General features: G+C 41.2%; 54 protein-coding genes and 2 tRNA genes (2 of these 56 only partly in view). 36 read left to right on the top strand and 20 right to left on the bottom strand.

Annotation, left to right across the window (positions count from 1 at the left end):
- Positions 1–480, top strand: partial view of a hypothetical protein gene (locus HH214_RS05325; RefSeq protein WP_169606347.1) — the 3' portion only. Its footprint begins 447 nt before the window's first position; the window shows 480 of its 927 coding nt (coding positions 448–927); its start codon lies off the left edge, out of view; its stop codon occupies positions 478–480.
- Between the two features lie 90 nt (positions 481–570).
- Here the strand turns inward: HH214_RS05325 and HH214_RS05320 are convergent, their stop codons facing one another.
- Both HH214_RS05320 and frr read right to left on the bottom strand, forming a co-directional pair.
- Positions 571–2,325, bottom strand: a complete 1,755-nt coding sequence (locus HH214_RS05320) for an ABC transporter ATP-binding protein (protein ID WP_169606346.1) — start codon at positions 2,323–2,325, stop codon at positions 571–573.
- Positions 2,326–2,405: 80 nt separating this feature from the next.
- Positions 2,406–2,978 carry a ribosome recycling factor gene (gene frr, locus HH214_RS05315; protein ID WP_169606345.1) on the bottom strand — a complete coding sequence of 191 codons (573 nt, stop codon included), beginning with the start codon at positions 2,976–2,978 and terminating at the stop codon, positions 2,406–2,408.
- A gap of 132 nt (positions 2,979–3,110) precedes the next feature.
- Between frr and HH214_RS05310 the strand changes: the two genes are divergently transcribed.
- Entirely contained in the window at positions 3,111–3,908 is a 798-nt protein-coding gene (locus HH214_RS05310; RefSeq protein WP_169606344.1) for a glycosyltransferase family 2 protein, read from the top strand.
- Here the strand turns inward: HH214_RS05310 and HH214_RS05305 are convergent.
- Positions 3,896–5,011 (bottom strand): glycosyltransferase family 2 protein, encoded by a 1,116-nt coding sequence (locus tag HH214_RS05305; protein ID WP_169606343.1) that lies wholly within the window; start codon positions 5,009–5,011, stop codon positions 3,896–3,898. The genes HH214_RS05310 and HH214_RS05305 overlap by 13 nt on opposite strands.
- Positions 5,012–5,093: 82 nt before the next feature.
- On the opposite strand from HH214_RS05305, the gene HH214_RS05300 reads away from it, so the two are divergent.
- Together HH214_RS05300 and HH214_RS05295 are read left to right on the top strand one after the other, a co-directional pair.
- On the top strand, positions 5,094–5,849 hold the full coding sequence (locus tag HH214_RS05300; RefSeq protein ID WP_169606342.1) for a glycosyltransferase family 2 protein: 756 nt from the start codon (positions 5,094–5,096) through the stop codon (positions 5,847–5,849).
- A gap of 7 nt (positions 5,850–5,856) precedes the next feature.
- Positions 5,857–6,945 carry a glycosyltransferase family 4 protein gene (locus tag HH214_RS05295; RefSeq protein WP_169606341.1) on the top strand — a complete coding sequence of 363 codons (1,089 nt, stop codon included), beginning with the start codon at positions 5,857–5,859 and terminating at the stop codon, positions 6,943–6,945.
- A 50-nt stretch (positions 6,946–6,995) separates the two neighbouring features.
- On the opposite strand, the gene HH214_RS05290 is transcribed toward HH214_RS05295, so the two are convergent.
- The 4 genes from HH214_RS05290 to HH214_RS05275 form a co-directional block, all read right to left on the bottom strand.
- Positions 6,996–7,886 (bottom strand): PfkB family carbohydrate kinase, encoded by an 891-nt coding sequence (locus HH214_RS05290; protein ID WP_248282213.1) that lies wholly within the window; start codon positions 7,884–7,886, stop codon positions 6,996–6,998.
- 60 nt (positions 7,887–7,946) lie between these two features.
- A complete protein-coding gene (locus HH214_RS05285; protein WP_169606340.1) occupies positions 7,947–9,488 on the bottom strand; it encodes a SulP family inorganic anion transporter in 1,542 nt (513 codons plus the stop codon).
- A 139-nt stretch (positions 9,489–9,627) separates the two neighbouring features.
- A tRNA-Glu gene (locus HH214_RS05280) sits at positions 9,628–9,699 on the bottom strand.
- A gap of 76 nt (positions 9,700–9,775) precedes the next feature.
- Positions 9,776–9,847 (bottom strand) — tRNA-Glu (locus HH214_RS05275).
- A gap of 272 nt (positions 9,848–10,119) precedes the next feature.
- Here HH214_RS05275 and HH214_RS05270 point away from each other — a divergent pair.
- Positions 10,120–10,401, top strand: a complete 282-nt coding sequence (locus tag HH214_RS05270) for a DUF427 domain-containing protein (protein ID WP_169606339.1) — start codon at positions 10,120–10,122, stop codon at positions 10,399–10,401.
- 1 nt (position 10,402) lies between these two features.
- Positions 10,403–11,788 carry a mercuric reductase gene (locus HH214_RS05265; RefSeq protein ID WP_169606338.1) on the top strand — a complete coding sequence of 462 codons (1,386 nt, stop codon included), beginning with the start codon at positions 10,403–10,405 and terminating at the stop codon, positions 11,786–11,788.
- Positions 11,789–12,019: 231 nt separating this feature from the next.
- Here the strand turns inward: HH214_RS05265 and HH214_RS05260 are convergent, their stop codons facing one another.
- Together HH214_RS05260 and HH214_RS05255 are read right to left on the bottom strand one after the other, a co-directional pair.
- On the bottom strand, positions 12,020–14,506 hold the full coding sequence (locus HH214_RS05260; RefSeq protein WP_169606337.1) for a M1 family metallopeptidase: 2,487 nt from the start codon (positions 14,504–14,506) through the stop codon (positions 12,020–12,022).
- 168 nt (positions 14,507–14,674) lie between these two features.
- Positions 14,675–15,085 (bottom strand): BrxA/BrxB family bacilliredoxin, encoded by a 411-nt coding sequence (locus tag HH214_RS05255; RefSeq protein ID WP_169606336.1) that lies wholly within the window; start codon positions 15,083–15,085, stop codon positions 14,675–14,677.
- Positions 15,086–15,268: 183 nt separating this feature from the next.
- Between HH214_RS05255 and HH214_RS21920 the strand changes: the two genes are divergently transcribed.
- The 4 genes from HH214_RS21920 to HH214_RS05235 all read left to right on the top strand — a co-directional run bounded on the left by HH214_RS21920 (position 15,269) and on the right by HH214_RS05235 (position 19,610).
- Entirely contained in the window at positions 15,269–16,150 is an 882-nt protein-coding gene (locus HH214_RS21920) for a M23 family metallopeptidase (RefSeq protein WP_211166313.1), read from the top strand.
- 137 nt (positions 16,151–16,287) lie between these two features.
- Complete coding sequence (locus tag HH214_RS05245) at positions 16,288–17,814, top strand: IS1182 family transposase (RefSeq protein ID WP_169606335.1); 1,527 nt, start codon at positions 16,288–16,290, stop codon at positions 17,812–17,814.
- A gap of 243 nt (positions 17,815–18,057) precedes the next feature.
- Positions 18,058–19,377 (top strand): adenosylhomocysteinase, encoded by a 1,320-nt coding sequence (ahcY, locus tag HH214_RS05240; protein ID WP_169606334.1) that lies wholly within the window; start codon positions 18,058–18,060, stop codon positions 19,375–19,377.
- A 59-nt stretch (positions 19,378–19,436) separates the two neighbouring features.
- Entirely contained in the window at positions 19,437–19,610 is a 174-nt protein-coding gene (locus HH214_RS05235; RefSeq protein WP_169606333.1) for a hypothetical protein, read from the top strand.
- Positions 19,611–19,621: 11 nt separating this feature from the next.
- On the opposite strand, the gene HH214_RS05230 is transcribed toward HH214_RS05235, so the two are convergent.
- Together HH214_RS05230 and HH214_RS05225 are read right to left on the bottom strand one after the other, a co-directional pair.
- Complete coding sequence (locus HH214_RS05230; protein ID WP_169606332.1) at positions 19,622–20,272, bottom strand: M15 family metallopeptidase; 651 nt, start codon at positions 20,270–20,272, stop codon at positions 19,622–19,624.
- 14 nt (positions 20,273–20,286) lie between these two features.
- On the bottom strand, positions 20,287–21,126 hold the full coding sequence (locus HH214_RS05225) for an alpha/beta hydrolase family protein (RefSeq protein ID WP_169606331.1): 840 nt from the start codon (positions 21,124–21,126) through the stop codon (positions 20,287–20,289).
- Positions 21,127–21,342: 216 nt separating this feature from the next.
- Between HH214_RS05225 and HH214_RS05220 the strand changes: the two genes are divergently transcribed.
- The 3 genes from HH214_RS05220 (at position 21,343) to HH214_RS05210 (ending at position 24,206) form a co-directional block, all read left to right on the top strand.
- Entirely contained in the window at positions 21,343–21,927 is a 585-nt protein-coding gene (locus HH214_RS05220; protein ID WP_169606330.1) for a Crp/Fnr family transcriptional regulator, read from the top strand.
- Between the two features lie 71 nt (positions 21,928–21,998).
- Complete coding sequence (locus tag HH214_RS05215) at positions 21,999–22,970, top strand: quinone oxidoreductase family protein (RefSeq protein ID WP_169606329.1); 972 nt, start codon at positions 21,999–22,001, stop codon at positions 22,968–22,970.
- Positions 22,971–23,150: 180 nt separating this feature from the next.
- Positions 23,151–24,206, top strand: coding sequence for an ATP-grasp domain-containing protein (locus tag HH214_RS05210; protein WP_169606328.1), 1,056 nt, complete (start codon positions 23,151–23,153; stop codon positions 24,204–24,206).
- 59 nt (positions 24,207–24,265) lie between these two features.
- Here the strand turns inward: HH214_RS05210 and HH214_RS05205 are convergent, their stop codons facing one another.
- The 4 genes from HH214_RS05205 to recJ form a co-directional block, all read right to left on the bottom strand.
- A complete protein-coding gene (locus HH214_RS05205) occupies positions 24,266–24,595 on the bottom strand; it encodes a YbjQ family protein (RefSeq protein WP_169606327.1) in 330 nt (109 codons plus the stop codon).
- 122 nt (positions 24,596–24,717) lie between these two features.
- A complete protein-coding gene (locus tag HH214_RS05200) occupies positions 24,718–26,229 on the bottom strand; it encodes a GH3 auxin-responsive promoter family protein (protein WP_169606326.1) in 1,512 nt (503 codons plus the stop codon).
- Positions 26,230–26,247: 18 nt separating this feature from the next.
- Entirely contained in the window at positions 26,248–26,985 is a 738-nt protein-coding gene (lptB, locus tag HH214_RS05195; RefSeq protein WP_169611051.1) for an LPS export ABC transporter ATP-binding protein, read from the bottom strand.
- A gap of 105 nt (positions 26,986–27,090) precedes the next feature.
- Positions 27,091–28,788: a single-stranded-DNA-specific exonuclease RecJ gene (gene recJ, locus HH214_RS05190; protein WP_169606325.1), complete on the bottom strand. Its 1,698-nt coding sequence runs from the start codon at positions 28,786–28,788 to the stop codon at positions 27,091–27,093.
- A gap of 89 nt (positions 28,789–28,877) precedes the next feature.
- Here recJ and HH214_RS05185 point away from each other — a divergent pair, with 89 nt between their 5' ends.
- A complete protein-coding gene (locus HH214_RS05185; protein WP_169606324.1) occupies positions 28,878–29,654 on the top strand; it encodes an MBL fold metallo-hydrolase in 777 nt (258 codons plus the stop codon).
- On the opposite strand, the gene HH214_RS05180 is transcribed toward HH214_RS05185, so the two are convergent.
- Positions 29,642–30,064, bottom strand: a complete 423-nt coding sequence (locus tag HH214_RS05180; protein ID WP_169606323.1) for a response regulator — start codon at positions 30,062–30,064, stop codon at positions 29,642–29,644. The two genes, HH214_RS05185 and HH214_RS05180, sit on opposite strands and share 13 nt — an antisense overlap.
- A 280-nt stretch (positions 30,065–30,344) precedes the next feature.
- Between HH214_RS05180 and treF the strand changes: the two genes are divergently transcribed.
- Positions 30,345–31,904, top strand: coding sequence for an alpha,alpha-trehalase TreF (gene treF, locus HH214_RS05175; protein ID WP_169606322.1), 1,560 nt, complete (start codon positions 30,345–30,347; stop codon positions 31,902–31,904).
- 512 nt (positions 31,905–32,416) lie between these two features.
- Here treF and metK read toward each other — a convergent pair.
- Complete coding sequence (metK, locus tag HH214_RS05170) at positions 32,417–33,667, bottom strand: methionine adenosyltransferase (RefSeq protein ID WP_169606321.1); 1,251 nt, start codon at positions 33,665–33,667, stop codon at positions 32,417–32,419.
- A 195-nt stretch (positions 33,668–33,862) separates the two neighbouring features.
- Between metK and HH214_RS05165 the strand changes: the two genes are divergently transcribed.
- The 18 genes from HH214_RS05165 (at position 33,863) to HH214_RS05080 (ending at position 50,878) form a co-directional block, all read left to right on the top strand.
- Positions 33,863–34,771, top strand: coding sequence for a diacylglycerol/lipid kinase family protein (locus HH214_RS05165; RefSeq protein WP_248282212.1), 909 nt, complete (start codon positions 33,863–33,865; stop codon positions 34,769–34,771).
- A gap of 6 nt (positions 34,772–34,777) precedes the next feature.
- Positions 34,778–35,119 carry a translation initiation factor gene (locus tag HH214_RS05160; protein WP_169606320.1) on the top strand — a complete coding sequence of 114 codons (342 nt, stop codon included), beginning with the start codon at positions 34,778–34,780 and terminating at the stop codon, positions 35,117–35,119.
- 472 nt (positions 35,120–35,591) lie between these two features.
- Entirely contained in the window at positions 35,592–36,443 is an 852-nt protein-coding gene (locus tag HH214_RS05155; RefSeq protein WP_169606319.1) for a MotA/TolQ/ExbB proton channel family protein, read from the top strand.
- Positions 36,444–36,540: 97 nt separating this feature from the next.
- On the top strand, positions 36,541–37,149 hold the full coding sequence (locus HH214_RS05150; RefSeq protein WP_169606318.1) for an ExbD/TolR family protein: 609 nt from the start codon (positions 36,541–36,543) through the stop codon (positions 37,147–37,149).
- A gap of 75 nt (positions 37,150–37,224) precedes the next feature.
- Positions 37,225–37,689, top strand: coding sequence for an ExbD/TolR family protein (locus tag HH214_RS05145; RefSeq protein ID WP_248282211.1), 465 nt, complete (start codon positions 37,225–37,227; stop codon positions 37,687–37,689).
- A gap of 42 nt (positions 37,690–37,731) precedes the next feature.
- The gene (locus HH214_RS05140) at positions 37,732–38,580 is read left to right on the top strand and encodes an energy transducer TonB (protein WP_169606317.1); all 849 of its coding nucleotides are present in this window, start codon (positions 37,732–37,734) and stop codon (positions 38,578–38,580) included.
- Between the two features lie 9 nt (positions 38,581–38,589).
- Positions 38,590–38,820, top strand: coding sequence for a hypothetical protein (locus HH214_RS05135; RefSeq protein ID WP_169606316.1), 231 nt, complete (start codon positions 38,590–38,592; stop codon positions 38,818–38,820).
- Positions 38,810–39,736: a PstS family phosphate ABC transporter substrate-binding protein gene (locus HH214_RS05130; RefSeq protein ID WP_169606315.1), complete on the top strand. Its 927-nt coding sequence runs from the start codon at positions 38,810–38,812 to the stop codon at positions 39,734–39,736. The genes HH214_RS05135 and HH214_RS05130 overlap by 11 nt, the downstream gene beginning before the upstream one ends.
- Before the next feature lie 30 nt (positions 39,737–39,766).
- Entirely contained in the window at positions 39,767–41,479 is a 1,713-nt protein-coding gene (locus HH214_RS05125) for a tetratricopeptide repeat protein (protein ID WP_169606314.1), read from the top strand.
- Positions 41,480–41,603: 124 nt separating this feature from the next.
- On the top strand, positions 41,604–41,912 hold the full coding sequence (locus HH214_RS05120; RefSeq protein WP_169606313.1) for a hypothetical protein: 309 nt from the start codon (positions 41,604–41,606) through the stop codon (positions 41,910–41,912).
- A 261-nt stretch (positions 41,913–42,173) separates the two neighbouring features.
- Positions 42,174–43,625 carry a complex I subunit 4 family protein gene (locus HH214_RS05115; protein ID WP_169606312.1) on the top strand — a complete coding sequence of 484 codons (1,452 nt, stop codon included), beginning with the start codon at positions 42,174–42,176 and terminating at the stop codon, positions 43,623–43,625.
- 85 nt (positions 43,626–43,710) lie between these two features.
- Positions 43,711–45,096, top strand: a complete 1,386-nt coding sequence (locus tag HH214_RS05110) for an NADH-quinone oxidoreductase subunit N (RefSeq protein ID WP_169606311.1) — start codon at positions 43,711–43,713, stop codon at positions 45,094–45,096.
- Positions 45,097–45,151: 55 nt separating this feature from the next.
- Positions 45,152–45,802, top strand: coding sequence for a DedA family protein (locus tag HH214_RS05105; RefSeq protein ID WP_169606310.1), 651 nt, complete (start codon positions 45,152–45,154; stop codon positions 45,800–45,802).
- A 29-nt stretch (positions 45,803–45,831) separates the two neighbouring features.
- Positions 45,832–46,377 carry an inorganic diphosphatase gene (locus HH214_RS05100; RefSeq protein WP_169606309.1) on the top strand — a complete coding sequence of 182 codons (546 nt, stop codon included), beginning with the start codon at positions 45,832–45,834 and terminating at the stop codon, positions 46,375–46,377.
- A gap of 7 nt (positions 46,378–46,384) precedes the next feature.
- Complete coding sequence (locus HH214_RS05095; RefSeq protein WP_169611048.1) at positions 46,385–47,725, top strand: hemolysin family protein; 1,341 nt, start codon at positions 46,385–46,387, stop codon at positions 47,723–47,725.
- 10 nt (positions 47,726–47,735) lie between these two features.
- Positions 47,736–48,452 carry a 16S rRNA (uracil(1498)-N(3))-methyltransferase gene (locus HH214_RS05090; protein ID WP_169606308.1) on the top strand — a complete coding sequence of 239 codons (717 nt, stop codon included), beginning with the start codon at positions 47,736–47,738 and terminating at the stop codon, positions 48,450–48,452.
- Between the two features lie 48 nt (positions 48,453–48,500).
- Positions 48,501–49,163 (top strand): DUF4159 domain-containing protein, encoded by a 663-nt coding sequence (locus tag HH214_RS05085; protein ID WP_169606307.1) that lies wholly within the window; start codon positions 48,501–48,503, stop codon positions 49,161–49,163.
- Between the two features lie 110 nt (positions 49,164–49,273).
- Positions 49,274–50,878: a CotH kinase family protein gene (locus HH214_RS05080; protein ID WP_169606306.1), complete on the top strand. Its 1,605-nt coding sequence runs from the start codon at positions 49,274–49,276 to the stop codon at positions 50,876–50,878.
- Between the two features lie 447 nt (positions 50,879–51,325).
- Here HH214_RS05080 and HH214_RS05075 read toward each other — a convergent pair whose 3' ends face one another.
- Positions 51,326–52,954, bottom strand: coding sequence for an SUMF1/EgtB/PvdO family nonheme iron enzyme (locus HH214_RS05075; protein WP_169606305.1), 1,629 nt, complete (start codon positions 52,952–52,954; stop codon positions 51,326–51,328).
- Positions 52,955–53,180: 226 nt separating this feature from the next.
- Here HH214_RS05075 and porV point away from each other — a divergent pair, with 226 nt between their 5' ends.
- Entirely contained in the window at positions 53,181–54,362 is a 1,182-nt protein-coding gene (gene porV / locus HH214_RS05070) for a type IX secretion system outer membrane channel protein PorV (RefSeq protein WP_169606304.1), read from the top strand.
- On the top strand, positions 54,359–54,841 hold the full coding sequence (ispF, locus tag HH214_RS05065) for a 2-C-methyl-D-erythritol 2,4-cyclodiphosphate synthase (protein ID WP_169606303.1): 483 nt from the start codon (positions 54,359–54,361) through the stop codon (positions 54,839–54,841). Before porV ends, ispF begins: the two co-directional genes overlap by 4 nt.
- A gap of 280 nt (positions 54,842–55,121) precedes the next feature.
- Here the strand turns inward: ispF and HH214_RS05060 are convergent, their stop codons facing one another.
- Entirely contained in the window at positions 55,122–55,277 is a 156-nt protein-coding gene (locus tag HH214_RS05060; RefSeq protein ID WP_169606302.1) for a hypothetical protein, read from the bottom strand.
- 206 nt (positions 55,278–55,483) lie between these two features.
- Here HH214_RS05060 and HH214_RS05055 point away from each other — a divergent pair, with 206 nt between their 5' ends.
- Entirely contained in the window at positions 55,484–56,863 is a 1,380-nt protein-coding gene (locus tag HH214_RS05055) for an alpha/beta hydrolase family protein (protein WP_169606301.1), read from the top strand.
- A 119-nt stretch (positions 56,864–56,982) separates the two neighbouring features.
- Here the strand turns inward: HH214_RS05055 and HH214_RS05050 are convergent, their stop codons facing one another.
- Positions 56,983–57,671, bottom strand: the 3' portion of a protein-coding gene (locus HH214_RS05050) for a glycosyltransferase (protein ID WP_169606300.1). 2,680 nt of this gene lie beyond the right edge of the window; 689 of the gene's 3,369 nt are visible here — the last part of the coding sequence; its start codon lies beyond the right edge, outside the window — the gene reads right to left on this strand; its stop codon occupies positions 56,983–56,985.

The raw sequence follows: 57,671 nt of genomic DNA, 5'->3' as shown, positions 1-57,671 counted from the left end.
CTGAAAACTAATCTGGCAACAGTATCACAAAAAGCTACTACACTGGCTCAGCAAAACGAAGAACTGAACACTAAAGTAAAAGTAGCTTCAGCCTTAAAACTGGGTGCTGCTGAAGTAACTGCTTATAAAGTAAAAGGTAGCGGCAAAGAAGTAGATGTAAACAGAGCAGGTCCGGCTAAAAAGATTAAAGTTAATTTTAATATAGCCAGCAACGCCGTAGCCGAAAAAGGTAGTCACGATATTTTTATGCGAATTATTGACCCTGCCGGTAACCTGATTGTACCTGCCGATAGCGGTACGTTTACAGCCGACGGTCAGGATTTACAATATACTTACAGAACCTCAATTGACTTTAAAGATGATGGTTCTACTTACACCCTGGATTGGGTAAACCCTGATAAATTCCAGAAAGGTGAATATACTGTGTTGCTTTATGCCGATGGTTATACCATGGGTAAAACAAGCTTTAGATTAAAGTAATAACAAATAGTTCCTTTTATGAAAAGCGCCCAGATGTTTAAAACATCTGGGCGCTTTTATTATAAATATACATTGGCTTATAAATCCTAATTAAATCTCTGCTGTGTATTTCTCACCAATTTGCTGTCGCCACATAGCAAAATATAGGCCTTTTTGGAATAGTAAATCTTGGTGGCGACCTTGTTCAATAATATGGCCTTTTTCCAGCACGTAAATACGATCGGCATGCATAATGGTGCTTAAACGGTGCGCAATCAGTATGGTAATATGGTCATGGTCTTCCGATACATCCTTGATAGTTTCTGTAATTTCCTCTTCTGTTAAGGAGTCAAGAGCCGAGGTTGCTTCGTCAAAAACCAAAATGTCCGGCTGGCGCAGTAATGCACGCGCAATAGATAATCGTTGCTTCTCGCCACCCGATACTTTTACACCGCCTTCACCAATTACAGTATCTAAACCTTTGTCGGCACGGGCTAGTAATGTTTGACAGGCAGCCCGGTGTAGTACATTCATGCACTCTTCATCAGTAGCACCGGGACGTACAAACTGTAAGTTCTCGCGAATAGTACCTGAAAATAGCTGAGTATCTTGCGTTACAAAGCCTACCTTTTCACGTAATTTATCTAAATCAATCTCTTTGCTTAAAACACCGTTGTACAGCACATCGCCTTCCATAGGTTGATACAAGCCCACTAATAGTTTAACCAGTGTGGTTTTACCTGATCCTGACGGGCCAACAAAGGCTATAGTTTCGCCGGTTTTTACTTCAAAGCTAATTTGGTTTAATGCATTTCGATTAGCCGTTAGGTGTTTAAAGCTAACTCCGCTAAAATTTAAGTCGGTAATTTTTTCCAGCAACACTGGCTTTTCAGGTTTGATATCTACAGGAGCATTCAAGATACGCTCAAAGTTTCCTAAAGATACCTCAGCCTCCCTCCATGACAAGATTACATTGCCCAATTCTTGCAAAGGATTAAATAAAAAGAAGGAGTAAAACAAAAAGCTGAAATATTGACCGGGTGATATAGTTTGCTGAAAAATAAGCAATAGCAAAATGACTACCATGGTGCTGCGCACCAAGTTAACCGTAGTGCCTTGTATGAAGCTCATGCTACGCACATATTTTACTTTACGTAGTTCCAGGTCTAATATTTTGTAGGTGGTTTTATTCAGGCGTTCAATCTCTTGGTTTACCAAGCCCAAGCTTTTCACCAGTTCAATATTACGGAGCGACTCGGTGGTAGAGCCCGCCAGTGATGTAGTTTCAGCAATAATGGTGCGCTGTATGGTTTTAATTCTGCGGCTTAGTGCCGAACTTACAAAACCAATAACGGGTATAGCGGCAAAATAAACCAAGGTTACTTTGTAGCTTACACTAATCGAGTAAACTGTAACAAACGCCATACCTATTAAACTTACAAAAAGTACACTGATAAAGGAAGTGATAAACTTCTCAGAATCTAACCGTACTTTTTGCAGAATGCCTAACGTTTCACCACTGCGCTGATCTTCAAAAACCTGATAGGGTAGCTCTAATGAATGCTTTAAACCATCCGCATACATATTGGCACCTACCTTTTGTGTGATGATATTAGTAAAATAATCTTGAAAGTTTTTTGCTATGCGCGATACCATAGCGGCACTTACTGCCAAACCGACCATACCTAATACGCCCCAAACAAAATCATGATGGCTAAGCGTACTCCGCTTTTCAATAAAGCCATCCACCACACGGCCGGTAATATAAGGGTCGAGCAGAGAAAATCCTTGGTTAATAGCAGCCAGCAACAGAGCCAGCAAAACTACATTGCGATGTTTGGATAGGTAGGATAAAAGTAACTTCATGATAACAATCAGGTGTAAAAATAACAAAGGGAATGATGCACTGCATTCATTCCCTTTAATTTGACGTTCAGTTTAAAAAACTAAACAGTCATGATATCTTTTTCTTTAGCTTCTGATAACTGATCAACTTTTACAATGTAGGTATCTACCAGTTTTTGTACATCAGCTTCACCTGCTTTGATTTCGTCTTCCGATACGCCATCAGATTTTAATTTCTTAATCTTCTCATTGGTATCTTTACGAATGTTGCGGATAGCAATTTTACCATTTTCAGCTTCTGCTTTCAATTTTTTAACTAAATCACGGCGGCGCTCTTCTGTTAATGGAGGTACGTTGATGCGGATAATGCTACCATCGTTTTGCGGGTTAAAGCCTAAATTAGCTTCTTTAATTGCTTTTTCGATAGGTCCCAGCAATGACTTTTCCCAAGGCTGTACCACAATAGTGCGGGCATCAGGGGTATTAACGTTACCTACCTGGTTCAGCGGGGTCGGATTGCCGTAGTAATCAACATATATACTGTCCAGCATGCCAGGGCTGGCTTTGCCGGCCCGTATTTTAGATAACTCGTTATCAGCATGAACGATTGCTTTTTCCATAGCAGCCTTGGCATCGTTCAATTGTTTCTTAATGAGATCACTCGTTTCGCTCATTGTTTTTCAATTTATTGTATACAAAAGTAATAATAATTTGTACAGTGCAGAACTGGCATAAATAATAAAAGGCGCTTATTTTTTGCGGTCGGCTTAAGCATTTTCTTACTTTTGTACCCGTTTGTTAACACCATGTCTCATAAAGGGTTTACTGTAGCTGTACTGATTTCTACTTATAACTGGCCGCAAGCACTTGATTTGGTGTTGTTGAGCCTGTTGCAGCAAACTCGCCAGCCTGATGAAATATTAATTGCTGATGATGGCTCTAAGCCAGAGACACGAGAACTAATTGACCAGTTTCGTACCCGATTTACTATTCCGGTTAAGCATGTTTGGCAAAAAGATAAAGGTTTTCGCAAATGCCTTATTTTGAATAAGGCTGTAAAGGAAGGTACATCAGATTATATTATCGAGATAGATGGGGATATCATCGTTAATGCTAAGTTTGTAAGTGATCATATAGCTGCTGCACGTAAAGGTTACTTTGTGCAGGGTAGCCGTGCTATGCTAACAGACGAGAAAACACAGGAGATTATTAAAACGCGGCAAATTAATTTTCATTCACTTTCGCCTGGCGTTTACAGCCGGTTTAATGCAGTCCGCATTCCGGCACTATCTGTTTTCTTTAATCCTAATCCGCGTAGTTCATGGAACGTGAAGGGGTGTAACCTGGCTTTCTGGCGTGATGATTATATTCGGGTAAATGGGTATTATAACGATTTTGAAGGATGGGGCTGGGAGGATTACGAATTTGGTGCCCGACTGATTAATGCCGGCATTCTAAAAAAGCGTTTGAAAATGGCAGCTATCAGCTACCATATTTTTCATCCGATACATGATCGGGAAAACTTTTTACCTAACGAATTAATTTACCGTAAAACAGTAGAAGAAAAACTAACTTATTGCCCCAGCGGATATCACGAGGTGTAAATAAGGCTGATTGCCATAACTAGCAATAAAAAGATTATCAACTTAATAATCTTCCATCGGTTCAACCTAAACGCTTGCGGATGTGGTTTATGAAAACTACCATCCGTTCGTAAGCCCAGTTCTTGTATTCGGCCCAAACGTAACCAGCTCCACAAACGGCCTGCTTCCATAACGTTTTTGTGCAAGGTAACTTGCCAAGCTACATTCAAACTGTACGTATGTCCTATTTTAATAGTGCGGTAGTAATTGGTAGTAAACTCAGCCAAAGCCTGAGCTATAGCCATTATTAATACCCATTTTGGTGACCAACCTCCAATAAATGCAAGTAGTAAAGCTACTGTAAGCAGTAGCAAAGTTTCCAGTGTGTTGGTGAAATCATAATGAGTATAAAGTTGTATGGGCAGTAACCGTGCTGCTTCACCCGCTCCTTCACCATATAAAAATAAGCGTCGGGTTTGTATGCGTCCATTACCCCACCAAGGGTGATGCACAATGGCATTGGGCACTGCTTGATACTTTTGCAAATGGTTAGCTTGAGCGTTCCTGAATAGTAGCTCCATATCCTCCGTGCTTTTAGTAAGCTCTGGTAAAAATCGGCGGTTACCCAGCTTAGACCGGTTAAGCATTACATTAGCTGTGGCTGACCAGTACATTTCCGGCTCGTGTCTGGCTCGTTGGAAATGAGTAGATACTCCGGTAATTTGCAAAGCCTGAGTTACAGTGTTAATAGGGGGCGGAAACTCCGTTACGCCTACAAAGCCTATCGCTTCGGGTTGTAAACTTATTTCTTGGGCATAAGCCTGTAATAAGTTTTTCTCAGGCGTAACATCGTCGTCCAACAACAGGATCCAATGGCCTTGTCCGGCATCAATGCCTTTATTGCGGGTTCGGGAAAACCCTAAGTTTTGTTCATTAATGAGTAAATGTACATCGTTTCTCCCGCTAAGCTGCTGAATAGAATCAGGTACTTTTACTTTTGGATTATCAGCTACCACATAGTAGTTGATAATAAAACCTTCAGGTGGGGTAAGGTTAAGCATGGGCAGTAGATATCGTTCATCCAACCGGAATGAGGGAATTATAATATCAATGCTGTTGGCCATAGCACAAAATAAAGGTATCTGTATGATAAAACACCGACTTGCTTGAACAATTATATATTTGCCTCATTCCTGAAAAAAAGTAATGAAGCAAGGCGGCACCCGAATATGGGCAAATAATCATGAGCATCAGCCAATGGTAAGCATTATCATTGTGACGTTCAATGCTAGCAAATACTTGGATGAATGTTTGCAGTCCATTTTCAAGCAATCGTTTACTGATTATGAATTAATTATTAAGGATGGCAGCAGTACAGATGGTACCTTGGCAATTTTAGAAAAGTATCAGCAGCAAATTACTTATTGGGAAAGCTCGCCCGATCAGGGTATTTATGATGCTATGAACCAAGCTGTAAAGTTAACTCGTGGCCGGTGGATTTATTTTTTAGGAGCTGATGACCGCTTATTGGAAGGTTTTAGTACCATGTGCCAACAGCTGCAACAGCCGGATACTTTATATTACGGAAATTGCATGAGCGACAAAGGCCTGTTAGGTGGCCAGTATTCTGCTTATAAAATAGCCAAATACGCTATCTGCCAACAAGCTTTATTTTACCCTAAAGTAGTGTTTCAAAAATACCAGTATCATACGCAATACCACGTTTATGCTGATTATGCTTTAAATCTGCAATGTTGGGGTGATAAAGCTATCATCAAAAACTATTTTCCTATTTCGGTAGCTTGGTATACGCTTACCGGCTATTCGGCGGTAGCTCAGGATAACTTGTTTAAACAGCACAAACCTTTATTGATTAAGCAAAGCATGGGTTGGCTGATGTATCTACGCTTTTTATACAAAAGGCGTAAAGAACAGCGCCGTCCGGGTAGTAACTTTTATTAAATATGGTATGAAGATATTGTTTGATCATCAGGTTTTTTCGTTACAGCGATATGGTGGTATATCCCGGTATTTTGCCAATTTAAACCAAGTCATTAACACTATTCCGGATAATAGCAGCCGTATAGCGGCTTTATATTCTAAGAATGAATACCTAAAAAAATATCAATTCCCGTTGAGCAATGCGGTAGGTAAAAGTTTGTTGGGTAGTAAGCAAAAGCGTAATTATGCCTGGAACCGCCGTTATTCCAGGTGGAACGTCAGGCTGGCCGATTATGATGTTTTTCATCCTACTTATTACGATCCATATTTTATTAAATATAAAAAGAAGCCATGTGTGGTTACCGTGCATGATATGGTACATGAGCTTTACCCGGAGTATTTTGCAGATGCAACCGAGATGATTAACCGTAAGCGAAAGGTAATACAACAAGCTGATGCATTAATTGCCATATCTGAACATACCCGTCAGGATATAATCAAAGTATATCCCGAACTGGCCAGTAAGATCACAGTAGTTTATCATGGCTATATATTCAACGAAAGTCAACCCGCTTACCTAGAGTTGCCCGAACAATACATATTATTTGTGGGCGAACGCTGGCATTACAAAAATTTTCCTTTATTCATTCAAGGTATGGCGCCTATACTTAAGGGTAATCAGTACCTGAATTTAATTTGTGCCGGTGGCGGTGCATTCAACGGTCATGAAATACAGCTTTTACAAAGCTATGGCATAGGCGCACAATGCCTACAAATGAACGTTACGGATAGTATTTTAAAACAACTTTATGCCCAAGCTCAATTGTTTGTTTTTCCATCATTGCTTGAAGGATTTGGCTTGCCCTTGCTGGAAGCCTTTGCCAGCGGATGCCCGGTAGCTTGTAGTGATACAACAGCTTTCCCCGAAGTGGGAGGCGATGCTGCTATCTACTTTGATCCGCAAAACATAGAAGCTATAAAAAGTGCTGTAAATCAAATATTGAGCAGTATTCCCTTACAACAGGAACTTAAACGTAAAGGCTTGCAGCAGTTGCAGCGTTTTGCCTTTGATGACTGTGTTCAAAATACGCTTAAGGTGTATCAATCTTTGTTGTAAAAAAATTAGGTTGCTCGTCTGTGCGGTATAGATAATTTTAGAACATCTGCTTACACTTGTAGAGCTAAATATTGCATTACCTCTTTTTTAGTACCAGTAAATGGCCCAGACGCTTCTATTTTCAAACTTGCCATAGCCGCGGCAAAACGGCCAGCCTGATCTATAGCGGCCCCTGTGCAGCGTTGATACAAGTAGCCAGCCATATAGGTATCGCCACATCCGGTAGCATCCACTACAGCACTAGGTGGATAAGCTGGAATATCGTAAAAGGTACCACCTGCATAAATAACTGAACCCATACTACCTAAGGTAATAACCACTTCCTTTACGCCCCAGTCGGCCAAAAGCTGAGCGCCCTCACGAATGTCTGTGCAGCCGGTAAGCACTTCCAATTCATGCTCATTAGCTTTTAAAATAGTAACTAAGCGCAAAGCTTCTTTTTTATCAGGCCAGTTGATAGCATGTACCTGCTGATCGCGTACTTCACGTAAATAGCCTTGAACATCTAAGGCAATCATGCCTTTATGAGCTAAATATTCAATTAAGTTTAATGGAATATCATCCGCCAGCAACGGACCTAAATGATAGTAGCGGGCCTGAACATCAGCTAGCTGATCTATGTTGAAAGGTGCTGCTTTTTGTAATACCCGCTGGGTACGATGATCTTGATTGTGTGAATAAATGTTTTCAAAAAATACGCTATGTGTACTGGGCAATGCTTTAATCGCAATGCCTTCCTGGCGGAGTTCAGTAACTGTAGTTAATTCTGTAATAGCAACGGCTGTTACTAAAGTATAATCTACCTGCATCTGGCTAATGGCTTTTGAAAAATAGTAAGCCGTACCACCGGGCATATAAATAGTTGAGTGCGGAGTTACTACTTTGTCCAAAGTGATATGACCTATACAGCAGATATCGTACATAGAGGTTATTTTATTCATTAAACAGCATGCTTGTGCACAAAAGTAAGAGCTTTTAAGTAATGGTCAATATAGCTGTGCTTATAATGTATCAGTAGCTACATGGTAGGTAGGATCTTCCATTATATTTACTTCAATTACATCATCCGCATTTTTGAGTAACATGCGGCATTCTTCACTTAAATGTTTTAAGTGTAATGTTTTGCCGGCCTGCTGGTAGCGCTCGGTAAGCTTATTGAGCGCCGCTATGGCCGACATATCCGCTACCCGGCTTTCTTTGAAATCGATAATCACTTCCGTAGGATCGGTAGCAACATCAAACTTTTCAGTAAATGCCGTTACCGAGCCAAAAAACAACGGACCAAATATTTCATAATGTTTAATGCCTGCGGCATCTACATACTTTCGTGCTCTGATACGTTTAGCACTTTCCCATGCAAAAACTAGTGCCGATATAATTACGCCAATAAGGACTGCTAAGGCTAAGTTATGCAGCCAAATGGTAATAATAGCTACCAAAATACCCACAAATACATCTTGCTTGGGCATTTTATTGATAACCCGAAGACTAAGCCATTCAAAGGTGCCAATAGCTACCATAATCATTACACCAGTTAGGGCAGCCATAGGTACACGTTCAATAACAGGTGCACCAAACAGGATAACGGCTAGAATAGTTAATGCAGCAATAATACCCGATAGGCGTGCGCGTGAACCAGCCGACAGATTAACTAAGGTTTGCGCAATCATGGGGCAGCCGCCCATACCAAAAAAGAAGCCGTTCAATATATTGGCACTACCTTGTGCTATGCATTCACGGTTGCTGTTGCCCCGGGTGGCTGTCATTTCATCTACCAGGTTCAGGGTGAGCAAGCCTTCAGTTAAGCCTACCCCAGCCATAATCAGAGCGTAAGGAAAAACAGTTTTTAAAGTATCTAAGCTAAATGGAACCTGTGGTATATGAAACGGCGGAAAACCGCCACTCACCGATGCAATATCTCTTACCGTTTTAGTATGAATGCCAAAAGATAACACCAGAATAAAAACAACAATAATGGCAACTAATGAGGGTGGAACCGCCTTGGTAAACTTAGGTAGTAACATTACAATAGCGATAGTTAGGGTCACCAGGCCAATCATAATCAGCAAAGGCTGGCCGGTAAGCCAGGTGGTATGGCCATTTATTACAGTTTTAAATTGCTCTACCTGAGCCATAAAAATGATTACGGCCAACCCATTTACAAAGCCATACATTACTGGTTGTGGAACCAATCTAATGAATTTTCCAAGCTTGAACAAGCCAATGAGTATTTGAATAATACCAGCTAGAGCTACAGCCGCAAAAACGTAGTCGAGTCCATGTGTTTTCATCAAGGCAATCAAAACTATTACTGTTGCACCAGCACCGCCAGAGATTAACCCGGGGCGGCCACCGAAGATAGAGGTCACCAATCCCATAATAAAAGCGGCATACAAACCTACCAGTGGGGGAAAGCCAGCCAGAATAGCGAAAGATAAAGACTCTGGCATCATGGTCATGGCTACAGTTAATCCGGCCAGTACTTCAGTTTTATAATTTATTTTTTGTGAAAAGTTGAAAAGGTGTAATGGGGAACTCGGCATACAATATCAGATAGTTAATGAAAAAAGGTAAATGAACGGAGGGATAACGTTAGCCATAGCGGCCTTTTGATTTAAGCTAAAGTTGGTGCTTGTTAACACTATATAAAAAAAAGCCTTCAGCTTCTGGCTGAAGGCTTCGTAGCCCGTAGGGGAATCGAACCCCTGTTTCAAGAATGAAAATCTTGCGTCCTAACCCCTAGACGAACGGGCCAATTAATGATTGGTTTAATAGTGAATAGCGAAATGAATAAACCTAAAATCTATTCACATTTCACTAATCACTAAAGTAGCCCGTAGGGGAATCGAACCCCTGTTTCAAGAATGAAAATCTTGCGTCCTAACCCCTAGACGAACGGGCCATGATGTAGGTGGAAGTTTGTATAACGTAATTTAAAGGTTAAAAAGTTATTTTACTTTAAATATTTTCTTTCCACTTCCGAAGAACAATCCCTTATTTTGGGTCTGCAAAGATATAGGTTTATCCATAAAATAAAAATATTAGAATAAAATTTTTCACTTTTTTTAGAAGTGAGATAGCAGCTGGTTAAACAAACAAAATTTTAGTTTTCGGTATTCTACGTACATCGTTCATGAAGCCCCTGGCTTTGTAAAAACGGAACGTTTTTTTGTTATGAAAGCCTTATGGAACAACCAGGTAATTGCCGAAAGCGATAGAACCATTGTGGTTGAAAATAACCACTATTTCCCCAAAGAAAGTGTCAATGCAGAGTTTTTGAAGTCTTCGGATACCCATACTACCTGCCCATGGAAGGGCTTAGCCTCTTATTACACCCTGCAGGTAGATGGTCAGCAAAATAAAGATGCTGCCTGGTATTATCCACAACCTAAAGACGCTGCAGGGCAGATTAAAGATTATGTAGCTTTCTGGAAAGGGGTAAAGGTAACCGAGTAATATGAAGCAGTACGATGTAATAATTATCGGTGCCGGTCAGGCCGGCGCTCCGTTAGCGCGTAAAATGGGTAAAGCTGGTAAAAAAACAGCTATTATTGAAAAACGCTTGGTAGGCGGAACCTGCGTAAACGATGGTTGTACGCCTACTAAGGCTATGATTGCCTCAGCACGAGCTGCTTACTTGGCTGGGCGATGCAACAACTTAGGGGTGCATATTGATGGCTACCAAGTAGATATGCCTCAAATTAAAAAGCGCAAGGATGCTATTGTGGAGCATTCACGGAGTGGTAATCAAAATAGCTTGGAAGAAGATAAAAACATTGATCTGATTTTTGGTGAAGCTTCCTTTACTGGCTCAAAAAATATTGCTATAAAATTGAATGATGGCGGTAGTGAAGAAATACAAGGCGATTTAATTTTCATTAACGCAGGTGCTAAAACTTCTATCCCGGATATTGAAGGTTTGCAGGATATGGATTATCTGACGTCAACCACCATATTGGATTTGGAAATTGTACCTGAACACATCCTGGTAATTGGCGGTAATTATATCGGGTTGGAATTTAGCCAAATGTTCAGGCGGTTTGGTAGTCAGATTACGCTGCTGGAACGTGGTCCGCGTATTATGAGCCGTGAGGATGAAGATGTAGCTAAGGAAATTCATGAGTTTTTGGAGGAGGAAGGCATTGCCATACATTCGCAAGCTCAAGCGGTAAAGTTTGAAAAGAGCGATAATGGAAAAATAATAGCTACCCTGAATCTGAATGGACTGCAAGAGCAACTAGAGTTTTCACATGTGTTAGTTGCTGCGGGTCGAGAACCGCAAAGCAAGGCTTTAAACTTGGAGGCAGCTGGTGTGGAGGTGGATGATAAAGGCTATATCAAAGTAAATGCAAAGCTGGAAACTAATGTACCCGGCATTTATGCTATGGGCGACATTAAGGGGGGGCCAGCGTTTACCCACATCTCGTACAATGATTATACAATTGTGTACCGCAACCTACTGCAAGGCGAAAAATTAACTACTGAAGATCGTCCTATTCCATATTGTATGTTTACTGACCCGCAACTGGGTAGGGTAGGTGTTACTGAAACTGAAGCCCGTAAGCTAGGACTTAATATTCAAACCACTGTTTTGAAAATGAGTAGTGTAGCTCGTGCAGTGGAAGTTGGTGAAACCCGTGGACTAATGAAAGCTGTAGTAAATGCTGATACCAAAGAAATTTTGGGCGTAGCTATCTTAGCTGAAGAAGGCGGTGAAATTATGTCAGTAATGCAGATGGCTATGGAAGGTGGCATTACGTACGATAGGATTCGATATTGTGTGTTTGCGCATCCAACTTATTCCGAATCGTTGAACAATTTGTTTATGAAGTTGGAAGAGTAAAGCACTGATTTTAGGTGATTGGATAGGTCCTCCCACCGTTGTCTGTGTCTTCATAGGCAACTAATTGGAGCCAAATGGAGTAGTCTTTTTTAATAAGTTATTGTCTGTGAAAACACAGACAATGGCGAGAAGGTGTACCTTACTAGGCTTATAAGTACCTCCAGCATAGAATAAACTAACAAGGGGGCCTAATCATGCCCCCTTGTTAGTTTACTAAGAGTTTAAAAGTTGTTATTGTAATGGTTTTATGGCATCATTAATTACTTTTACTGATGCCTGATCGTTTTGTTGGCTACGTTGGGTTTTGATGCTTTCCAGCACTGTGATAATGCGTGGTGCAATCCCTTGCGATTTGTAGCGTAAACCTAATTTCTGTAACTGCATTACGCTTTGCTGTACCAATTGCGGGTTACGTAAACGGCCTATGAAATCAGCATAGTTTCTAACCAAGCCTACTTTATCTTGCGGCTTAATCTCGTCATAAGTATGGTAAACATAGGGCCATTCAGCATCTGAGCCTAATTGGGTATAAATGTTCAGGATGACGGCAGCTAAATCACCTTCGCTATCTTTTTCCAAACTCTTGGCTAGTGTAAGGCCCGAAGCCGGATCGATCAAGGTTAAGCCGTATAAAGCAGAAGCCTGTACTGCGTACGATTGACTGTTTAACGCCTGTTTAAATAAGTTGGTATTGCCTGATGCTTTTAATGTAGCCAAGGCACCCAAAGCCGCAGCTCGTACTTGTGTTTTTTCATCGGTTTGTGCCATATTAGTTAATATAGGTACGGCTGCATTACGTACATCATCATTATCCAATTTCAAGGCGCTGATGGCTTTAATGCGTAAATCAAAGTATTTATCTTTTAAGGCTGCCAATATAATTTTACGGGCATTGGCATTATCAGCACTTTGGTTTTCGGCAAAATCAATAGCCTCAAAACGATCCATAAACAATGGTGCATGCTGGTACTGGAACCAATAAGTGTCTTCCGGCTTGTTGTCATTCTTTTTAGCCAGCAAAATTTTATCGGCATCTACATTCACCAAATCAGGCTTAACAGGCACTTTAAAGGTTAAGGTATCAGCCCGATCACGCATCCACACCTGATGGCGTTCGGTTTTACCTCCCGCATAAATATCCACATTGATGGGTAAGGTAAATACATCACCGGTTTGGTTTTGCTGTAAATAAACGGTTTGCGTGTGACTGCCAGTATCCCATTTGTAATCAATTTGTAGCAGTGGGTGGCCGGGTTTGTAATACCATTGGTTAAAGAACCAGTTCAGGTCGCGGCCACTGGCCTCTTCAAACGCTAAGCGCAATTGCTGGGCCTCACCATTTTTAAAGGCATTTGTTTTTAGGTAAATATTCAACCCTTTAAAGAAGGCTTCTTCACCCAAGTAATTACGCAACATATTTAATATGCGGCCACCTTTTTGGTAGCTTACCACATCAAACATGTCTTCTTTATCAGCATAATGGAAGCGCACTAGCGGTTTAGAAGCGGCGCTCGAATCAGATAAGTAACGTTGCAATTCCTCGTAGTTATGCGCATCGCCAGCATCTTTACCATGCTTGTGCTCGGCCCACAGTACCTCGCTAAAATCAGCAAAAGATTCATTTACCGTCAGGTTGCTCCAGCTTTCGCAGGTTACATAATCACCAAACCACTGGTGGAATAATTCATGGGCAATATCAATTTCACCTTCCGGATTGCCATCAATGAGTTCACGTCCGGTAGATTGTACTTGTTCACCATGCAAAGTAGCCGTAGTGTTTTCCATGGCGCCACTCACATAATCGCGCACTACAATTTGTGCGTATTTATTCCACGGGTAATCTACCCCCAAAATTTTAGAGTAAAATTCCATAATCTCTGGCGTGTACCCGAAGATGTCTTTAGCATAAGCTGCGTACTTAGGCTCCAGGTAATAATCGACTGGCTTATCGCGCCATTTATCATGATAGATCTTGAAATCGCCAATAGCCATCATAAACAGGTAAGGCGAATGAGGCAAATCCATTTTCCAGTTATCGGTACGGGTACCATCACCATTGTTTTTTTGCGATACCAGCTTACCATTAGATAAGGTAACGTATTTAGAAGGCACCGTCATGGTGATTTCTTCAGTAGTTTTCTGATCAGGCTTATCAATAGTCGGGAACCAAGCCGATGAAGCTTCAGTTTCTCCTTGCGTCCAGATTTGTACCGGCTTATCTTTTACTGTGCTATCCGGATTAATAAAGTATAAACCCTTAGCATCATTGATAGCCGCGCTGCCTTTGATTTTTAACTGATCGGGCTTGGAAGTGTAATTAATATACAGCGTATAAGTTTCATTGTTGCGGTACACCTTATCCAGGTGAATAGCCAGTGCCAGGCTGTCGTAAGTAAATTTAAGCGGAATCTTTTTACCGTTTTTTACTACAGCTAAGGTTTTAATGTCCATACCCTTAGCATCCAGTCGTAGGCTATCAGTAGGGTAAAGGTGTGGTTTCAGGGTTACCCATTCCTGGCCATACATATAGCGTTTTTTATAATCAAAACGCACATCTAGTTTGGTATGTACCAGGTCGTTGATTTTGGTTGGGGTTTCCCGATAAGTTTTTAGAGCTTCAGCCTTCTTTAAATTGGCAGGTACTTGCGCAGAAGCAGATTGCACTGCCGCTACAAAAAAGCCTGCTGCGAGAGTAGCCAATAATTTGCAATTAGTCATGTAGTTGATGTATCCTAGTAATAGTATAAACTTTTAATTCTACCAATGAACGAACGCTTTGCTATGCCTGAATATTTTTTCTTAGAGCCTAGTTTTGATAGAAGGGCTAAAAATAAAAAAATCCGGCCTAGATAAGCCGGATTCATAAATTATTCAGAAAAAGCAAACTTAGCAGTATTGCTCAAAAGCATCAATCAGGTTGTCGGCAATCATTTGTGCCGGACGGCCTTCAATTTGGTGACGCTCAATCATGTGCACCAATTTGCCATCTTTGAATAAAGCCATAGCAGGTGATGATGGCGGATAAGGCAGCATTAAACGACGGGCCTCATCAACAGCATCTTTTTCCATACCGGCAAATACCGTTACCAGTTTATCCGGATGTTTCTCGTGTTGAGCGGCCAGTTTAGCTGCCGGACGAGCCATAGCTGCCGCACAACCACATACCGAATTTACCATCACAAATACAGTACCTTCTCTTTCTACCGCGCTTTTTACTGCTTCTGCATCTTTCAACTCCTGAAAACCGGCATTGGTTAAATCAGCCCGCATAGGGGCAACAAAATATTCTGGATACATAGTAGTTTTAAATTATTTGTCACAAAAATACCTAAACTCCCGTAAAAAAGAATGTAGGGCTAAAATATTAACAATATACTGACGTTAAACCCCTATTAACATTTGGCAGGAAAAGTGAAATATGTACCCGCTGTGCGGAGCCAGTTGTTAAAAACCTGATTAGCAAACTAATTTAAACTATTAATGAACTTAAAACAAGCGGATTTAAGTAAAGAAGTACGTACAACAGGTAATCCCCTTCGGCCCAAAGTATTAGAAATCAGGGCACATTACTGGCGTGCACTGAAGGTATTTGTAGCCGTAACCATTGGGCTGGTTATAGCTTTAACGGTTACCATTGTGCAGCTAAATAAACAACACCATGTACAACAGGTTGAGAATACCCGACTGCAAAGCCAGGTATCAGCCTTGCAAAGCCAGATTGATGACGAAGTAAGTACATTGAATCTGGTTACTGCACAAAAAGACAGCAGTAACCTGAAAGCGCTAGGCTACATTGAAAGCATACAAGCTAAACTAAAAACCATTAACAACTATTTGAGTAAAAGAGGACTGAAAAGCGTTTCGTTCAAGGCAGTTAAAACCGGGCATAAATCTGCAAAGGCTACTACAAATCAACTGTATGAAAAATATAACCGTTATTTGGCTAAGTTAGAAGATGAAATAGCTGAGGTACCAATGGGTTATCCGCGTATCAGTGCTTTTACTTCATTTTTCGGTTATCGTGGCAATCCGTTCGAATTTGGCCGTAACGAGTTTCACCCCGGTTTGGATTTTCGTGGCAACGTAGGTGACCCAGTAAAATGTACGGCTAAAGGCCGGGTAATTTTTACAGGCCGTGCCGGTGGTTACGGTAACTGTGTACGTATTAAGCATATTGATAATATTGAAACTTGGTACGGGCATTTATCACACATTAACGTACGTGAGGGTCAGGAAGTAAGCGTGGGAGATATTATTGGCAAAGTAGGCTCAACTGGCCGTTCAACCGGTCCACATTTACATTACGAGGTAAGGCGTAACGGCAAGCCCGTTAATCCGAAAGAGTATTTGAGTTTGAATTAATTAAAGTCAAAAATCGAGCATATAGAATCAAGATCAAATGATTTTATAAATCAATAGTGCTTGTTGAAAGAGAAAAGAGGCTGTCTCATAAGGGACAGTCTCTTGTTGTTTTAGGATATTTTTGGTATCTTAAAGGCATGGGAGGCAAGATAGTCTTTAAGGAATATGATCCAGACCAGTTAACGTTTTTACCGTACAAACTGGAGGAACTGGTACCGACAGGTCATCCGGTCCGTATCGTTAAACAGGTCGTGGACGCGGTAGATGTCAAACCGATCAACCGGAAGTACAAAGGCGGCGGGGCGTCAAGTTTCCATCCCCGGCTGATGCTGAAGCTGCTGGTTTACGGCTATCTGACCAATACTTATTCCTCACGCAAACTGGAAGAACAGGCCGCGCAGAACGTACACTTCATGTGGCTTTTAGGGATGAAAAAGCCCGACCACAACACCATCAACCGTTTTCGCAGCGAGAAGTTGTCAGGCGTCTTAAAGCAGATCTTCTCACAAATCGTGTTGCTGCTCGAGCAGGAAGGTATCGTATCCTTGAAAGAAGCCGTTTTTACTGATGGTACCAAGATCGAATCAGCGGCGAACAAGTACACCTTCGTATGGGGCAAAAACATCAAGGCGAATAAAGATAAGATGAAAGCCCAGCTTGATGAACTGTGGGGTTATGCGCAAAGCATTGCCGCCGAAGAACTAAAAGATACAGCGCCCTTGGAATATAGTGAGATCAACCCGGAGAAAGTAAAGGAAACCATCTCAAAGATCAATGCAGCCTTAGATGATAAAGAAGACGTAGACAAAAAAGTAAAGCAAAAGCTGAACTACGCAAAGAAGCACTGGCCGGAGAGCCTGGCACGGTATGACGAGCAGGAAAAGTTATTAGCCGGCCGTAACAGCATGTCAAAGACCGACCCGGATGCCACCTTCATGCGGATGAAGGAAGACCATATGCTGAACGGACAACTTAAGCCGGCCTATAACCTGCAGATATCCACCCAGGAGCAATTCATCCTTAATTATACCCTGCATCAAACCTCAACCGATTACCAAACCTTGTCTTCCCATATTGAACAATACCAAGCCTTATATAAAGACCTGCCCAAAGCCATTGTTGCCGACGCCGGCTACGGATCGGATGAGAACTACGGTGTGTTAGCGCGAAAAGGCATTGAGGCTTACATCAAATACAATACGTTCGATAAGGAACAAAAGGACGGTATCAAAGCGTTCAGTAACGACAGCCTGCATTATAACGAAGCGGAGAATTACCTTGTTTGTCCGATAGGTCAATGGATGGCGCATATCGGTAACGGTCAGCGAGTCACTTCATCTGGTTTTGTACAACTGATCAGCCGTTACCGTGCCCAGAACTGTGAAGGTTGCCCGATGCGTGGTGTTTGCCATACTACACAGGGTAACCGGGTCGTTGAGATCAACCACAGCCTAAGACAACATAAACAGGCAGCCAAAGAACGGTTGAATACAGAACAGGGTATCAACCTCAGGAAACGAAGGCCGGCCGATGTGGAACCGGTATTCGCCCAATTAAAGCATAACCATGGCTTCAGACGATTCCTGCTGAAAGGGATGTCCAAGGCCGAGGTCGAAATCGGCTTATTATCCATCGCACATAACCTAAGAAAATGGAAAACCTGAAAACAAGCTTTTTATAGACTTTTAGAACCTGTTAGAATCAATCCCCGGTTCTTAAACGGCTGCTGACATCTTTCACTCAACCTTCCAACCAAAAATCATAACTAAATAAAAAACCGCCTCATATTTGACTTATGAGACGGCCTCTCTTTTATATCTTGAATCTATATTCTTGATTCTTGACTCTCATTTTGTTTAACCCGTTGATATTCTCTACCTTTGCATTTCTAAAAACAGATAAATACTATGTCATCATCAGTAGAAACTGCCTACGTAAAAAACAAAGTAAAAGATCTTTCGCTGGCCGAATGGGGTCGTAAAGAAATACAACTAGCTGAGGCCGAAATGCCAGGTCTGATGGCACTGCGTGCTGAATACAGTCCGTCACAACCGTTGAAAGGTGCTCGCATTGCCGGCTGTCTGCACATGACTATCCAGACTGCCGTTTTAATTGAAACGCTGATTGCCTTAGGTGCTGAAGTTACCTGGTCATCTTGCAATATATTTTCTACTCAAGATCATGCCGCTGCTGCCATTGCTGCTGCCGGTATTTCAGTTTATGCTTGGAAAGGTATGAACGCCGAAGAGTTTGACTGGTGCATTGAGCAAACCCTGCACTTTGGGGAAGACCGCCAGCCATTGAATATGATTTTAGATGACGGTGGTGACCTGACCAACATGGTATTGGATAAATATCCTGAACTGGTGGGCGCTATTAAAGGTTTATCTGAAGAAACCACTACCGGTGTACACCGTTTATACGAGCGTGTTAAAAATGGTATCCTGCCAATGCCGGCTATCAACGTAAACGATTCAGTTACCAAATCAAAATTCGATAACAAATACGGTTGCCGCGAATCATTAGTAGATGCTATTCGCCGTGCTACCGACGTAATGATGGCTGGTAAAGTAGCTGTAGTTTGCGGTTATGGCGACGTGGGTAAAGGTTCGGCCGATTCATTGCGTAATGCTGGTGTTCGGGTTATTGTAACCGAAATTGACCCAATTTGTGCTTTGCAAGCTGCTATGGAAGGCTTTGAAGTGAAAAAACTTTCAACTGCTATTCCTGAAGCCGACATTGTAGTAACTGCTACTGGTAACTGTGATATTGTACGCGAACAACATTTCCGTGCCCTGAAGGACAAAGCTATTGTTTGTAACATCGGTCACTTTGACAACGAAATTGATATGGCTTGGTTAAACGGTGCTTACGGTGATAGCAAAGTAGAAATCAAACCTCAGGTTGATAAATATACCGTTGAAGGTAAAGACATTATTGTACTGGCCGAAGGCCGTTTAGTAAACTTGGGCTGTGCTACTGGTCACCCAAGCTTTGTAATGTCAAACTCGTTCACTAACCAAACTTTAGCTCAGTTAGAGTTATGGACCAACGGTGAAGCTTACGAAAATAAAGTTTATACTTTGCCTAAACACCTGGACGAAAAGGTAGCCCGCCTGCACTTAGCTAAAATTGGTGTAGAGCTGGAAGAATTAGACCAGGAACAAGCTGATTACATTGGCGTACCTATTAATGGTCCGTTCAAGCCAGAGTACTACCGATACTAATTATTAGGTACTGCATAAAAGAAAAGGGGAATAGTTATAAAAAACTATTCCCCTTTTCTTTGAATAACCGCTTAGAAAAAGTAGCTTTAAAAAAAGTCTCTATGAACCTGCAACCTTTTAATACGCTGTCACCATTCACCAAGCAAATGCTAAGTGCTATAGTTATCGTTTTCGCTGTAATTTTTCTTGCTCATAAAGGCTTTGAATTTGGTCAGTGGCTGGCATCGCGCTAGTACTTACAGCCTCATTTAATTTGCTCAAATGGTATATTGATAATAGGGTACTGCTGCCAGTCTTTATAATCAAAATGCCACCATTCGTAAGGGTAAACTGCAAAGCCATGGGCTTCCATTTTGGCTCTTAATAAATCGCGCATTTGGCGTTGTGTTACAGTGCCGCCAGTATAGTTGGGGTAAGCGCGTTCGGTCATTTCATCGTAGCCGCTGGGCATCTCTATTTCACGACCGGTTTTTAAATCATACAAACTTAAATCTACCGCACAGCCTCGGTTGTGCCGTGAGCCTTTTTTTGGGTCGGCTACAAACTTCTTTTTATCAATAGGAGTAATATCCCAAAAACGTTTGGTTACCTGCCAGGGGCGGTAGCCATCAAAAATAACCAAGCCATAACCTAATTGCTTAAATTTCTGGTTCACCTGTGCCAAAGCCATAGCTGCAGCACGCTGTAAAAAGGCTCTGGGTTGCCGATATACTCGTTGCCCGGTAAAGTTGTTGGTAGTGGCATACCGAATATCTAACTTCAAGCTAGGGTCAATTTGAGTAAGCTCAACCAATTCGGCTGATCTAAAATTGCCTTTTTCATGAGGCATCTGGGTGGTACAACTGACTATGCTATATAGCAGTGCAAGGTGATAAAAAGCTAAGCTAAGTTTCATAATGTGCAGGCCATTTATAAGCAATTTAACCAGTTTTGAATTAAATAGACAATATGGTCGGACTTTTTAGCCCAGCTAAAATGGTAAGGTGCTTCGAGACCAAATTGTGCAGGCGTAAGATGCTGGTGTATAATGTATGCTTCGGGATTCAGCTTGTTTATAAAATTTATTACAGAATTTCTACTGGCTAAATCATCGTGAGCTATAGATATGGCTAATACTGGCAATTGTAACTGTTTCATGGCTGCATCGTAATTATAGGTTGAATTAGTTAAGCGGTAGCAGCCAGTTAGCGCATTGTTGCACCAGTCTTTCATTACTATTCGGGCTTCTCGGTCGCCAAAGCCAAGCCGATTGCCCGGAAAGTAGCCCATTAACTCACTAATCAGATAAAACGTACAACCTGCGCCAAATACTTTAACCGCTTGCCACCCCTGCCAGCCCCGATAATGTACCGAGCAGGTCGTTATTAATATGATACCACTTACCATTTCCGGATACCGGCTGGCATACAAAGTACCTACTTGCCCACCTAAGCTGTGCCCTAAAATAAACTTCTTGTTGCCGGGAAATTTACGTTCAGCTGTAAGCATTAAATCATAAATATCATCAATTAAACGTTGGTAGCCAAAGTTGCTTTGTCGCGAAGCTCGGATGCTGGAACTGCCATGGCCGCGCCAGTCGCAGGTAATGACATGGAAGCCTGCACGCTTTAAGTTTTCAGCAAAACGTTTATAGAAAGTTGCTTTAACACCCATAGCTGGCAAGCAAATCATCACCGGTGCATCAAGCTTAGAAGCCTGAAAAATGGAGATTTTATTTTTTGCACCATCGTTATGGGTGATAGTTAGCATAAGAGTAAGGTTTAGGTGTGAAATTATCAACTGCCTGTTTGTGACTTTGAGTTACTGATGATATATAGTACGTTAGGCACAATGATGATAAATGTAAGCTTATCAATAGCAAGATGCAACCTTCATTTGTGTTTTGCTAATTAGGAGTAAGTTTTAGCTAACTGCTTAAAGGCGCTGCTTTTAATCTACTATATTAGCCTACTTGCATAACAGGTTATGTTTTTTCATTTCAGAAACAGTTTTCCTCAACTAAATGCCTACTGGGATAAATATTTGCCCTTTCAGAAACGAATGGAAGTGCCGGCTAAGTATGTTTTATTGGAAGAAGGCAAAGTTTCTCAAAACTATATTTTCATTGAAAAAGGCTGCGTACGAACGTACTTTAACAAAAATGGAGAAGAAAAAACGGTACAGTTCTTATTTGAAAATGAGGGGTTAACTTCCTTTGATAGTTTTATTAATCATGTCTCTAGTGTGTTCACTATTGAAACCATAGAACCTTCGGTTATTTATCTGCTTCCCAAAATGTACGTACTGCAATTGATCGAGGAGTTGAGCCAGAAGCCTGATTTTACACAAATGGTTTTACAGATGTCAGCCCAGCGACAAACGCACTATATCAATGAGTTTGTTTCCTTTATTCGTGACACACCCGAAGAACGTTACCAAAATTTATTAAACGAAAGGCCGCATATTGTACAGCGGGTGCCGCAGCATTACATTGCTTCTTATTTGGGTGTGAGTACTGTACACCTCAGTCGTATCAAAAGTAAGCTGGCTAAAGGTAAACTGCACTTTTGAACTTGATAACATATGTTATCGTCACGACGTTGTTCTCTGATCTAATTTTGGCTCAACCAAATAAAAAGAAAATGAAAGCAGCCGTATTGTATCAAAAAGGGGAGTTACCTCAGTATGTTGATTTTCCTGAACCTGTAGTTCAAAGTGACGATGAGTTATTAGTTACGGTAAAAGCAGTAGCCATTAAGCATTTTGATAAAAATCGGTCTTCTGGTAAACATTATTCAAGTGATAAGCCAGCCGCAAGCGGACGGGTGATTGGCGGTGATGGGGTATGCCTATTGCCTGATGGTACCCGTGTATATGGCTTTGGCGTAAGCGGTATGCTGGCCGAAAAAGCGACTATCGACAAAAGCCGCTTGGTAAAAGTGCCGGACGAGTTGGACGATATTACCGCCGCGGCTTTACCGAATGCTGTTATCGGTGCAGCTATGGGGCTTAAGTTTAAAGCTAATATACAACCGGGCGATGTGGTGCTGATTAACGGTGCTACTGGCTTTACTGGGCGCGTAGCGGTACAGATTGCCAAGCATTATGGTGCCCAAATGGTAATTGTAACCGGGAGAAATCAACAATCATCAAATGATTTATTACTGCTGGGTGCCGACCAGATTATATCTTTACAACAAGCCGATGATGAATTGAAGGCCCAGTTAAAAGAAGCACATGCCCAAACGCCTTTTAACGTTGTTATCGACTACCTGTGGGGACGTTCTGCTGAAATCATTTTGTCTTGTTTGAAAGGCGATGGATCATTTACTACCAGAACTCGGTATGTATCAGTAGGCAGTATTACTGGCGATTTGATACAACTATCTGCCGCTAACCTCAGGAGCGTTGATTTGCAACTAACGGGCTCTGGACTGGGCGCTTGGTCAAATGCGCAGATAAAGCAACTGTTTAGTGAAATATTACCCGAGATGTTTCAACTGGCAGCAAGTGGTAAATTAAAGGTAGATACTATTGCCGTAAAGCTGGAAAACATTGCCGAACTCTGGAAGCTGGAAGTGACTAATGGCCAACGATTGGTGGTAACTATTTGAGTAAATATAAGCAACGTGTTTAAGTTTGTAAATGGCTGTTCGGTATAGGATTTAAAAGGCTCTCAATCTTTGCAAGTTTTCAATACTCATGTTTGTTTAAACAAAACTAAGCTATACACCATTAATGAATTGTGGTATAAGCTTAGCAGATTAGATTTTGCTTTTACAAATCATGAGGTTATGGAAGATAAGTCTTTAAAGGTAGCAGTTCTATACCAGGCGCAACAGCCGCCTGTACAAAACGGCATACGAAAGCCGATGAAACCCGGTGGTTATTCAGATAGTGGGGCTGATATTGCTTATACTTTGAAGCAGCATCAGGTAAATATTATTACACCAGTTAATCATCCTGATACAAATACCGATTTAGATTGGGTGTTTCCTGATACGCATAAAGGTATTGAGCAGGCTATAAGCGCTGGTGCCAATTGCCTTTGGCTAAATACCGTACTTTATCAAGGTCATCCTATAGAAAATTTTAAGGATGTATGGCTGGTAGGGCAACTGCCATCAGCGGTAGAACGTTATGATGATAAGTGGTACACCAATAACCTGCTGAAGCAGCATGGGCTTCCTATCCCTAAAGCAGAGTTAGTTAACTACCATCTATTTAAAGAAGTTAAGCTTAACATCGAGTTCCCGGTAGTTGCCAAACCTATTCGGGGTAGGGGCAGCGAAGGCGTAACCCTAATACATACCGCAACTGAATATGAAACGGTATTAACGCAGATGTTTGCAGAAGACCGTTTTGGTACCGAAGTTTACGTAGAAGAATATTTACCCGGACAAGAAATTACCATTACCGTTATGCCGGCAGGTAATTATGTGGTTAATGGGCAAAGTTTACATCAGCAAACACCTTGGTGTTTGCCGGGTGTTATCCGCTTTAATCATCAAAATGGCGTTGCTCCTTACAATGGTACCGTTGCTGTTGTACATAATAGTAGCGTGTTGAGTGATGAGGAGGAAGCCTCAAATACTATTCAGCAGTTGTATCGGCAGTGTGAGACCGCTTCGGCGTTGGTTGATTTGAAAGCTCCCATTCGGATTGATTGTCGGGCTAATGCTCAAGGCCAATACTTCTTATTTGATTTAAATATGAAGCCGAATATGACTGGTCCATCAAGGCATCACCGTCGGGATCAAGATAGTTTAACGGCATTGGCTGCCCGAAAAATCGGTTGGAGCTTTGCTGATTTATTAGTGAACATGCTTCATCAGGCTTGGATGTTTTAAGGATATCCAGCCTGATGAAATAAATTAGTTAAAAATATTTTTGTAGAATATTTAAAATATTAAGCTTGTTCAACCACTACGGCTGTGCCGTAAGCTAATACCTCGGTAATACCCGGCATTACTTCGTTGGCATCATAGCGTACATTAATAATGGCGTTTGCTCCCAATGCTTGAGCATGTTGAATAAGGAGCTGATAAGCTTCTTCGCGGGCTTTTTCACAAAGTTCTACGTAGATAGACAAACGGCCGCCAAAAAAGGACTGTAACCCACCGGCAAAGTTGCCTAACGCACTACGGCTACGTACGGTAATACCCCGAACAACACCTAAATGCTTAATGACGCGATAACCTTCTAAACCGGTGCTGGTAGTAATCAATGAAGTATTCATGGATGTATTTTTTTAGGTTTAGATAGTTGGCACTCTACTTTGTTACAGTAAAGAGAATGTTAATTTGACGCTTTTAGTTGTTGGTGAGGGATAATATATGCTACTTTTTAGCTACTGAATTTTTAATTCATCATTTGTAAAATGCTATCTACATACTCCCGGTTATTGGCCAAACGGGGTACTTTATGCTGACCGCCCATTTTTCCACGCTGTTTCATCCATTGCACAAAAGTACCTTCGGGAGCCGGATGTACTTTGGGGCGGTGCAAAGCCATATCTTTAAACCGTTTAGCGTCATAGTCCGAATTTACTTTACGTAAGGTTTCATCCAGCAAATCTACAAAGCGATCAAATTCGACAGGTCTCTTCTCAAACTCAATAATCCATTCGTGGCCACCGCCTTTGTTGTCAGTAAAGTAAACCGGTGCGGCGGTGTAGTCGCGTATAATGGCATTAGTTTGCCTACAGGCTTCTTGCAATGCACGTTCGGCATTATCTATAATTACTTCTTCACCAAATGCATTAATATAGTGCTTGGTACGACCGGTAATTTGTATACGGTAGGGATAAAGTGAAGTAAAGCGGATGGTGTCGCCAATCAAATACCGCCACAAACCCGCGTTGGTGCTAATTACCAGAGCGTAATTTTTATTTAGTTCTACCTCATGCAGCATCAGTGTGGCCGGGTTTTCATCGTTTAAGTTTTCGATGGGTAAAAACTCGTAGAAAACGCCATAGTCCAGCATCAATAGCAACTCGCCGGGTTGTTCCAAGTCTTGAATACCAAAAAAACCTTCTGAGGCGTTGTAGGTTTCCAGGTAGTACATATCATCTTTGGGGATGAGTTTTTTAAACTGTTCGCGATAGGGTGTGAAGCTAACAGCGCCATGGTAGTATAATTCCAAATTAGGCCATACTTCCAGCAAATTTTCTTTGCCGGTAATTTCCAGTATACGCTTAAATAGTAATAAGTTCCAGGTAGGTACGCCACTAAGACCGGTTACATTTACATCTTTAGTGGCATAGGCCATTTTCTCAATTTTTTCCTCAAAGTTTTCCAATAAGGCAATGTCCAAATCGGGTGTACGATGAAACTCAGCCCATAAAGGTAGATTTTTCATAATTACTGCCGATAGGTCGCCGAAAGATATATCGGCATTTAACTGCCCGATCTGATGGCTTCCGCCCAAGGTTAAGCTCTTGCCGGTAAATAGCTTAGCATCAGGTCGGTTATTGAAATAGATGGTAAGTAAATCTTTACCACCTTTAAAATGGCATTCTTCTAAAGCTTCTTCACTTACCGGAATAAACTTGCTCCGGTCATTCGTAGTACCCGACGATTTGGCAAACCAACGTATCTCGGAAGGCCAGAGTACATTTTGTTCGCCTTGCAGCATCCGTTCAATGTAGGGCTTTAACGTATCATAGTTTTGCAGGGGTACACGCTGCTTAAACTGGTCAACACTCTCTATACTTTTGTAATGATGTTTTTTGCCCCATTCCGTATTTTCAGCATCAGAAATAAGGCTGTTAAACCACTCCTGTTGTACCTCATTTGGGTATTTCATGAAAAGCTCAATCTGATGAATGCGCTTTTTCATGAACCACGTAAATACGGAATTAATAATCGTCATGCGGTAGTGACGACGAAATTAAATAAATGTTTTTCGTTTCAATACAAAATTGGCACCCAAGTACACTTTGCGTACCATTTCGTTCGCTGCCAGCACTTCTGGCACACCCGATTCCAATATCTTACCTTCAAACAATAAATAAGCCCTGTCGGTAATAGAAAGAGTTTCCTGCACGTTGTGATCGGTAATCAAAATGCCAATATTACGATGGCGCAACTTGGCCACCATGCTTTGAATTTCTTCTACCGCAATAGGGTCAACACCGGCAAAAGGTTCATCCAGCAAAATAAAATTAGGTTCCGCAGCCAAGGCGCGGGCAATCTCGGTACGTCGGCGTTCGCCACCAGAAAGCAAGTCACCACGGTTTTTGCGTACTTTATGCAAACTGAATTCGTCGATTAATTCTTCCAGTTTGTCTTTTTGCTTATCTCTGGGTATAGTGCCCATCTCCAGCACAGCTTTAATATTATCTTCTACCGAAAGCTTCCGGAAAACCGAAGCTTCCTGTGCTAAATAGCCAATGCCTTTTTGCGCACGGCGGTACATGGCATCACCGGTAATTTCTTCATCATCTAAGTATATTTGGCCTTCGTTAGGTTTAATCAAGCCTACAATCATGTAAAACGAGGTGGTTTTACCAGCACCATTAGGCCCCAGCAAACCTACAATTTCACCCTGCGATACGTTGAATGATACATCATTCACCACTGTACGCTGCTTGTATTTTTTTACCAGATGATCGGCACGTAGATTCATTTCTTTTAAGTTTCGGGTCATGGGTTCGATTTGCGCGCCTTGTTAGGCAGGAAATATGATTAGAATAGCTATTCCCGCAACTAAAAACGCGCAACCCGAAGCCTATTAACAACGTATTCCTTTAATATTTAATTGTATGGAGCGTTTGTCGCGCCAAATGTTTTCTTCGATAGTATAGCAAATATCAAAAGGTTTACCTTGGCGTATTTGGTCGAGGCATTCGCCTTGGTTAAATGCAATACAATCAAACCAGGTAGAATCAGGTTGGTAAACCGACATTTTGATATGGTTGTTGCCTACCAAATTAACCCCGCCGTAAGCCTGTACACCTTTGGTTATAAAAACCGGCGCCATGTTTTCGGGGCCAAAAGGCGCAAATTGATTCAGTACCCTAAAAAACTTGGGCGTAATTTGTTTCAGGTCTAATAAGGCATCAATCGGTATTTCCTGTATTTGCTGCTGCTCGGTGATGCTAGCGCTTACTACTTCTTCAAACCGGTGAGTAAAAGCTTCTACCTGTTCAGGTTGCAAGGTAAGACCCGCAGCATATTTATGCCCGCCAAACTGGATAAGCAAGTCGCTGCATTCACATAAAGCCTCGTACAAATCAAAACCTACTACCGAACGCGCTGAACCAGCTACATGCCCGTTAGATCGGGTAAGCACCACTGTAGGACGATAATATTTTTCGGTTAGCCGCGAAGCCACAATACCAATAACACCTTTGTGCCAGCGTTCGCTAAATACTACGGTAGATTTTCGGTCTAGTCCTCGCACATCATTGGCAATCATGCTTAGCGCCTCATCAGTAATTGCTAAATCGTGCTCTTTGCGTTCGGTATTTTTTTGACTGATAAGTAAGCCTTTTTCACGGGCCATGTCAATATCTTCAGCAATCAGTAACTGTACGGAGTGTTTGGCATCATCAATCCGTCCGGCTGCATTAATACGCGGACCTAACAAAAATACAATATCGGCAATGGTGTAATTAGCGGTTTTACCAGCTATTTCCATCAGTGTTTTAATGCCAGTGCCAGGGTCGGTATTCAATTTTTGTAAACCGTATGCAGCCAGTATACGGTTTTCGCCAGTAATATGTACAATATCACAAGCTATACTAATGGCAGCTAAATCCAGATATTGGGTTACTTCTTCAAAAAGCAAATCATTCTTTTGTGCATAAGCCTGTATCAGCTTAAAACCAATACCACAACCTGATAGCTCTTTGTAAGGATAGGTACAATCCAGTCGTTTAGGGTCCAGTACAGCCACAGCTGCTGGCAGTTCACGGCCGGGCATGTGGTGGTCGCCAATAATGAAATCAATGTTGAGGCTATTGGCGTATTCTATCTTATCAGTCGCTTTAATGCCGCAATCTAAAGCTATAATTAGGCTGTAGCCATTATCCGCAGCATAATCAATACCCTGGGTAGATATACCATAGCCTTCGCGATAACGGTCGGGTATGTAATAGGCTATATGTGGGTACAACTTTTTAAAAAAGCTGTAAACCAAAGCAACTGCCGTGGTACCATCTACATCATAATCACCGTAAATCAATATTCTTTCCTGGGTAGCTATAGCTTGTTCAATACGCAAAACAGCTTCTTCCATACCCTGCATTAGGAATGGATCGGGCAGGTGGCGCAAATCAGATCTAAAAAAATCCTTAGCTTCCTGAAAGGTATGAACGCCGCGAAGTAGCAGCAATCGACTTAAGATTTCATCAATGTGCAGTTCGGCAGCCAAGGCTTGAATGGCCGCTTGATCAGGGCCGGGCTGTAAGGTCCACCGTTTTTGCATATTTTTGTAATTTGAAACCGTAAATATAATTACGGGGTTAATTATCTAACAAAAGTACGTTTCTTAAAAATACACATACCCTAATTTCTATGGAAATTTTTGCATTAGGCGAAGGCTCTTACTCGGTTGACGCTACTAAAAAGTTTGTACCCTTTGATCCTAAGACAGATAACGCCAAAGATCGCCCAGGTTCTCTATTTATTCACGTGAATCCTTTTTTAATTAAAACAGAGCGTGACCTGATAGTACTGGATGCTGGGTTAGGTTTTAAAGATAAACAGGGTGAATTACTGCTGCATCAACATATACGTGAAGCTGGCTTTGCCCCCAGTGAAGTGACTTTGGTACTACTATCGCATTTGCATTATGACCATACTGGTGGCTTGGTAACTGAACGTAACGGTAAACTGGAGCCTAGCTTTCCGCAGGCTACGCATGTTATACAACGCGGAGAATGGGATTATGCCTTATCGGGTAAATCAACATCGTACCGTAAACCTATATTTGAAACTTTGCAGCAAAAGGCAAAAATTACATTTGTGGAAGGTTCGGGTGAGTTACAGCCGGGTATTCATTTTGAACTATCGGGTGGGCATACCCAATATCATCAGGTGTTTTGGCTGCAAGAAGGTGAGCAGCGGGTGTTTTTTGGTGGAGACGAACTTCCGGAGCCGGAGCAGCTACAGCGTAAGTTTGCCGCCAAGTATGATTTTGATGGCCGCAAAGCTATGCACCTGCGTGAGGAGTATGGCTTGAAAGCAGCGCACGAAAACTGGATATGCCTGTTTTATCATGCTAAAAGCATAACTATAGGGCATGTTAATTATATGAATGATGCTTTTACAATAACGCCTTATTTAACCTGATCTTCCAGAATAAAAAGTTCTTTGATCTTATCCACATTCAAAGGTTTAGATATAAAATCTTTAACCAGTGGGTAAGATTTAGCTTTGTTGATATCATTACTGAAAACTGAAGATGATATAATAAATATTTTTGATTTGCCCAGTGGGTCAATACCTAAACGTTTATACTCGTCCAAAAACTCCCAGCCATTCATTATAGGCATGTTAATGTCCAGCAAAATATAGTCGGGCAGATTGTCAGGATTATTACGTTGTACATCCAACAATTGCTCAATTGCATAGCTGCCGTCTAAACAAGCATTAATCTCGGTATGAGCCAGTGCTTTCTTAATCAGCTTTATGGAGATGAAGTTGTTAATTTCATCATCATCTATTAATAATATACTTAAAGGCTTAGCAGCATCCATCATAATATTTAATTAGTACGGAATGAAAACTAACTTTGTTTCATTCCTAAAAGTTTTAATAAGCGCAAACGTACTTATTAAGCAGGACTTTCTTATACGCCGCACTAATAGTAAAGGTTAGCGTGTAGTTATCAAATTTATATCTGGTGAAAGTAAGGTTTCAGGGCTTTATTAGGGCATTAATGCATAGGGGTATAAAAACAACATACAGTCAAAATAATACTTTTTTGTTCTTGCATCAGACAATTTATGCAGTCAAGGGTTTAAACATATTTGTACTGTTATGAAAATATTTTATTGCTTATGCCTGTTTGTGTTTTATGTAGTTGCGGATGGCTATGCACAACCCAAATCACCTGCCCAGCTATACCCCGGCTTGTTTGAAGCTGTGCAGATGCAACAGGTTTATCCCGATGGTAAAACTTTTGTAGATGCATCGCCCAAAAGAAGTGCTAAGGAAGTATTGGCTGCTTATCAGCAGCAGAAAGATAAAGCTAGCTTTAATATATCGGCATTCGTAAAAGATAATTTCAAAGCTCCTGCCGAAAATAGTACACCTTACCGCAGCAACGTGTCCGCTGGTATCCGCAAGCATATTGATACACTCTGGACGGTTTTGCAACATGTAGCCGACACTGTAAAAGGCACTTCCCTTATTCCATTGCCGCACCCATACATTGTGCCTGGTGGTCGTTTTAGGGAGGTATATTATTGGGATTCTTATTTTACTATGCTGGGCTTGGAAGATAGCCACCGTTACAAGCTGATTGAACATATCATTCAAAATTTTGCTTACCTGATTGATACATACGGGCATATCCCTAACGGTAACCGTACGTATTACCTAAGCCGTTCACAACCTCCATTTTTTGCGTTGATGGTTGAAATACTAGCCAAGCATCAGGGAAATGCCGCATTGGTAAAATATAGGCCTGAACTAATAAAAGAATACAATTATTGGATGGCAGGTAGTACTAAGCTAAAGCTTGGAAAAGCAGTTGACCACGTAGTGCGTATGCCGGATGCTAGCTTGCTGAACCGGTACTGGGATGCCAGTAATCAGCCGCGGGAGGAATCTTATCGTGAGGATGTATTAGCCGGACGTGATTTGGGTAAACAATTACCTGATTTTTATCGAAATCTTAGAGCAGCAGCCGAATCAGGATGGGATTTTAGTAGCCGATGGCTGGCTGATGGACAACACCTGCAAACCATACAAACTATTGATTTTGTACCGATTGATTTGAATAGTTTACTTTATCATCTGGAAACTGTGATTGCTAAATCATACCAGCTGAGTAAGCAAACCAAGCTCGAGGCATTGTATTATCACAAAGCAGCTTTGCGAAAAGCCGCGTTGCAAAAATATTGCTGGAACGTTAAAGCCGGATGTTATACCGATTATAATTGGGTGCAACAAAAGCAATCAACACAGTTAAGCATAGCTACTGCTTATCCATTGTTTTTCAATTTGGCTACCCAGCAGCAGGCGCAACAAATTGCAACTTTGGTGCAAAAGCGATTTGTACAGCCGGGAGGAGTAGCTACCACGTTGCGTAAAACCGGACAACAATGGGATGAACCTAACGGATGGGCGCCATTACAATACCTGGCTATTGTGGGGCTGCAAAACTATCATCAAGATAGCTTATCCCAGCTTATTGCCCAGCGTTGGATGAAAGTAAACTTGCAAACTTTTAATCAAACCGGTAAGCTATTAGAAAAATACGACACCCAAAACCTGCAAGCCAAAGCCGGTGGCGGCGAGTACCCTTTGCAAGATGGTTTTGGATGGACGAATGGGGTGTTGTTAAGATTGATGGATTTGTATAAAATGAAATAGATGGGTAGTGTTTTGCTTATGCGGCATATAGTGCTAATGGCAACTGTTTGAATTGTCTTGATAGCTGTTTGGGGAAAGTTAGGAGCAATGTTACTGCAAATGTTGGCGTGGCAACCTGGTTATTGAGTAATGAGCACAATGATGTTATTGCTTCATTGATGGCTATCTTTATTATATACCTATCAGTGTAGAGATTGCTTCGTTCCTCGCAATGACGTATAAGTGGACAGCGTATCAAACTACAGAACCACAAATACCATATCTTCTGCGGCATCAGGAATGTTGCGAGTAGCACCAAGTAGCTTTAGCAATGTCTTACAAAGCAACATAACGTAGCCACAAGCTTTTCTTTGGTACCTTTCTTTTTGGATAAAAAAGAAAGTACATCCATTAACGTAAATAAAACACTTGACCCACCCTCACGAAGGACTACACATAAACAACATTAAAATCATAATAAAAAAAGCGGCCAACATCAGCTGGCCGCTCTTTTTATTAAAGTAGATTGTTATTTACAAACCAAAAGCTTGCTTTACCTGATCTACATAATCTAATTTTTCCCAGGTAAACAATTCCACTTCGGCTTTTACTTCGCGACCTTCAGGACTTACAAAGGTTTTAGTAACGGTTTGGCTTGGTTTGCCAAAGTGACCATAAGCTGCAGTTTCGCTGTAAATAGGATTACGCAATTTGAAGCGGGTTTCAATAGCGTAAGGACGCATATCAAAAATCTGCTCTACTTTTTGAGCAATCTCACCATCATGTAAACCTACTTTGCCGGTGCCATAGGTGTTTACATAAATACCCATAGGTTGAGCTACACCAATAGCGTATGATACTTGTACCAACACTTCGCTGCATACACCGGCAGCTACCAAATTTTTAGCAATGTGGCGGGTAGCGTAAGCAGCCGAACGGTCAACTTTTGAAGGGTCTTTACCTGAAAAAGCGCCACCACCGTGTGCACCTTTACCACCGTAGGTATCTACAATAATTTTACGACCAGTTAAACCAGTATCCCCATGCGGACCACCAATTACGAATTTGCCGGTAGGATTGATGTGGTATTTGATTTCGTTGTTAAAGAAGTGCGCATATTTTTCATAACGTGCTTTTACACGTGGAATTAGAATGCCAATAATATCTTCACGAATTTTGGCCAGCATGGCTTCATCTTCGTCAAAATCATCATGCTGCGTTGAAATTACAATGGCATCAATACGTTGTGGCTGGTTATTGTCATCATATTCCAGCGTTACTTGCGATTTAGCATCCGGGCGCAGGTATTTGATCTCAGTGCCTTCACGGCGAATAGCAGCCAGCTCAATTAACAAGGCATGGGCAATATCCAAAGCCAACGGCATGTAGTTGTCAGTTTCAACGGTAGCGTAGCCAAACATCATACCTTGGTCGCCAGCACCTTGTTCTTGTTTCTCCTGACGCTCAACCCCTTGGTTAATATCAGGCGATTGCTCGTGGATGGCCGATAATACACCACATGAGTTACCATCAAACATATAGTCGCCCTTGGTATAACCAATACGGTTAATGACATCGCGAGCAATTTTTTGTACGTCCAGGTAAGCTTTGGATTTCACCTCGCCGGCCAATATAACCTGACCTGTAGTAACCAGCGTTTCGCAAGCTACTTTGGAATCGGGGTCAAAGGCCAAAAACTGGTCGATTAAAGCATCAGATATTTGATCGGCAACTTTATCCGGATGACCTTCTGATACCGATTCGGAAGTAAATAAATAAGGCATAATTTTAAAATCAAACTAATGTTAATAGAAACCAGAACGATTAAACGGATTAAGTAAAAAAGAAGGGTTTTGGTTTTAGCACTTTTTTACGTGGTTGCAATCCGGATGTCTGCCGTAGGCAGGCTAAATCAAATCAATCCACTTTCGGGTAGCAAAAGTAAAACAATTTTATAAAAGCCAAAAATACAGTTACTTTTGAAGGCTAAATTTGTAGAGTTGAAAAGCAAAGCTTTATTTATTATTAACCCGGTAGCCGGTGGTAAAAAGAAAGACCACGTTCCGCAACTCATACAACATCACCTAAATAAAGAGGCTATACAACCCACTATTGTTTTTACGGAAGAAGCAGGCCATGCCCATTGGCTGGCTAAAGAAGCGTGCAGTACTTATAACATGGTAGTAGCTGTAGGCGGCGATGGTACCGTGAATGAGGTAGCTTCGGCTGTGGCAGGTAGCTCGGCGGCTTTGGGTATTTTACCCTTTGGTTCGGGCAACGGGCTCTCCCGGTTTTTAAGCATACCGATGGATACCACTAAAGCCATTCATGCCATTAACGCTAACCGCCTGGAGCAAATTGATGCTGGTCAAGTTAACGGGCATTGGTTTTTTAATATGGCAGGTATGGGGTTTGATGCTCATATTAGTTTAGTGTTTTCACAACAACATACCCGAGGCTTTACTACTTACTTCAAATCGGCCGTGCGCGAAATTATTAGTTATCGTTCGGAGCAGTACGAGTTGGAAATTGACGGACGCGCTTACTCACGTGAAGCTTTTATGCTCAGCTTCGCTAACTCTTCGCAGTACGGTAATAATGCGCATGTATCGCCTCATGCCTCAGTACAGGATGGTTTACTGGATGTATGCATTATTAAACCATTTCCACTATACCGCTTTCCGGAAATGGGCTTACGTATGTTTGCCAAAACGGCTGACACCTCTAAATATGTTGAAATTATTCGCGGTAAGCATATTAAGGTTACCCGACGCAGCGCTGGGCCTGCTCATTTGGATGGTGAACCACAAACCTTAGGTACAACGGCCAATATACAGGTAATGCCGGCAGCCTTAAAGATTGTAGCTGGCGATTCGTATAAAAAGTAAATAGTTATGGCCAAAAAAAGCAAAAACACCTCAGGCATCATGTATTCAACCGATCCGGAGTTTGTGTACCAACCGGATGCTGATGAAACCGCAGCTACGTTGCCGCCCCAGCAGCAAAACTTAAAAGTGCACTTAGACCGAAAGGGTGGGGGGAAAGTAGTTACCCGTATAGCTGGTTTTATAGGTACCGACCAGGATTTAGAAGACTTGGGAAAAAAGCTAAAATCGAAATGTGGCGTTGGTGGTTCTGCCAAAGATGGAGAAATCTTGATTCAAGGCGATTTCAGAGATAAAATAGTGACTTTATTATTAGCCGATGGTTATAAAGCTAAAAAAGCAGGTGGTTGAAAAAAAAGTAGCCTTTAACCCAATTTTATTTTACCATAATTACACTTTAATTTATATTGTTCAAAGTTGCTGTGATTAAGTGTATTAACTTACCATTTATGTGTAAAAAGGTAAAATATACGTGTAAAATTCACACTATTACTTAAGCCTTTTCCCTTTAGAGTAAGCCTTCATTCAAAACATTTAACCTAAAATATCATTTTAGTTACACTATTTTTAAGGTTCAATGCTTGCTATTTTTAAAAAAAATGGTTTTCATTGCAAAAAATTGTTTTAGCCAACACAATTTTGGCATATCAATACGTTATTGCATTAACTAACCAGTTAAGTAAATAAAAGCTTGATATTAAAAAAATGTAAAGAATAAGATTTTGCGTAATTTTATATTTAAAAATTATAAATTTGTTATTCGGACTATAAGCATATTTAATTAACTAAGTACTATAAACAAAAACTAACTAAAATTAAAGTAATGGCAACCGCACCATCAAAACCGACTACTGCTCCCGTTAAAAAAGAAAGCTCTGGCAATTCAGGCGCCTTCGCATCGCTTGTTATTCCAATTTGCTTTGTTATTGCATTATTAATTTTCATTTTCATTTTAGGTGATGCCAGCCATTATAAAGGTGGTGATGTTGAAAAAGGCACCCCGGTTGATTATTTTGGCACTGTACACAAAGGTGGTGTTATTGTACCTGTTCTGATGACTATGTTCCTGATGCTGATTGTTTTCTCAATCGAGCGTTTGGTAGTTATCGGTAAAGCTTCTGGTACAGGTAATGTTGATGCCTTTGTACGTAAAGTGAATGGTTTCTTAAACACCGGTAACATTGACGCTGCAAGCGCAGAATGCGACAAACAAAAAGGTTCTGTAGCTAACGTTATTAAATCAGGTTTGAAAAAATACCGTGAAATGGAATTAGAGCCAAACCTGGATGTTGATCAAAAAACATTAGCTATCCAAAAAGATATCGAAGAAGCTACTGCTTTAGAAATGCCTATGCTGGAGCAAAACTTAACTATCATCGCTACTTTAGTATCTATCGGTACACTGTGCGGTCTGTTAGGTACAGTAACAGGTATGATTAAAGCGTTTAAGTCACTGGCTGCTTCTGGTTCATCAAGCTCAACCGAACTGGCAACTGGTATTTCTGAAGCGTTGATCAATACCGCTTTAGGTATCTTAACTTCAGCTTTATCAATTATCATGTACAACATCTTTACATCAAAAATTGATAAACTGACTTACGCTATTGATGAAACTGGTTTCAGCATTGTACAAACATTTGCTGCTTCACACAAAAACAGAGAAAGAGGATACTAAGTATTGCTTTGTGATAAAGAGCTGCTCCGCTGATGCGAAAAAAAGCGGAGTAGCTTCATAACATACTTTCATCATCTTTTAAAATTACATTAACAAAATGCCAAGAGTAAAAATTCCAAGAAAGAGCACTGCTATTGACATGACCGCTATGTGCGACGTGGCTTTCCTGCTGCTTACTTTCTTTATATTAACAGCCAAGCCAAAGTCTGAAGATCCGGTTCCGGTTGATACCCCGGGATCAATATCAGAAGCACCGCTTCCTGAAAAAGATCTGGCTACCCTTACCGTAGGTAAAGGAAAAGTGTTTTTTGGTGTTGAGGGCTTTGAAATACGCAAAGAGCTGTTACAGCAGATGGGAACAAAGTATAATATTGGCTTCACTGCAAATGAATTAAAAGAGTTTGCCAATATGAATACCATTGGTGTGCCTGTACAACAGATAAAGCAATATCTGAACATGGACCCAGAGCAACGTAAAGCTGTAGCACAACCTGGCATACCAAGCGACACCACTGGTACCAGTGAGTTGTACAACTGGATACATGAAGCCCGTATAGTAACCAAAAACCTGGACAACCAGGAATTGCGTTTTACCATTAAAGGCGATAGTAAAGAAGAGTACCCAACCTTGCAACGTATCATTGCCATCATGCAAAAGCAAGAAGTAAATAAATTTAGTTTAATCACTTCATTAAGAAAACAATAAAATGGCAGAATTAGATACCTCCGGCGGGGGGGGAAGAAAGGCGGGAAGGTAAGAAGTAAGAAACAATCTACACGGGTGGATTTAACTGCCATGGTGGATTTAGCTTTCTTGTTGGTAACCTTCTTCATGCTGACTACCACCCTGAACAAACCAAAAGCCATGGATTTGGCTATGCCGGATAAAAACGAGCAAACACATGAGCAGGAGCCTATTGCTGCTTCGAGAACCATGACCTTATTATTGGGCGACAACAACCGTTTAGAATGGTTTATAGGTGTACCCGGCGAATCATTAACACCGCCAACTGTAAGTGGTTACGGTAAAAATGATTTACGTAAGGTATTGATTGAGCAACAGCAAAAAATAAAAGGCCAAACCGGTAAAGATATGTTCGTGATTATTAAGCCAAGCGATAAATCAGTTTATAAAAACATGGTTGATGCTTTGGATGAAATGCACATTGCCAACATACAGTTGTATGCTATTGTAGATATTACTCCGGTAGAAGTAGATCTGCTTAAACGGGATCATATTTATTAACAACAATTTAACTGTAGTAACGGTTATTTAAACAAAAATATCATGGCATTATTAGGATCAAAACTGGACTTATTGAAACCTGAATGGCTTGATGTTGTATTTGCAGACAGAAATAAATCTTACGGTGCGTATGAGTTGCGTAAAAATAATGCACGCAATACTACCATCGCTTTAGTAGTAACTGTAACGTTATTCGCTATTGCTGTATCACTGCCTACTATCATCAACATCATAAACGGGTTTATTCCTAAAGCTCCAGAAAAGGTAAAAATTGAAGAGGTAATTTTAAAACCACCTCCGCCACTGCAAGCGCAGAAAACACCTCCACCACCGCCGCCTTCTGCCGAACCGCAAAGGCCAAAAGTATCGCAGGTGCGTTTCCCGCCTCCTGTTGTAAAACCTGATGAGCAGGTACCTGAGAAAGACCCACCAACTCAAAAAGAGTTGGAAGTAAAAGACCCAGGTCAGAAAAGCGTTCAGGGCGACCCTAGTCAAACTGTACGTATTGATGAGCCGGTAGGTAACGCACCAGTTACTCAACAAGTAACTGAAGCTCCTGCAAGCAACGAAATTTTCACTTCGGTGGAAGTTACTCCGGAGTTTCCGGGTGGTATGGATAAGTTTTATCAATTTTTAGGTAAAGCTATCCGTTACCCAGCAGTAGCTCGCGAAAACAACGTACAAGGTCGTGTTATCGTAACCTTCGTTGTGGAACGTGACGGTAGCTTAACAGACGTAAAAGCCCTGCGTGGTCCAGGTTCAGGTTTAGATGAAGAAGCGGTTCGTGCCGTAAAATCATCACCTAAATGGAGACCAGGTAAACAAAACGGCCGCGATGTTCGTGTACAATACACGGTTCCGGTAGTATTTACTTTGCAGGATGAACAATAAGAATACTGAATGCAAAATTCTTTGAATAATAAACAAAAATCGCCCGAAAGGCGGTTTTTGTTTATTTTAGGAGCAGCCCTATTTATTGGTATAGCAATTATAGGATTAATGATTATGTTCTGGAAACAGCTCCATTTGCCTATAACACAAACCCAACGTTATACTTTTGGTGCCTTTTTTATCGTTTATGGTATATTGCGCTTTATAAGAGTAGTCCGGACAAAGATTTATGAAGAATAGTATTGTTGTTATTATAGGCTGCATTTTAGTACTGGTTGGATTTGAAATGTGCCGCCAGAAAGAGGTGCATCAACAAGCTAAACCAAAAGGTACAGATGATTTTACCAGTGGTGTAGCTCAGTTTGTAGCCGATGAATCTTTCCAACCTATATTGGACGAGGAACTGTTTGTATATAAAGCCATGTTTCCTGAAGCTAAGCCTCAGGTGGTATACAAATCTGAAAACGATGCATTGCGTTTGTTTTTGAATGACAGTATACGAGTAGCCATTTTGTCGCGAGAATTGAAGCCTGCTGAGGTGAAAATTTTAAGTGACCGTACTTTAGCACCTGAAATTAATTGCTTTGCTATTGATGCTGTTACATTGATTGTTAATCAGCAATCAGCCGATACAACCATATCTGTCAATCAGCTTAAAGCCGCTTTAAATGGCAAAGGAATGACTGACAAAAGCATTGTATTTGACAATCCAAACTCTAGTTTGGTAAGGTATTTGAAAGAATTATCAGGAAGTAAGGATTTAAATGCAAGAAATATTTATGCTTTGAAATCCAATAAGGACGTAATTGCTTATGTTAGCCAACATCCACAAGCCATTGGCATTGTAGGTTTCAGTTGGCTGGATGACCCCGACGAAGATTATGCAGCGGCAGTAGCCAAAGTGAAGATTGTAGGGGTAAAAGATGAAAGTAACAAAAAGGCGCCAAACGAGTATTTCAAACCATCACAAGAAACCTTGGCGCTAAAACAATATCCATTAAGCCGGCGGCTGTACATGATTAACAGCTCTGGTAAAATGGGGCTCGGCACTGGCTTTGCTACTTTTTTAGCCAGCGAACGTGGCCAGCGGATTATATTGAAGTCAGGCTTGTTGCCCGATTCGATACCGCAACGTCAAATAAATATTAAAAAGTAACTTAACATCTAACAACTATAAAATTAAGCCATGAAATTAACTAAAGAGATAGTGGGGACTACACTAGGGCTGGTATTTATAGGTTCATCAGTTTTTGCTCAAAGTCTTGACGACGCCAAAAAAGCAATTGACGCCGAACAATATCAGAAAGCCAAGTCAATGTTGAAAAACCTGACTACCACACAACCTACTAAAGACGAAAACTTCTTTTACCTGGGTTGGGTATATCTACAGCAAGATTATCCGGATTCCGCAAAAGCGGCTTTCAATAAAGGTATCGCAGCTAATGCTAAATCAGCCATTAACTATGCTGGTTTAGGTGCGGTAGCACATTATAACAAAGATGCAGCAGGTGCACAAAGCAATTTTAACCAAGCTGCTACACTAGCTGGTAAATCGCCAGAGCCTTACGTGTACATTGCTAAAGGATATTTATTGGATCCAAACCCGAATGCTGATGCCGCAATTACAGTATTAAATAAGGAGATTGGCGTAAATGCAAAAGATCCTAACCTGTTTATTGCATTAGGTGATGCTTATCGTGCACAAATGAAAAGTTCTGAGGCTTACAAAGCTTACAGTACTGCGCTTGATTTAAATCCAAAATCACCATCACCTAAAGTATCAACCGGTGTGTTGTGGCGTTTTGCTAACAACTGGGAAGATTCTGAAAAAGAATTCCAAGCAGCTATAGCTATCGACCCGAACTTCGGTCCGGCTTACCGTGAGTGGGCAGAAACCGATATTCGTTGGGCTAACAAAGACCCTAAAATGGCCTCTGCCAAAATTCAAGAAGCGGTTGATCATTACAAAAAGTTCTTGAGCTTAACTGATATGTCAGTTGAATCACAAGTTCGTTATGCCGACTTCTTGTATTCAGCTGGTCGTTTCAAAGAATTACAGGATGTAGCTAACAGCTTAACCAAATATCCAGGTGTAAACTTGAAAGTGTACCGTTACTTGGGCTATTCAGCTTACGAAAATGGCGATTATGCTACCAGTAACACTGCTTTAAATACCTGGTTCAGCAAAGCCGATCCTAAGCGTGTTATTCCTTATGATTATTATTACCAAGGTCGTAACACATTGAAAGCGGGTAAAGATACTGCTGCTGCTATTCAGGAATTACAAAAAGCTGTGCAAGCTGATACTACAGGCGCGTTGAGCGGTGTATATGGTGATATTGCTGGTGTGTACTATGCACAACGTAAGTACGAGCAAGCTGGTGACGCTTACCAACAATATGCAACAAAATCAAACAAGGCTACCTTGAATGATTACTTCAAAGAAGGTTTTAGTTATTACTTTGCTTATGGTGCTCAGTTATCAAGCAAAGCAACACCAAAACCAACGCCTGATACTACTTTGCTAGTTAAAGCAGATTCAGCGTTTGCGCACATACAATCTAAATTAGGAACAACGCCTAACTCAACAGTAACACAATATCGTGCCCGGTTGTATGATTTAAAAGAAAAAGATCGTAACAACATAGTAGGCTATGCTAAGCCATTTTACGAAAAGTTTGTAACTGAAGTAAGTGGAAAAAGCTCATTAACCGATGCTGATAAAAAAGGTTTGGCTGAAGCTTATGCATACTTGGGTAATTATGCCGAGTATAAGGATAAAGATACCGCTAAAGCTACAGAGTACTTTACCAAAGCGAGGGATAATGACCCAACCAACGCACAAGTGCAGTATTACTTTACTAAGAAAGGTAAACCTGCTGCCGGTAAAGGCAAATAACTTACTCATCAATATTTGATAAAAAAGCCCTGATTAATCAGGGCTTTTTTGTTGTTGAAGGTAAATAAAACCTATAGCTTAGCTGTGGGTTTTACGTGCATATACTCATTACAAAATTATTTTTATGGCAGCAGAACAAGCTTTCGTAATTAAATTTAATTTCAATACCCAAGATTTTGACTTGTTGGATGAACTGGAAGATAGTTTAGAAACTACAACGGGTTACCATAATTTAGGTGTTTATGATGGCTATGAATTAAATGAAGATGGTACCCGAGGCGAGTTTTATATTACAACAGCCGATGCCGAGCTTTTGTATAAGAACTTGAAACCCATTTTGCTAGATTCACGCATTTTGCAAGGTAGCAAAGTAGAATTACAGCAGCTTGCTGATGATGGTAGTGTACAAATACTAAAAGAATACACATTGTAGATTGTCCCTTAATCGATTATCAAATACAGCATTCTATTACATGGAGTAGGATGGAGCTTGTGCAAGTATCATATCAGCCTTTAAAGCAATGCAAAAAGAATTATACCTTTGGCAATATTGGTGCTGCAAATAGAAAGGCTGTGATATTGACCTGCATTTTTGTATAAGCCAGTTTATTCATGAACCTTAGTTTAACAGCAACGTCATAGATACTCTAAATCTATTTGCTGTTGGGCATAAGCGTTCTCTGCACATTATTACATGACTGTAGGTATATTACTTTTCTTTCCGCTACTTGCCGCTTTGGCATTGTTGTTTACAAAAAGCCATGTTGTTAAAAATGCAGCGCTTGTTGCTTCGTTAATTGAACTGGCTTTAGGTGTAATCATGCTGATCAAGTTTGTACCTGATGCTTCTTACCAAATGGTAACCGATTTTGATTGGGTAGCTAAAACAGGTATCCATTTCAAAGCCGGTATAGATGGTATCAGCCTGATACCCGTACTGCTTACATTGGTACTAGTGCCATTAATCGTGGTAAACAGCGATAAACAGAAGCACTCCAGCGCACCTGCATTCTACGCCTTTGTTCTGCTAATGCAAAGCGGTTTGTTAATGGCGTTTACAGCTATCGATGGCTTTCTGTTTTATGTAGGATGGGAGATGACGCTAATCCCTATTTACTTCATCAACGCAATATGGGGGAATGAAAAGCGCATTTCAGTAACGCTAAAGTTTTTCATTTACACGTTTACCGGATCGTTGTTTATGTTGTTGGCAATTATCTATCTGCATCTACAAGCGCCCGACCATAGTTACGATCTGTCTGTTTTCTATAATTTAAACTTATCCGCTAATCAGCAGCAATGGATGTTGTGCTGTTTCTTGCTGGCCTTTGCTGTCAGGATGCCTTTGTTGCCTTTACAAGGTTGGTTATCTGATTGGTATGCAGAAGCTCCGACATCAAGTGTTTTGTTGCTGTCAGGCCTAATGCTGCAAACTGGTATTTACGGTGCAATACGCTGGATGATTCCGATAGTGCCAACAGGTTTTATGGCTTGGCAGAAAATGCTGTTGGTGCTGGCTGTTATTAGTACAGTTTACGCTGCCATGATGGCCTTCAGGCAAACGGATAATAAAAGATTGCTGGCCTATATGGCAATGCTGTTTACTTCATTAATGGCAACTGGTGTATTAGTTTGGAAAGAAGACGTACTGCAAGATACTTTGGTGCTGATGTTTAATTATGGAGTTGCCATTACGGGTTTAACCATAATAATCAGCATTATTAACCAGCAGCTTAAAAGCAATAATCTTAATCATTTAGGTATTGCTGGCAAAGCATTGCCAAGTTTTATTATTGTGTTTTTGATAATTGGAGTGGGTACGATAGCCTTGCCTTTAACCAGCAGGTATATGGCTGAGTTTTCATCATCGCATCAATATAATGTATGGCTGGCACTTATGGCCTCTTTTGCTTTAGTGGCCAGTGCTGTACACTTGTTCCGGTTGTACCAGATAGCAGGCGGTAAAACGAGTTTGCTCTTAACAATATTTGATAAGATAACGATGTCTGAAAAACTTACGTTGGGTATTATCAGCGTATTGATAGTTGCTATTGGTGTTTTTCCACAGCTACTGGTGCATTTATCTCATGCCGCAATTAACCGGTTAATTACATTAGTGAGCCTGAAAGTAGGCACCACTATATAGTATTGAATTAAATGTTAAAATGTCGTAGTTACTCCTGTACAATGCAAAATGGATAATTACTTTCACAACCGCAATAGCTTAATTAATGATTACCCTGATTATCATAGCCCTTTTGCCCGGCATAGTATGGGCGTTAGGAAAGTTCAACTTAACTCATTTGCTGATGCCGTTTACTACAGCCGGATTGTTACTGGCCTTGTGTACTGCTATATGCGGATGGAATAAGTCAGCCGAACCTATTTACCACAACGCTATATATTTTGATAACTTCTCCATAGCCTTTTCAGGGTTGGCTATAGTTACTACTGTACTAGTACTAGTTTTAATCAGAACATATATCGACAAAGCAGAATGCTCCACTAATCAACAGTATCTTTCTATACTGCTGGTGCTAGCTGGTAACGTAGTGCTGGTGTCTTTTTATAGTGTAATTACCCTTTTTGCAGGTTTGTTCATCGTGTTGTTAGGGTTGTATCTTCAGCTTGCACGTAGTAGTGAAAAAGCTGATAATACAATAATAAAATACGGGCCAGCCAGTATAGCTGTAGTTGGTGTTTTATTGGTAGGTGGCGGTTTGCTCATATATGTCACTACCGGTTCGTGGGCATTAACAGGTATTCGCGATTGGAGTATTGCACATCCGCACGATAACAGCTTTTCATTTCATGCTGGTGTGATATTGCTGATGATAGCTTTAAGTTTAATTAGTGTAACTCCCTGGCAGTTATTCAAAACGAAAAACGATAGAACTCAGCTCAGCAACATCACACTCTTTTTTGTATCGCTATTGATTAAAGTAAGTAGCGTGATAGCTTTTTTGCGTTTATTTTCAATAAGCTTCGCACTAATTACCGAGTTCTGGATACCTGTACTATCCGTAATTATTATAGTCATACTGATTGCAGGTAATTGGGGCGCTTGGTACCAATCCGATTTTCCTCGTATGTTAATTTTTTCTGGCGTTACACATACTGGTTACCTGCTTTTGGGTATAGCTGCTCTCGGCAGTGGGTCGGGTAGTGCTGTTTTCCTGTATGTTACTGCCTATGTAATGGCTTCACTGATTGCCGTTGGAACAGGATTATTGCTACAACAATCAGGTGGAATAAGCCTTATAGAAAGCTTTAACGGGTTAGGACGCAGAAATCCGTTTTTGGCTATGGTCCTTTCAGTTGCTTTGTTTTCGTTGGCGGGCATTCCGCTCACCGCAGGCTTTATGGGGAAGTTTTTGATGTTTTCGGGCGCTTTATCACGTGATCAGTTCGGGTTGGTTGTTACAGCAGTTTTGAGTAGTGCCGTAGGTATTTATTACTATTTTAAGGTTATAGCCGCCATGTATCTGCGTAGTGCCGAGCGCGCTGATATAGCTATTTCGGCTTACAATCAGTGGGTATTAGGCTTTGCTGCACTGGTTATTATAGCAATAGGAATATATCCAACTATACTGCTTGATTTCACGTATAGTATATAAAGTGTATCGCATACAGCAAATTATATTAATATTTGTAGCTTTACAAATATTGTGAATGGAAAACTTCTGGGAACATCTGCATAAATTAACCGATGCACAAACCATAATCAGTGAGGGAGGCTTTTATCTGCTTTTGATAGTAGTGTACGCCGAAACCGGGCTGTTTTTTGGGTTTTTCCTGCCAGGCGACTATCTGCTGTTTATGGCAGGGCTGCTTTGTGCTACCGGTTTGCTGGATGTGCCTATTTATACATTGGTATTATCACTCATAGCGGCGGGCGTACTGGGTAACTATACCGGTTATTGGTTTGGCTACCGTACCGGGCCCATGATACTGGTACAAAAAGATTCTATCTTCTTCAAGAAGCGATATATTACTATGGCGGAAGAGTTTTATGCCAAATATGGTGGTATGGCTTTAGTTTTAGGCAGATTTTTCCCTATAATCAGAACTTTTGCACCTATCTTTGCAGGTGTAGTAAAGGTGAAGTTTAATAAATTTACTTTATATAACTTTGCCGGTAGTATTGCTTGGGTAGCTACTCTAACCTTTACGGGTTATTACTTAGGCAAAGAGTATCCGCAGCTGAAAAATTATTTGCAATACATTGTGTTTGCTTTAATAGCAGTAACCACAGTGCCATTGCTATTTGCATTTTTCAGAAAAGGTACTGCTACAAACAAAAACAAAACTGACGAACATTAATTTATTAAATATTCATACAATTTTATTAAATGAGTACACAACATCCGTGGCACCAGGTTTCACCTGGTGAAAAATTACCTGAAGTGGTAAATGCCATTATTGAAATTCCAAAAGGTTCAAAAGCTAAATATGAAATCGATAAAGAGTCTGGTTTGCTGAAACTGGATCGCGTACTGTTTTCATCGGTAATGTACCCGGCCAACTATGGCTTTATTCCACAAACTTACTGTGACGATCAAGATCCGCTGGATATTTTGGTTTTATGCTCAGTTGACGTATTTCCAATGTCGCTGATTGAAGCCAAAGTAGTAGGCGTGATGCACATGGTTGATAATGGCGAGCAAGATGATAAAATAATTGCTGTTGCCAAAAACGATATGTCGGTAAATTATATTAATGATTTAGATGAATTACCACCGCATGCCATGAAAGAGATTGTAGGTTTCTTTGAAGACTACAAAAAACTGGAAGGTAAAAACGTAACCATTGAACAGTTACTAGGCAAGTCTTACGCGCTAAAGGTAATTAATGAAGGTTTGGAACTGTACCAGTCCACTTTCCCTGCATACCAATAACCACTACATGGGCCCTGATTTAGACATAAACGGTTTACAAATATTTCTTACCATATTCCTGGTTTTACTGAATGGCTTTTTTGTGGCTGCTGAGTTCGCTATAGTACGCGTTCGGGGTTCACAAATTGAAATTCAGGCTAAAGCCGGTAGCCGCATGGCTAAAGTGGCTCGTGGCATAATGCACAACTTAGATGGATACCTGGCTGCTACGCAGCTGGGTATTACTATTGCTTCGCTGGCACTGGGTGTTATAGGCGAACGGGTAGTAACCGCTTTGGTGCTTAAGCTTTTTTTATTGTTTGGTGTAGTTATTAACTCCGGTTGGGTAGTAAGTACTACGCATGTGGTGGCTTTTATTACCATCACGATATTACATATTGTTTTTGGTGAGCTGGCTCCTAAAACGCTGGCCATTCAGCGTTCTACACGTACAGCTTTAGCCGTAGCTTTACCGCTACGCTTTTTCTTTGTGTTTTTCAGGCCCGCTATATGGGTGCTGAATACCTTTGCCAACTTTATTTTAAGCTTGTTTGGTGTAGCTGCTGTACACGGCGACGAAACACATCATAGTTCTGAAGAGCTGCAGTATTTGTTGGAACAAGGCAAAGAAAGCGGTGCGCTCGATTCAAACGAGCATGAACTGATTAAAAACGTGTTCGATTTTAATGAGCGCGTAGTAAAAAACATTATGGTGCCCCGCACCAAAATATCAGGTATCGACATTACGACTGATCCTGATGAACTGCTGGAATGCCTGGTTACCGAAGGCTACTCGCGTATGCCGGTGTATGATGATACTATTGATAAAATTGTGGGCATTGTGCATGCAAAAGATATATTGCCATTGGTTGCTCGCAAAACCACGTTTGAACTTAAAGATATTATCCGTACACCTTACTTCATTCCTGAAACCAAGAAAATCAATGATTTAATGGCTGAACTGCAGCAAAAGCGTATGCAGATAGCCATTGTACTCGATGAGTTTGGCGGAACAGCTGGTATGGTTACCCTGGAAGATATTGTGGAAGAACTGGTAGGTGAGATACAGGATGAGTTTGACGAAGAAAAACCGATTGTTGATAAAGTAAACGACAGGGAATTTATTGTGAGTGCTGCTGCTACTATTTATGATGCCAACAGTCACTTACCACATGATTTACCTGAAGATCGGGACTTTGATACCGTATCGGGTTGGGTAAGCGAGATATTTGGTAAAATACCGGATGTAGGCGAACAACGGGAAGCTGATGGTTACAACGTTACCGTACTGCGGAAAACTGACCAGAATGTAGAATCGGTGAAGCTGGAACTGCTGCTGAACGAAGAAGATACTACAGATTTACACTAAGCTGCTCTAGATGCAGATTTTTTATACGCCTGATTTACAGCCGGCTAGTTCGGCCTATATCTTGAACGAAGAAGAAAGCAAGCATTGCATACGCGTACTGCGCCTGCAAGTAGGCGATGTAATACAACTGGTAGATGGGAGAGGAGGCTTTTATGAAGCCCGCATTACTGATGCGCATCCTAAAAAAACACAGCTGCAAATTGTTGCTGCCCGTCAGGAATATGGTAAACGCAACCACTATCTGCATGTAGCTGTAGCACCTACCAAGAATATTGAGCGCTTGGAGTGGTTTTTGGAAAAAGCTACCGAAATGGGCATTGATGAAGTAACGTTGTTGCTTTGTCAGCGGTCAGAGCGGAAAGAGGCCAAGGCTGATCGTTTGGATAAAATTGTCACTTCAGCTGTAAAGCAATCCATTAAAGCTTATCATCCGCAACTTAACCCGGTAACACCGTTCAGTAAACTGGTAGCTCAACCATTTACCGGACAAAAGTTTATAGCGCATTGTATTGATGATGCCGCTAAGCATACGCTATCATCACAACTTACCCTGCACGGGCAATGCTTAATTTTAATTGGCCCAGAAGGCGATTTCACGGAAAAAGAAGTTACAGAGGCTTTGCAAAATGGATTTAAACCCATAACTTTAGGTGAAAGCCGCCTGCGTACCGAAACTGCTGCACTAGCTGCTTGCTTTGAAGTAAATTTGTTCAACAGGGGTAAGTAATAGATTGGCCACATCATTGCTTCGTTCCTCAGGTCATGATGTGTTGTTATGAAAATCAGCTATAACGTACTGCTCATACTTTGTTTTTTTCTGCTTAGCAGTTATTATGTGCCACCTACTTATACTTTGGCCCGGCTCAAATATAATGGTGGTGGCGATTGGTACGGCGACCGTACAGCTTTACCTAATCTGATTAAATTTTGCAATCAAAACCTGAAAACCAATTTCAGGGCTGAAGATGAAACGGTAGAAGCCAGTAGTGCCGAACTATTTAATTATGCATTCATTTTCATGACGGGACATGGTAATGTGATTTTTTCTGACCTGGAAGTACGTAACCTGCGCAAATATTTAACCGGTGGCGGCTTTTTGCATATCTGTGATAATTACGGGTTGGATCAATTTATCCGTCCGCAAATGAAGCGTGTTTTTCCGGAACTCAGTTTTGTAGAACTTCCGCTTAATTATCCCATTTATCACCAGAAATATGATTTCCCGAATGGGTTGCCCAAAGTGCACGAGCATGATGGTAAACGTCCGCAAGGTTTCGGACTCATTTATAAAGGCCGCCTAGTTTGCTTTTACGACTACCAATGCGATTTAGGAAATGGCTGGGAAGATTACGGCACCTATGCCGGCGATAGTCAGGATGTGCGTTTAAAAGCTCTTAAAATGGGTGCAAACTTGGTGCAGTATGCATTAACACAATAGCTACCTACTAGGTTAATTATAATTGTGAAATTATGTGAATAAATGTGATATTTTGTTGTACAAAAGTCTTGCTTATTAACTACCTTTAGCAACCTTTTTGATGGATAGCTATGTACGCAAGGAGCTTTTTATGTGCCGGAATGAATATTCTGGTGTTGTATATTATGGTAAGTATATCGGGTTGCAGAAAATACGATAACGCGGTTACTTCCAATAAAAAAGATTCAACCACTACTACTTCGGTAATTGCGACTAGTGCGGCAGCTATCACATCAGCTAAGCTCGAACTTAAAAATAATATTGGTAAAATTACGGCTGATGTGGCCTGTACCATCAATAGCAACGACCAGATTATTGCCGTTATACCGGATGTGAATGCCACCAAAAAGTTAGCTCTAACCTTTACTACCAAAACTACAGGAGCCGTGGTAAAAGTGAAGGATACATTACAGGTAAGTGGCACAACCATTACCGATTACTCAAAAGCTGTTACTTACAACGTAACCTCACCCGATGGTACTACCAAAACCTACCAGGTACTAATTAAAGTTTTTACTGGCTTGCCCATCCTGGATATTACTACCAGCGGCCCTGTAGGATCCAAAGATGATTATGTAAAAGGCAGCTTGGTTGTGAACCCAAATGTAGAGTATGAGCAGGCGCAAACTAAGATTACTATGCAAATTAAAGGGCGTGGTAATTCTACCTGGGTGCTATACCCTAAAAAGCCTTACCGTTTAAAGTTCGATTCCAAAACAGCAATGTTGGGTATGCCGGCTGCCAAAAACTGGGTACTGCTGGCTAACTATAATGATAAAACTCTGATGCGAAACCGTTTGGCTTTATTGCTGGGTAAACGTTTAGGTGCCGATTATACCTCTGATAGCCGCTTTGTTGAAGTATTTATGAATGGTGAGTTTCTGGGTAATTATCTGCTGACGGCGCAAGTAGAGGTAGATGCTAACCGAGTGAATATTACCTCCATGAAAACCACCGATACTGCTGCCAGTACCATTACAGGGGGATATTTGCTGGAGCTGGACCAGAAGATGGATGCTGATTACTGGTTTAAAACTAAGAAAGGGTTACCTTTTAGCATTAAAGACCCGAGCGCCATAACACCTGCTCAATTAAAGTATATATCCGGCTATATACAAAGTACGGAAGATGCCTTATTTGCTTCAAACTTTACCGATCCGGTAAATGGTTACGCCAAGTACATCAATCCAGACTCGTTCATGAACTGGTACTTTACAGAAGAAATTTTTGAAACTACCGATGCGCGCGATTTTAGTAGTATTTTTTATTACAAAGACCGGAACGGTAAGTTAGGCATGGGACCTATCTGGGATTTTGATACTAGTTCCGGTAATGTAGATTATGCCGATTCTAAAAACCCGACGGGGATATGGTATATCAGAGATGCTACCTGGATGCTGCGTTTAGCACAGGATCCAGCTTTTATGGCTAAAGTTAAAACCCGCTGGGCTGCCATTAAGGATAATGAAATAAAACAGATTTTTACAGATATCGACCAAAATGCAGCCTATCTGAAATTATCGCAGCAACAAAACTTTGCCAAGTGGCCTATTCTGAGTACTTATGTTTATCCTAATGCCGTAGTGCTAGGCAATTACGACAGCGAAGTGGCTTATCTAAAATCTTTTCTTACCCAACGCATCAGTTGGATGAATGCTAATATGGCGGCTTGGTGATAGGGAGTAGGGAAAGCAATAATATACTGAGTTGTTAGCAATTTAAGGAGTTAAGATGTAATGTGATTATACTTGCTTCGTCAGGTAGTTGACCAATTGACCATGAAGCAAGAACTAATTTCACAGTATCGTGCAAGCTTAACAATGCTTGTAAGCACAATAGATCATTGTCCTGACTTTCTTTGGACCGATGGAATTACCTAAGCCTTTACTGGCAAGTTATTTATCGTTTACTTTATCATTTAACTCTTTATCTCTCATAAAATGAAAATGCCTTTATATCATGGAAATATCTTGGTATAAGCTGGATTAATACTGCTCAACATACATGAGATGTAATTCCATAATGAAGAAAACTAAATTTTATCAGACTACCTTATACAAATACACAAAAAAAGCCGGTTACTATGCAGTAACCGGCTTTGCTATTTATTAATGAGGATAATCTTATCTGCCTTTAGCTTGTGGCTTAAAGTCTTTCGGTTTTTTTACGCGGAAGTGCGGTTTTCCACTTGGATTAATTTCGGCAGCACCAATCATGGTCATGGCACAACGGAAACCTACTTCAGCGCTGGCATCATCCTGGTCCATGAAACGGCGGGTTGCCGGATTCATCCACATAGCACGGTCATTCCATGAACCGCCTTTATATACTTTCGAATGGTCGTTTACTAAAGTAGTTACCCCATATAAACTAGTATTTACCGTATCCGCAAAGCCACGTTGATCATAGTTATAAGGCTTGCCTGCAATAGCCGGATTAGCAGTTCCAGCCTGAGGGTTAGCCGGATTGCCAGATGCCGGTGGGACTACACTGGTTCCGTTAGCACCTTGCTGCTGGGCAACAAACTCATCCCATGATAACTTTTTGTTCGATTTAGCCGGATCCTTAATTGGGCGACCATATTTATCTTTAGCGTAAATACCTTTTTCTGGGTTAGCCAAACGTTTGTTGGTAAACTGGTTACCACGGAAAGGGTTAAAGTCTTCTACATCATCAAAGGATGTCTGACGGTAAGTATCGCCGGTCCATTCGTTAACGTTACCTGCCATATTGTACAAGCCAAAATCATTAGGTTCGTATGAACGTACTGGTGCGGTAATATCGGCTTTATCGTTCAGGTATCCAGCCACACCCATGTTGTCACCTTCGCCACGTTTAAAGTTGGCTAGCATCATACCACGGGTTCTGCGCTTAGGCGAGCGTACACCCATGCCGTTCCAAGGGTACATTTTGCCGTCTTCCACGTTTTCATACTGGGTATTTCCTGCTAAGCCTAAAGCTGCATATTCCCATTCCGCTTCTGTAGGTAAGCGATAGGCTGGTAATAAAATACCATCTTCCATACGTACGGCCCGGGTAGCTTTACCGTTAGCACCGGCTTTGGCATTCGGGTTTAAATTGCGCATGGCGTTTTTACCTTCTTTACCAGGGTACTGGCCGTTCAGGTAAATGTCGGTATTGAAAGCTTGGTCGGTGCCTTTGCCACCTTGAGCTGAAGTTTCTTTCCAGCTGGCCAGTTTGCCGGTTTCACGCAAAATACTTTCGTTGGCAGCGCTGGTGCGGTATTCACAATAATCTTGCGCTTGTTCCCAGGTAACACCTACTACCGGATAATCTTGATAAGCCGGGTGGCGCATGTAATTATCTACATAGGGTTCGTTGTACGAAAGCGGCCTGCGCCATACCAGGGTATCAGGTGTGGCATTGTAGTATAGTTGGCGATCGTTCGGGAAATTGATGCTGATCCAGTGCAGATAATCCAGCCAGTCCTGATTAGATATCTCTGTTTCATCCATGTAAAACGAGGCAATGGTTTTGCGTTTTGGAATATTATTGTACTCGTAGGTAACATCCTGATCGGCGCTGCCACCCATTACAAAGGTACCACCCTCAATCGGAATCATGCCCGGGCCTGGCGTTGGGTGCGTTTTCCGGAAACGCATATAGCCACCGTTGTTTTTATTGTTATAAACAACACCGGTTTTTTGCGATCTGACAGGTTTACTACAGCTGCTTAACAAAGCCCCCACGCCCAATAATACCAAAGCAGTTTGCGTAAAGTGTTTCCTCATGTTTGTTAAAAAAATAGTCATTAAAAATACAAAAATTCTCTAAGCGATAATTTATTTCAGGCTGACAATTTATCAAATACTTGATAACGCAATTAAACGTAAATTATCGCTGTAAGTTACATGTGTATCGATAAAGCGTGTTAATGAAACGATAAGTTTTAATTTTACGTTGAAGCCTCTGTTAATTGCGCAGATAAATTACTAAAATTACGACTGATTTTTACCAATGAGAATTTTTACTTGCTGTGTTTTAGGGATATTCGGTTTGATGTTGCCAGGTAAACTATGGGCACAAGGTACCGTAAGTAACGGTGGCACCACTACCAACGGCAGTAGCACCAATGCTTTAACCACAGCCGTTCCCTTTTTAACTATTGGCCCAGACTCACGCTCGGGCGGAATGGGGGATGCCGGGGTAGCCTTAAGCCCCGATGTAAATGCCACGTACTGGAATCCCTCCAAACTAGCTTTTATTGAAGGACGTGATAACCTGTCGGCATCTTACAGCCCCTGGCTTCGTCGTTTAGTGTCGGATGTGAACTTAGCTTATCTGAGTTATGCTCGTCGGCTGGACGACCGTAATACCATTGGCCTTTCTTTACGTTATTTCAATCTGGGTGCTATTCAGCTGGTAGATGCCAACCAGAGCGACCAAGGTATATACCGGCCTAACGAGTTTTCGATAGATGGCTCATGGGCGCGTAAGTTCGGGCAAAATTTTTCGTTGGGGCTAACAGCACGTTACATACATTCTAACCTAGCTAATGGTGCCTTTGTAGCCGGGCAGCAAACCAAAGCAGGTAATGCTTTTGCAGCCGATGTTTCGGCTTATTACCGTATACCTACCCGCATGTTCGATAAAGATGCATTGTTGGCTTTCGGAGCTGATATTTCTAACTTAGGTACAAAAATTAGCTATACCAATGCTGGGCAGCAGTATTTTTTGCCGGCTAACCTGCGCATTGGAGCCGCTAATACTTGGTATCTGGATGATTATAATCAGTTTACGTTAACACTAGATTTAAATAAGCTGCTGGTACCTACGCCACCCATCCGCGATATGGAAGGTAACATCATATCGGGTAAAGATGATGACCGTTCGGTAGCTGCCGGTGTGCTGCAATCCTTTAGTGATGCACCCGGTGGTTTTAAGGAAGAACTAAAAGAAATCAGCTACGCACCAGGTATTGAGTACGGATATAATAAGCAGTTCTTTTTAAGAGCGGGTTATTTTTATGAAAACCCTGATAAAGGTAACCGGCAGTATGCTACACTGGGTACCGGCTTTAAGTACGATATTTACAATCTCGATTTATCATACTTAGCGGCTACACAGGCGCATAGTCCGCTAGCCAATACGTTGCGTTTCACGATAAGTGTTAACTTTGGCGGTCAAACTAAAAGATGAGTAAAATACGGGTAGGATTTGGGTTTGATGTGCATCAGTTAAAGGCACAGCACCCTTTTGTTATGGGCGGTGTAACGCTCCAACACCATTCAGGCGCTTATGGGCATTCGGATGCCGATGTGCTGGTACATGCTATTTGCGATGCCCTGCTGGGCGCTGCCAATCTGCGTGATATTGGTTATCATTTCTCTAACAAAGATGAACGCTGGCGTGGTATTAGCAGCTTGATTTTATTGCAGCATGTGGTGCAGTTGCTGAAAGATAACGGATGGAGCATAGGCAATATTGACGCCATGATTTGCCTGGAAGCGCCTAAAATTAATCCGCATATTCCGGATATGAAAACCCATATTGCTCAAGCTGCTGGCATCAGCGAAGAAGATATTTCTATCAAAGCCACCACTAACGAACAGATGGGCTTTATTGGCCGTGAAGAAGGGGTAGTGGCCTACACTGTATGCTTAATTGAAAAAGTTTAAAAGTAATTTTACAGGGGTTTAAAGTTTATGCCCTTGTAAAATTATTTAATAGCTGCCTAAAGGTAATGAACGCTATCGGCGATCTATAAAACCGTCTAGCAAAATACCGCCTGTCTATACATAAGTCAATGCGTGTGCGTAGTTAAAAGTCCAACCTAAAATTGATTGCGTTTGGGTATTTATTACGCTACTATCGCCAGGATTATAATAAATAACACCCTATTTCCAGATGCGGGTTGTTGTAATTTAAATCATTCATCGGCTAATCTTATTTAAGTTTTTACAGCAAATCATTCCGGTTGTTGCCGTTGCGGCTTACCAGCAAACCTACAGCGGTGCCTATACCTACACCTGCAGCCAGATGCCGACTGGCTATGCCTAGTGCAAAGCCTAATAGCACACACAGCGGTAAAAAGTATGATCGTCTTTTATTCACAAAGAATGTTTAATGGAATGTAGTGCAATATACATGATAACCAGTAACCTTATCTATAAGTTATTATTTTAGCTTAATTTGACCGTAAACTTAGCACTTGGTTATTTACATTGCCCATTCTAATTGAATTCGTATTTTCAATTAAATTTGGATGTACCTGGGCGTTGTATTTTAAAGGTATAAACCTAGGCGCCATCATTTTATTCATGAACTCTAAATATTTAATAGTGCGATATATCATAGTTTTATTCTTAACGGTTTGCGCATTTAATGGCTTTGCCGCTACCGGCAAGTGGGAAAGTAAAGTTACAGGCAGCAGTATTAGCTATACCGTAACTGAAGCCAAAAGGGCAGTGAAAGATTTCGCCGATAATTATGCAACGATAGTATACCTGGAAAATCTGAACATTAAAAAAATCGGGCGGAACAGTAATGCACAAGATGTAGCTTGGCTGTTGGCGCAGGGTTTTCGGGTTATTGAACTTAATTATGCTGGTAACCAACACACGGTTTCGCCCATCATTAATGCAGATATTATTGCTATCAATGATTCTATTGCAAAAGGAAACTTTTGCGGATATAAAGATTGTTCTCATTACCAATCTTACGTACTGTTTGAAGGTTACCGTATAGCACTTAATGTGCCTTATTTTAAAGATGACCCGACGGTATATAACACTCCCGAAGAATATACCGTAGGCGATAACCTGAATATGGATATTATTTATCCGGCCAATCCTGCTAAAGCGGTTCCCGTAATATTATCTTTTTCTTACAGCAATAGCTATGCTACTTACGATGCCGTGAAAAAGGTGCTTACGGATGAGAATAGAAATCAAAGATTAAAGGAGGAATATACGCTAGCTGCATTTAACGATTCTTTTTTAGAAGGTGCGCCTGCCAACGGTATAGCGTGGGCTATAGCTGATCATCCTAAATATTGCCCTTGGGCAAAGGGTAAACCTGTAAATGGACAGCCTGATACCTATAAATCTTACGAAACCAACCCTGATGCTGCACGCAAAGTAAAATCAGCGGTGCGTACCTTACATAAATTGGGAGGTAAATTAGGGCTAGCGGATAAAATAGGAATCTTCGGGTTTTCCCGTGGTTCAACAGCCGGATCAATGGCTATAGGCGATAGGAAAATACCGGATATTGAAAAGGCAGGTTTTAACATTGGTGTTTCAGATAAGGTACAAGCCGCAGCGCTTGGTCCGGGTGTTTTTGATTATACCCAGATATACAATAGTCTGAATGATGGGGATGCTAACCTGGAAACTCGCTGCGAGTGGGCTTGGGGCAAGTTGAGTGAAAATTATGCCAAATGGCAGACTATGGGTTCGGCTTACCTAGTGCAATCGTCAGCGACTGCGCCAGTTATCTTCTTTTACAACACGGATGATGACCATTACTACCAGGATCAGATTGCACATTTGAAAGCTAAGCTAGATTCATTGCAGGTTCCTACGTCAACGCTTGTTAATTATGGTAAAGGTCATGCTATACCTCAAACAGCTGCATCTTTAAACCGGCTTTATCAATTTTTTAAGCAATACTTGAAACCTCCTGTAGTAAGCAGATAGTATTCGTCAGTATGTTAGATGGCTTTTTAAGCTCATCAATGCCAAATTAACACTTTGACATTGATGAGATAACTTTGGCTAACTTGGTAACCTGCTATAATATAATAGATTACTTCTTATCAAGAAGTTACAGAATCTTTTAGTTTCACGTTACCGGTACGTTTCAGGTTGCCCCAGCCGCTTAGCTCTCCTTTTACCGCCCTGCGGATAGATTTAAACAAAATATAATACATCAGTTGCCGCCATACAAAACGCTGCGGTATGATGTAAATCAGTTTGCTGTATTTCTCCCGCTCCATGCGGAAAGCCAGAATAGCTACCACAAAATCAATCAGGATGAAAGCCAGGTAGTAGCCAAATACCTTCCAGGGGTGTGCACTGAAGATGCCCAATATCATCATTAAATCGGCCAATGGCGAAAACAGGGGTAGTACGATTTGAAAAATCAGGATATTAGGCATACCCACCATGCCGAAAAACTTGTACTTGCGGTTAAACAGCGCATCCTTATTTTTCCAGAAGCTTTGCATCACGCCAAAGCTCCAGCGGAAACGCTGTTTTAGCAGAGCGTTAATGGTTTCGGGGGCTTCGGTATAAGCAATAGCCTCGCTGGCATTACGGATGATGTAGCCTTGCTTTAAAATACGCATGGTTAAATCGCAATCTTCGGCCAGGGTGTCGGTAGTAAAACCGCCAGCTTTGAAAATAGCTTCCTTACGGAAAGCGCCGATTGCACCGGGTACTACGGTAATGCTATTTAGTAAATCGAATGCACGGCGGTCCATGTTTTGTGCCGTAATGTACTCGA

The organism is Mucilaginibacter robiniae (genome assembly GCF_012849215.1).
GTDB classification, from domain to species: domain Bacteria; phylum Bacteroidota; class Bacteroidia; order Sphingobacteriales; family Sphingobacteriaceae; genus Mucilaginibacter; species Mucilaginibacter robiniae.
The sequence above is the reverse complement of the archived record's forward strand: the minus strand, read 5'-3'. Positions and strand labels throughout refer to the sequence as shown.

Excerpts from the sequence above, each read along its gene's own strand:
- HH214_RS05320 (WP_169606346.1), bottom strand. The coding sequence starts at position 2,325 with ATGAAGTTACTTTTATCCTACCTATCCAAACATCGCAATGTAGTTTTG.
- frr (WP_169606345.1), bottom strand. The coding sequence starts at position 2,978 with ATGAGCGAAACGAGTGATCTCATTAAGAAACAATTGAACGATGCCAAG.
- HH214_RS05310 (WP_169606344.1), top strand. The coding sequence starts at position 3,111 with ATGTCTCATAAAGGGTTTACTGTAGCTGTACTGATTTCTACTTATAAC.
- HH214_RS05305 (WP_169606343.1), bottom strand. The coding sequence starts at position 5,011 with ATGGCCAACAGCATTGATATTATAATTCCCTCATTCCGGTTGGATGAA.
- HH214_RS05300 (WP_169606342.1), top strand. The coding sequence starts at position 5,094 with ATGAAGCAAGGCGGCACCCGAATATGGGCAAATAATCATGAGCATCAG.
- HH214_RS05295 (WP_169606341.1), top strand. The coding sequence starts at position 5,857 with ATGAAGATATTGTTTGATCATCAGGTTTTTTCGTTACAGCGATATGGT.
- HH214_RS05290 (WP_248282213.1), bottom strand. The coding sequence starts at position 7,886 with ATGAATAAAATAACCTCTATGTACGATATCTGCTGTATAGGTCATATC.
- HH214_RS05285 (WP_169606340.1), bottom strand. The coding sequence starts at position 9,488 with ATGCCGAGTTCCCCATTACACCTTTTCAACTTTTCACAAAAAATAAAT.
- HH214_RS05270 (WP_169606339.1), top strand. The coding sequence starts at position 10,120 with ATGAAAGCCTTATGGAACAACCAGGTAATTGCCGAAAGCGATAGAACC.
- HH214_RS05265 (WP_169606338.1), top strand. The coding sequence starts at position 10,403 with ATGAAGCAGTACGATGTAATAATTATCGGTGCCGGTCAGGCCGGCGCT.
- HH214_RS05260 (WP_169606337.1), bottom strand. The coding sequence starts at position 14,506 with ATGACTAATTGCAAATTATTGGCTACTCTCGCAGCAGGCTTTTTTGTA.
- HH214_RS05255 (WP_169606336.1), bottom strand. The coding sequence starts at position 15,085 with ATGTATCCAGAATATTTTGTTGCCCCTATGCGGGCTGATTTAACCAAT.
- HH214_RS21920 (WP_211166313.1), top strand. The coding sequence starts at position 15,269 with ATGAACTTAAAACAAGCGGATTTAAGTAAAGAAGTACGTACAACAGGT.
- HH214_RS05245 (WP_169606335.1), top strand. The coding sequence starts at position 16,288 with ATGGGAGGCAAGATAGTCTTTAAGGAATATGATCCAGACCAGTTAACG.
- ahcY (WP_169606334.1), top strand. The coding sequence starts at position 18,058 with ATGTCATCATCAGTAGAAACTGCCTACGTAAAAAACAAAGTAAAAGAT.
- HH214_RS05230 (WP_169606332.1), bottom strand. The coding sequence starts at position 20,272 with ATGAAACTTAGCTTAGCTTTTTATCACCTTGCACTGCTATATAGCATA.
- HH214_RS05225 (WP_169606331.1), bottom strand. The coding sequence starts at position 21,126 with ATGCTAACTATCACCCATAACGATGGTGCAAAAAATAAAATCTCCATT.
- HH214_RS05220 (WP_169606330.1), top strand. The coding sequence starts at position 21,343 with ATGTTTTTTCATTTCAGAAACAGTTTTCCTCAACTAAATGCCTACTGG.
- HH214_RS05215 (WP_169606329.1), top strand. The coding sequence starts at position 21,999 with ATGAAAGCAGCCGTATTGTATCAAAAAGGGGAGTTACCTCAGTATGTT.
- HH214_RS05210 (WP_169606328.1), top strand. The coding sequence starts at position 23,151 with ATGGAAGATAAGTCTTTAAAGGTAGCAGTTCTATACCAGGCGCAACAG.
- HH214_RS05205 (WP_169606327.1), bottom strand. The coding sequence starts at position 24,595 with ATGAATACTTCATTGATTACTACCAGCACCGGTTTAGAAGGTTATCGC.
- HH214_RS05200 (WP_169606326.1), bottom strand. The coding sequence starts at position 26,229 with ATGACGATTATTAATTCCGTATTTACGTGGTTCATGAAAAAGCGCATT.
- lptB (WP_169611051.1), bottom strand. The coding sequence starts at position 26,985 with ATGAATCTACGTGCCGATCATCTGGTAAAAAAATACAAGCAGCGTACA.
- recJ (WP_169606325.1), bottom strand. The coding sequence starts at position 28,788 with ATGCAAAAACGGTGGACCTTACAGCCCGGCCCTGATCAAGCGGCCATT.
- HH214_RS05185 (WP_169606324.1), top strand. The coding sequence starts at position 28,878 with ATGGAAATTTTTGCATTAGGCGAAGGCTCTTACTCGGTTGACGCTACT.
- HH214_RS05180 (WP_169606323.1), bottom strand. The coding sequence starts at position 30,064 with ATGATGGATGCTGCTAAGCCTTTAAGTATATTATTAATAGATGATGAT.
- treF (WP_169606322.1), top strand. The coding sequence starts at position 30,345 with ATGAAAATATTTTATTGCTTATGCCTGTTTGTGTTTTATGTAGTTGCG.
- metK (WP_169606321.1), bottom strand. The coding sequence starts at position 33,667 with ATGCCTTATTTATTTACTTCCGAATCGGTATCAGAAGGTCATCCGGAT.
- HH214_RS05160 (WP_169606320.1), top strand. The coding sequence starts at position 34,778 with ATGGCCAAAAAAAGCAAAAACACCTCAGGCATCATGTATTCAACCGAT.
- HH214_RS05155 (WP_169606319.1), top strand. The coding sequence starts at position 35,592 with ATGGCAACCGCACCATCAAAACCGACTACTGCTCCCGTTAAAAAAGAA.
- HH214_RS05150 (WP_169606318.1), top strand. The coding sequence starts at position 36,541 with ATGCCAAGAGTAAAAATTCCAAGAAAGAGCACTGCTATTGACATGACC.
- HH214_RS05140 (WP_169606317.1), top strand. The coding sequence starts at position 37,732 with ATGGCATTATTAGGATCAAAACTGGACTTATTGAAACCTGAATGGCTT.
- HH214_RS05135 (WP_169606316.1), top strand. The coding sequence starts at position 38,590 with ATGCAAAATTCTTTGAATAATAAACAAAAATCGCCCGAAAGGCGGTTT.
- HH214_RS05130 (WP_169606315.1), top strand. The coding sequence starts at position 38,810 with ATGAAGAATAGTATTGTTGTTATTATAGGCTGCATTTTAGTACTGGTT.
- HH214_RS05125 (WP_169606314.1), top strand. The coding sequence starts at position 39,767 with ATGAAATTAACTAAAGAGATAGTGGGGACTACACTAGGGCTGGTATTT.
- HH214_RS05120 (WP_169606313.1), top strand. The coding sequence starts at position 41,604 with ATGGCAGCAGAACAAGCTTTCGTAATTAAATTTAATTTCAATACCCAA.
- HH214_RS05115 (WP_169606312.1), top strand. The coding sequence starts at position 42,174 with ATGACTGTAGGTATATTACTTTTCTTTCCGCTACTTGCCGCTTTGGCA.
- HH214_RS05110 (WP_169606311.1), top strand. The coding sequence starts at position 43,711 with ATGATTACCCTGATTATCATAGCCCTTTTGCCCGGCATAGTATGGGCG.
- HH214_RS05105 (WP_169606310.1), top strand. The coding sequence starts at position 45,152 with ATGGAAAACTTCTGGGAACATCTGCATAAATTAACCGATGCACAAACC.
- HH214_RS05100 (WP_169606309.1), top strand. The coding sequence starts at position 45,832 with ATGAGTACACAACATCCGTGGCACCAGGTTTCACCTGGTGAAAAATTA.
- HH214_RS05095 (WP_169611048.1), top strand. The coding sequence starts at position 46,385 with ATGGGCCCTGATTTAGACATAAACGGTTTACAAATATTTCTTACCATA.
- HH214_RS05090 (WP_169606308.1), top strand. The coding sequence starts at position 47,736 with ATGCAGATTTTTTATACGCCTGATTTACAGCCGGCTAGTTCGGCCTAT.
- HH214_RS05085 (WP_169606307.1), top strand. The coding sequence starts at position 48,501 with ATGAAAATCAGCTATAACGTACTGCTCATACTTTGTTTTTTTCTGCTT.
- HH214_RS05080 (WP_169606306.1), top strand. The coding sequence starts at position 49,274 with ATGTACGCAAGGAGCTTTTTATGTGCCGGAATGAATATTCTGGTGTTG.
- HH214_RS05075 (WP_169606305.1), bottom strand. The coding sequence starts at position 52,954 with ATGAGGAAACACTTTACGCAAACTGCTTTGGTATTATTGGGCGTGGGG.
- porV (WP_169606304.1), top strand. The coding sequence starts at position 53,181 with ATGAGAATTTTTACTTGCTGTGTTTTAGGGATATTCGGTTTGATGTTG.
- ispF (WP_169606303.1), top strand. The coding sequence starts at position 54,359 with ATGAGTAAAATACGGGTAGGATTTGGGTTTGATGTGCATCAGTTAAAG.
- HH214_RS05055 (WP_169606301.1), top strand. The coding sequence starts at position 55,484 with ATGAACTCTAAATATTTAATAGTGCGATATATCATAGTTTTATTCTTA.